At 60.1% G+C, this 56,523-nt stretch carries 55 protein-coding genes (2 of these 55 running past the window's edge); 35 read left to right on the top strand and 20 right to left on the bottom strand.

Features of this window, described 5'->3' with window-relative positions; all coding sequences use genetic code 11:
* A protein-coding gene (locus tag GA0061103_RS14075) for a UDP-glucose dehydrogenase family protein (RefSeq protein ID WP_092712087.1) crosses the window boundary here: on the bottom strand, positions 1-530 show its start. The gene continues 793 nt to the left of window position 1, outside the view; only the first 530 of its 1,323 coding nucleotides appear in the window; the start codon lies at positions 528-530; the stop codon falls past the left edge of the window.
* Between the two features lie 327 nt (positions 531-857).
* Between GA0061103_RS14075 and GA0061103_RS14070 the strand changes: the two genes are divergently transcribed.
* The 4 genes from GA0061103_RS14070 to GA0061103_RS14055 all read left to right on the top strand — a co-directional run bounded on the left by GA0061103_RS14070 (position 858) and on the right by GA0061103_RS14055 (position 6,647).
* Positions 858-1,715, top strand: coding sequence for a GNAT family N-acetyltransferase (locus tag GA0061103_RS14070; protein ID WP_092712086.1), 858 nt, complete (start codon positions 858-860; stop codon positions 1,713-1,715).
* Positions 1,716-1,906: 191 nt separating this feature from the next.
* Complete coding sequence (locus GA0061103_RS14065; protein ID WP_245304749.1) at positions 1,907-2,704, top strand: class I SAM-dependent methyltransferase; 798 nt, start codon at positions 1,907-1,909, stop codon at positions 2,702-2,704.
* A gap of 204 nt (positions 2,705-2,908) precedes the next feature.
* On the top strand, positions 2,909-4,204 hold the full coding sequence (locus GA0061103_RS14060) for an adenylosuccinate synthase (RefSeq protein ID WP_092712084.1): 1,296 nt from the start codon (positions 2,909-2,911) through the stop codon (positions 4,202-4,204).
* 61 nt (positions 4,205-4,265) lie between these two features.
* Positions 4,266-6,647: a hypothetical protein gene (locus GA0061103_RS14055; protein WP_092712083.1), complete on the top strand. Its 2,382-nt coding sequence runs from the start codon at positions 4,266-4,268 to the stop codon at positions 6,645-6,647.
* A gap of 83 nt (positions 6,648-6,730) precedes the next feature.
* On the opposite strand, the gene rpoH is transcribed toward GA0061103_RS14055, so the two are convergent.
* The 4 genes from rpoH to GA0061103_RS14035 all read right to left on the bottom strand — a co-directional run bounded on the left by rpoH (position 6,731) and on the right by GA0061103_RS14035 (position 10,393).
* On the bottom strand, positions 6,731-7,639 hold the full coding sequence (rpoH, locus tag GA0061103_RS14050) for an RNA polymerase sigma factor RpoH (protein ID WP_075851418.1): 909 nt from the start codon (positions 7,637-7,639) through the stop codon (positions 6,731-6,733).
* A 376-nt stretch (positions 7,640-8,015) separates the two neighbouring features.
* Positions 8,016-8,582, bottom strand: a complete 567-nt coding sequence (locus tag GA0061103_RS14045; RefSeq protein ID WP_092712082.1) for a hypothetical protein — start codon at positions 8,580-8,582, stop codon at positions 8,016-8,018.
* Positions 8,583-8,618: 36 nt separating this feature from the next.
* Entirely contained in the window at positions 8,619-9,173 is a 555-nt protein-coding gene (locus GA0061103_RS14040) for a hypothetical protein (RefSeq protein ID WP_092712081.1), read from the bottom strand.
* Positions 9,174-9,367: 194 nt separating this feature from the next.
* Positions 9,368-10,393: an RluA family pseudouridine synthase gene (locus GA0061103_RS14035; RefSeq protein ID WP_092712080.1), complete on the bottom strand. Its 1,026-nt coding sequence runs from the start codon at positions 10,391-10,393 to the stop codon at positions 9,368-9,370.
* Between the two features lie 50 nt (positions 10,394-10,443).
* Here GA0061103_RS14035 and GA0061103_RS14030 point away from each other — a divergent pair, with 50 nt between their 5' ends.
* Positions 10,444-10,821, top strand: coding sequence for a hypothetical protein (locus GA0061103_RS14030; RefSeq protein ID WP_092712079.1), 378 nt, complete (start codon positions 10,444-10,446; stop codon positions 10,819-10,821).
* A gap of 10 nt (positions 10,822-10,831) precedes the next feature.
* Positions 10,832-11,662, top strand: a complete 831-nt coding sequence (locus tag GA0061103_RS14025) for a TrmH family RNA methyltransferase (RefSeq protein WP_092712078.1) — start codon at positions 10,832-10,834, stop codon at positions 11,660-11,662.
* Positions 11,663-11,681: 19 nt separating this feature from the next.
* On the opposite strand, the gene GA0061103_RS14020 is transcribed toward GA0061103_RS14025, so the two are convergent.
* Positions 11,682-12,893 (bottom strand): coiled-coil domain-containing protein, encoded by a 1,212-nt coding sequence (locus tag GA0061103_RS14020; RefSeq protein WP_092712077.1) that lies wholly within the window; start codon positions 12,891-12,893, stop codon positions 11,682-11,684.
* Positions 12,894-13,077: 184 nt separating this feature from the next.
* Positions 13,078-13,689 (bottom strand): DUF1134 domain-containing protein, encoded by a 612-nt coding sequence (locus GA0061103_RS14015; protein WP_092712076.1) that lies wholly within the window; start codon positions 13,687-13,689, stop codon positions 13,078-13,080.
* A gap of 301 nt (positions 13,690-13,990) precedes the next feature.
* Here GA0061103_RS14015 and chpT point away from each other — a divergent pair, with 301 nt between their 5' ends.
* Positions 13,991-14,638 carry a histidine phosphotransferase ChpT gene (chpT, locus tag GA0061103_RS14010; RefSeq protein WP_092712075.1) on the top strand — a complete coding sequence of 216 codons (648 nt, stop codon included), beginning with the start codon at positions 13,991-13,993 and terminating at the stop codon, positions 14,636-14,638.
* Positions 14,639-14,839: 201 nt separating this feature from the next.
* Positions 14,840-15,202 carry a response regulator gene (locus tag GA0061103_RS14005; protein ID WP_092712074.1) on the top strand — a complete coding sequence of 121 codons (363 nt, stop codon included), beginning with the start codon at positions 14,840-14,842 and terminating at the stop codon, positions 15,200-15,202.
* 143 nt (positions 15,203-15,345) lie between these two features.
* On the opposite strand, the gene ctrA is transcribed toward GA0061103_RS14005, so the two are convergent.
* Positions 15,346-16,047 carry a response regulator transcription factor CtrA gene (gene ctrA, locus GA0061103_RS14000; protein WP_069611718.1) on the bottom strand — a complete coding sequence of 234 codons (702 nt, stop codon included), beginning with the start codon at positions 16,045-16,047 and terminating at the stop codon, positions 15,346-15,348.
* 441 nt (positions 16,048-16,488) lie between these two features.
* Between ctrA and GA0061103_RS13995 the strand changes: the two genes are divergently transcribed.
* On the top strand, positions 16,489-16,845 hold the full coding sequence (locus GA0061103_RS13995) for a flagellar export protein FliJ (RefSeq protein WP_075851407.1): 357 nt from the start codon (positions 16,489-16,491) through the stop codon (positions 16,843-16,845).
* 243 nt (positions 16,846-17,088) lie between these two features.
* Here GA0061103_RS13995 and GA0061103_RS13990 read toward each other — a convergent pair whose 3' ends face one another.
* The 3 genes from GA0061103_RS13990 to cysQ form a co-directional block, all read right to left on the bottom strand.
* Positions 17,089-17,370: a GNAT family N-acetyltransferase gene (locus GA0061103_RS13990; protein WP_069611717.1), complete on the bottom strand. Its 282-nt coding sequence runs from the start codon at positions 17,368-17,370 to the stop codon at positions 17,089-17,091.
* A gap of 241 nt (positions 17,371-17,611) precedes the next feature.
* Positions 17,612-17,887, bottom strand: a complete 276-nt coding sequence (gene sciP, locus GA0061103_RS13985) for a CtrA inhibitor SciP (RefSeq protein ID WP_004107124.1) — start codon at positions 17,885-17,887, stop codon at positions 17,612-17,614.
* 302 nt (positions 17,888-18,189) lie between these two features.
* Positions 18,190-18,984, bottom strand: coding sequence for a 3'(2'),5'-bisphosphate nucleotidase CysQ (gene cysQ / locus GA0061103_RS13980; RefSeq protein ID WP_092712073.1), 795 nt, complete (start codon positions 18,982-18,984; stop codon positions 18,190-18,192).
* Positions 18,985-19,312: 328 nt separating this feature from the next.
* On the opposite strand from cysQ, the gene GA0061103_RS13975 reads away from it, so the two are divergent.
* The 24 genes from GA0061103_RS13975 to ureG all read left to right on the top strand — a co-directional run bounded on the left by GA0061103_RS13975 (position 19,313) and on the right by ureG (position 42,986).
* Positions 19,313-20,566, top strand: a complete 1,254-nt coding sequence (locus GA0061103_RS13975; RefSeq protein ID WP_092712072.1) for a sarcosine oxidase subunit beta family protein — start codon at positions 19,313-19,315, stop codon at positions 20,564-20,566.
* A 13-nt stretch (positions 20,567-20,579) separates the two neighbouring features.
* A complete protein-coding gene (locus GA0061103_RS13970; RefSeq protein ID WP_092712071.1) occupies positions 20,580-20,855 on the top strand; it encodes a sarcosine oxidase subunit delta in 276 nt (91 codons plus the stop codon).
* Positions 20,852-23,809: a sarcosine oxidase subunit alpha family protein gene (locus tag GA0061103_RS13965; protein WP_092712070.1), complete on the top strand. Its 2,958-nt coding sequence runs from the start codon at positions 20,852-20,854 to the stop codon at positions 23,807-23,809. Before GA0061103_RS13970 ends, GA0061103_RS13965 begins: the two co-directional genes overlap by 4 nt.
* 7 nt (positions 23,810-23,816) lie before the next feature.
* Entirely contained in the window at positions 23,817-24,371 is a 555-nt protein-coding gene (locus GA0061103_RS13960; protein WP_092712069.1) for a sarcosine oxidase subunit gamma, read from the top strand.
* 219 nt (positions 24,372-24,590) lie between these two features.
* The gene (locus GA0061103_RS13955) at positions 24,591-27,017 is read left to right on the top strand and encodes a GcvT family protein (RefSeq protein WP_092712068.1); all 2,427 of its coding nucleotides are present in this window, start codon (positions 24,591-24,593) and stop codon (positions 27,015-27,017) included.
* Between the two features lie 307 nt (positions 27,018-27,324).
* Complete coding sequence (locus tag GA0061103_RS13950; RefSeq protein WP_075851394.1) at positions 27,325-28,227, top strand: branched-chain amino acid ABC transporter permease; 903 nt, start codon at positions 27,325-27,327, stop codon at positions 28,225-28,227.
* A gap of 4 nt (positions 28,228-28,231) precedes the next feature.
* Positions 28,232-29,656, top strand: a complete 1,425-nt coding sequence (livM, locus tag GA0061103_RS13945) for a high-affinity branched-chain amino acid ABC transporter permease LivM (protein ID WP_092712067.1) — start codon at positions 28,232-28,234, stop codon at positions 29,654-29,656.
* The gene (locus GA0061103_RS13940) at positions 29,656-30,528 is read left to right on the top strand and encodes an ABC transporter ATP-binding protein (protein WP_092712066.1); all 873 of its coding nucleotides are present in this window, start codon (positions 29,656-29,658) and stop codon (positions 30,526-30,528) included. The genes livM and GA0061103_RS13940 overlap by 1 nt, the downstream gene beginning before the upstream one ends.
* Positions 30,528-31,256 (top strand): ABC transporter ATP-binding protein, encoded by a 729-nt coding sequence (locus GA0061103_RS13935; RefSeq protein WP_092712065.1) that lies wholly within the window; start codon positions 30,528-30,530, stop codon positions 31,254-31,256. Before GA0061103_RS13940 ends, GA0061103_RS13935 begins: the two co-directional genes overlap by 1 nt.
* Positions 31,257-31,280: 24 nt before the next feature.
* Positions 31,281-31,634 carry a DUF6867 family protein gene (locus GA0061103_RS13930; RefSeq protein ID WP_092712064.1) on the top strand — a complete coding sequence of 118 codons (354 nt, stop codon included), beginning with the start codon at positions 31,281-31,283 and terminating at the stop codon, positions 31,632-31,634.
* Between the two features lie 185 nt (positions 31,635-31,819).
* On the top strand, positions 31,820-32,941 hold the full coding sequence (locus GA0061103_RS13925; protein ID WP_092712063.1) for a branched-chain amino acid ABC transporter substrate-binding protein: 1,122 nt from the start codon (positions 31,820-31,822) through the stop codon (positions 32,939-32,941).
* A 147-nt stretch (positions 32,942-33,088) separates the two neighbouring features.
* Positions 33,089-34,057 carry a 2-hydroxyacid dehydrogenase gene (locus GA0061103_RS13920; protein WP_092712062.1) on the top strand — a complete coding sequence of 323 codons (969 nt, stop codon included), beginning with the start codon at positions 33,089-33,091 and terminating at the stop codon, positions 34,055-34,057.
* A gap of 120 nt (positions 34,058-34,177) precedes the next feature.
* Positions 34,178-34,873 carry a class I SAM-dependent methyltransferase gene (locus GA0061103_RS13915; RefSeq protein ID WP_092712802.1) on the top strand — a complete coding sequence of 232 codons (696 nt, stop codon included), beginning with the start codon at positions 34,178-34,180 and terminating at the stop codon, positions 34,871-34,873.
* Between the two features lie 224 nt (positions 34,874-35,097).
* A complete protein-coding gene (locus tag GA0061103_RS13910) occupies positions 35,098-35,919 on the top strand; it encodes an urease accessory protein UreD (protein WP_092712061.1) in 822 nt (273 codons plus the stop codon).
* A 142-nt stretch (positions 35,920-36,061) separates the two neighbouring features.
* Complete coding sequence (locus GA0061103_RS13905; RefSeq protein WP_092712060.1) at positions 36,062-36,364, top strand: urease subunit gamma; 303 nt, start codon at positions 36,062-36,064, stop codon at positions 36,362-36,364.
* Positions 36,365-36,371: 7 nt separating this feature from the next.
* On the top strand, positions 36,372-36,626 hold the full coding sequence (locus GA0061103_RS13900; RefSeq protein ID WP_092712059.1) for a DUF1272 domain-containing protein: 255 nt from the start codon (positions 36,372-36,374) through the stop codon (positions 36,624-36,626).
* Positions 36,627-36,636: 10 nt separating this feature from the next.
* Complete coding sequence (locus GA0061103_RS13895; RefSeq protein ID WP_092712058.1) at positions 36,637-36,942, top strand: urease subunit beta; 306 nt, start codon at positions 36,637-36,639, stop codon at positions 36,940-36,942.
* A gap of 19 nt (positions 36,943-36,961) precedes the next feature.
* Positions 36,962-37,393 carry a lysozyme inhibitor LprI family protein gene (locus GA0061103_RS13890; protein WP_092712057.1) on the top strand — a complete coding sequence of 144 codons (432 nt, stop codon included), beginning with the start codon at positions 36,962-36,964 and terminating at the stop codon, positions 37,391-37,393.
* A 17-nt stretch (positions 37,394-37,410) separates the two neighbouring features.
* Positions 37,411-38,034 (top strand): Urease operon accessory protein, encoded by a 624-nt coding sequence (locus GA0061103_RS13885; RefSeq protein WP_092712056.1) that lies wholly within the window; start codon positions 37,411-37,413, stop codon positions 38,032-38,034.
* 3 nt (positions 38,035-38,037) lie between these two features.
* Positions 38,038-39,750 carry an urease subunit alpha gene (gene ureC, locus GA0061103_RS13880; protein ID WP_092712055.1) on the top strand — a complete coding sequence of 571 codons (1,713 nt, stop codon included), beginning with the start codon at positions 38,038-38,040 and terminating at the stop codon, positions 39,748-39,750.
* 274 nt (positions 39,751-40,024) lie between these two features.
* Positions 40,025-40,885, top strand: coding sequence for a GGDEF domain-containing protein (locus GA0061103_RS13875; RefSeq protein WP_092712054.1), 861 nt, complete (start codon positions 40,025-40,027; stop codon positions 40,883-40,885).
* A 78-nt stretch (positions 40,886-40,963) separates the two neighbouring features.
* Complete coding sequence (ureE, locus tag GA0061103_RS13870; protein ID WP_092712053.1) at positions 40,964-41,473, top strand: urease accessory protein UreE; 510 nt, start codon at positions 40,964-40,966, stop codon at positions 41,471-41,473.
* Positions 41,474-41,479: 6 nt separating this feature from the next.
* Entirely contained in the window at positions 41,480-42,166 is a 687-nt protein-coding gene (locus tag GA0061103_RS13865; protein WP_092712052.1) for an urease accessory protein UreF, read from the top strand.
* Positions 42,167-42,374: 208 nt separating this feature from the next.
* Entirely contained in the window at positions 42,375-42,986 is a 612-nt protein-coding gene (ureG, locus tag GA0061103_RS13860) for an urease accessory protein UreG (RefSeq protein ID WP_092712051.1), read from the top strand.
* Between the two features lie 39 nt (positions 42,987-43,025).
* Here ureG and GA0061103_RS13855 read toward each other — a convergent pair whose 3' ends face one another.
* From GA0061103_RS13855 to GA0061103_RS13825, 7 genes are all read right to left on the bottom strand, one after another.
* Positions 43,026-46,370: an efflux RND transporter permease subunit gene (locus GA0061103_RS13855; RefSeq protein ID WP_092712050.1), complete on the bottom strand. Its 3,345-nt coding sequence runs from the start codon at positions 46,368-46,370 to the stop codon at positions 43,026-43,028.
* A 14-nt stretch (positions 46,371-46,384) separates the two neighbouring features.
* Positions 46,385-47,575, bottom strand: coding sequence for an efflux RND transporter periplasmic adaptor subunit (locus GA0061103_RS13850; protein WP_092712048.1), 1,191 nt, complete (start codon positions 47,573-47,575; stop codon positions 46,385-46,387).
* 499 nt (positions 47,576-48,074) lie between these two features.
* Positions 48,075-49,043, bottom strand: coding sequence for an ABC transporter substrate-binding protein (locus GA0061103_RS13845; RefSeq protein WP_092712046.1), 969 nt, complete (start codon positions 49,041-49,043; stop codon positions 48,075-48,077).
* Positions 49,044-49,099: 56 nt separating this feature from the next.
* Positions 49,100-50,233, bottom strand: coding sequence for an ABC transporter permease (locus tag GA0061103_RS13840; protein ID WP_092712044.1), 1,134 nt, complete (start codon positions 50,231-50,233; stop codon positions 49,100-49,102).
* On the bottom strand, positions 50,230-51,117 hold the full coding sequence (locus tag GA0061103_RS13835) for an ABC transporter permease (RefSeq protein ID WP_092712042.1): 888 nt from the start codon (positions 51,115-51,117) through the stop codon (positions 50,230-50,232). The genes GA0061103_RS13840 and GA0061103_RS13835 overlap by 4 nt, the downstream gene beginning before the upstream one ends.
* Before the next feature lie 2 nt (positions 51,118-51,119).
* Positions 51,120-51,455 carry a hypothetical protein gene (locus GA0061103_RS13830; protein WP_092712041.1) on the bottom strand — a complete coding sequence of 112 codons (336 nt, stop codon included), beginning with the start codon at positions 51,453-51,455 and terminating at the stop codon, positions 51,120-51,122.
* Between the two features lie 222 nt (positions 51,456-51,677).
* Positions 51,678-52,469, bottom strand: coding sequence for an ABC transporter ATP-binding protein (locus GA0061103_RS13825; RefSeq protein ID WP_092712039.1), 792 nt, complete (start codon positions 52,467-52,469; stop codon positions 51,678-51,680).
* 124 nt (positions 52,470-52,593) lie between these two features.
* On the opposite strand from GA0061103_RS13825, the gene GA0061103_RS13820 reads away from it, so the two are divergent.
* Complete coding sequence (locus GA0061103_RS13820; protein ID WP_092712037.1) at positions 52,594-53,031, top strand: cupin domain-containing protein; 438 nt, start codon at positions 52,594-52,596, stop codon at positions 53,029-53,031.
* Between the two features lie 10 nt (positions 53,032-53,041).
* Here the strand turns inward: GA0061103_RS13820 and hydA are convergent, their stop codons facing one another.
* Together hydA and GA0061103_RS13810 are read right to left on the bottom strand one after the other, a co-directional pair.
* On the bottom strand, positions 53,042-54,496 hold the full coding sequence (gene hydA / locus GA0061103_RS13815) for a dihydropyrimidinase (protein WP_092712035.1): 1,455 nt from the start codon (positions 54,494-54,496) through the stop codon (positions 53,042-53,044).
* Between the two features lie 48 nt (positions 54,497-54,544).
* Positions 54,545-55,798, bottom strand: a complete 1,254-nt coding sequence (locus GA0061103_RS13810) for a Zn-dependent hydrolase (protein WP_092712034.1) — start codon at positions 55,796-55,798, stop codon at positions 54,545-54,547.
* A 306-nt stretch (positions 55,799-56,104) separates the two neighbouring features.
* Between GA0061103_RS13810 and rutR the strand changes: the two genes are divergently transcribed.
* On the top strand, positions 56,105-56,523 hold the 5' portion of the coding sequence (rutR, locus tag GA0061103_RS13805) for an HTH-type transcriptional regulator RutR (protein WP_092712032.1). It continues 226 nt past the right edge of the window; 419 of the gene's 645 nt are visible here — the first part of the coding sequence; the start codon lies at positions 56,105-56,107; its stop codon lies beyond the right edge, outside the window.

Here is a 56,523-nt window from a genome sequence, read left to right as displayed (position 1 = left end):
GCGCGCTCGTCATTGAGGCCGATGACGATACGGTCAGGACGCTTGAAGTCCTCGATCGCGGCACCTTCGCGCAGGAATTCCGGATTGGAAACGATGGCGACATCGGCATCCGGATTGGTTTCGCGCACGATGCGCTCCACTTCGTCACCGGTGCCGACCGGTACGGTCGATTTGGTGACGATGACAGTGAAGCCCTTGACATGCTCGGCAATCTCGCGGGCGGCAGCATAGACATAGGAGAGGTCGGCATGGCCGTCGCCGCGTCGCGAAGGGGTGCCGACCGCGATGAAGACGACGTCGCTTGCAGCAACGCTCGCCTCCACTTCCGTCGTGAAGGAGAGACGGCCGGCGCGGACATTGTCTGCCACGAGCTGCTCGAGGCCCGGCTCGAAGATCGGTATTTCGCCGCGCCGCAGCGCCTCGATCTTGCTGGTATCCTTGTCGACGCAAATGACATCATGGCCGAAATCGGCAAAGCAAACACCTGACACGAGCCCCACATAACCCGAGCCGATCATCGTGATGCGCATGAAATTTCAATCCTTTTGCTGGCGCCAGGCTTCGCGTCGAAACGCAAAGTCGGCATGGGCGATCGTCTGCGCTTATACACAGGATCGCGGGTGACGCCTATATGCGATGCCCGGTTTAGGAGAATTGCGACAGAAGTGTCACAAAAGCTTGTTGGTTTTCCTGTTGTGCTATTGGCACGTTTGCCTCGTTTCTCAAGTGAAACGAAGCCTTTGTACTTTAAGCTTATGATTGCCTATTACTTGTGATTGGTAGCATGTTGCCACATGATGAATTGGGCGCGGTCGCTCTGCGGGGCGGCGGTGTAGTGGGCGGTTCGGGACTATTGCATGAAATCGACTTTTGCCGTGCGGACAATGCGGGCTGGCGAGCTGGAGCTTGCTCTGGAGTGGGCTCGGCAAGAAGGGTGGAATCCCGGTATTGACGATGCGCTCGCCTTCTGGGAGGCAGACCCGGCCGGTTTTCTGATCGGCGCCATCGGCGAGGTGCCTGTCGGTTGCATATCCGTCGTTCGTTATGGTGAGGCTTTCGCCTTTCTTGGCCTTTACATACTGCATCCGGAGCTTCGTGGGCGAGGATACGGCAAGCAGCTCTGGAACAAGGGCATGATGCTTGCCGGCAATCGCATTATCGGGCTGGATGGGGTCGTCGCACAGCAGGAAAACTACCGGCGTCACGGCTTCGAGACGGCCTATCGGACACTCCGTTACGGTGGCATCCCCAAAGTGCCCGAGGTGGACGAACAGCAGGCAAAGCAGGTGGTGCCCGTCGCAGATGGCAAGCTTGATGGGCTGGTGCACTATGATGCGGAAATCTTCCCCGGCCTGCGTCATTCCTTCATTCGCGCATGGTGCGGCTCTCCCGAGAGGCGTGCCTCCTTTATCGTCGGTGGTGGCAGCAGGGTTCGCGGCTATGGCACGATCCGCCGCTGTTTCGAGGGTTACAAGATCGGTCCGCTGTTCGCCAACAAGCCGGAGGTCGCGCTTGCGTTGATGAGCAAGCTGCTGGCAAAGACCAAGGGCGCTCCGGTCTATCTTGATGTACCGGTCGATAATGTCCAGGCAATCAGGCTTGCGGAAGATTGCGGCCTGTCTCCGGTGTTCGAGACGGCGCGCATGTATTGCGGCAAGGCGCCGGAAATCCCGCTCGATCGTGTGTTCGGTGTCACCACGCTCGAACTCGGCTAGGTCCGGCTCATCCCACGGCCGGGAGCAAGACCGCCACATTAACGTTAACAAACGAATAACGGTCCCGTCGGAGGGTTAATCAACCTTAACGGGCTGCTTCTTCGACCCGGCCGCTATATAAGTCCTGCGGGGGCGCCAAGGGGAAGTTGAACAATGATTGTTCATTTCTGTTGGAGTCGGCAATGCATGTCATGGAAAGTATTAACCGGCAGACCTGGCGTAATCCCTGGGCCTTGCGCGACTATCGCCGCAGCAGCGGCTATCTCAACGAAGGCGAGCGCGCCGCCTTTGCTATCGCTGCCCCGCAGACGGGCAGGGGACGCATTCTCGATATCGGTGTCGGCGGGGGCCGCACCGCGCAGCTCTTGCGAGATTTCGCAAGCGACTACATAGGCATCGATTACACGCCGGAGATGGTCGCGCTCTGCCGAAAGAGCTATCCAGACCTTCGGTTCGAGCATAGGGATGCACGCGATCTTTCCGCATTCCGAGATGCCAGTTTCGATATGGTCGTCTTCAGCTATAACGGCATCGATTCCGTCGATGCGGCAGGGAGGCTAGCCATCCTGAACGAGGTGGCACGCGTTCTTGTTTCGGGTGGCGCTTTCGTCTTTTCGACATTCCATCGCGGCTGGCGCGGCTTCGATCATCGCGTCGACTATCGTCGGCTGGAATGGACGTCCAATCCGGTGCGGCTCGGTCTGCGAACCCTGCGCTATGTCGAGGGCCGCATTTCCGGCACGCTGCGCCAGCGTCGGCTCAGGCCGCTCGAAGAGCGAGATGGCGAACATGCGATCCTGCTGCATGGCGCCCATGATTTTGGCGTGATGGTCTATGCGACGACGCCGGCGCAAGTCCAGTCGCAACTGGCCGATGCCGGCTTTGCCATGCCGGTGCTGCTGCTCGATCTCGATGGCAAGCCGGTCGGTGCGGTGGCGTCGTCAGAGCACGAATATTTCCATGTCGTCGCTCACAAGCCGGGCCTTTGACAGGCAAGGCCATCGGCCAGATAAGGGCAATCTGGAGGCCCTGTCTGGCCGATAGCCGGGAAAATTCCTGTTGGAGGCGCTGATTCGTCATGCAAAAAGCCGAATCTCCTGAGACAACAGGGTCGCTTTCCCAAAAACAAAGCTTTATAGATGCGCGGGTTTGAGCAAGGCGCGCCGCCGCGCGCAGGAAGCGGGAATGGATAAATGACGAATGTTGTAGTGATCGGCTCGCAATGGGGTGACGAAGGCAAGGGCAAGATTGTCGACTGGCTTTCGGAACGCGCCGATGTGATTGTACGCTTTCAGGGCGGCCACAATGCCGGTCATACGCTTGTCGTCGATGGCGTCAGCTACAAACTCGCACTGCTGCCCTCCGGCCTCGTGCGCGGCAAGCTCAGTGTCATCGGCAACGGCGTCGTCGTAGATCCCCACCACTTCGTCGCCGAAGTGGAGAAGCTGCGCGCCCAGGGTGTTGCCGTTACGCCTGACGTGCTTCGCATCGCCGAGAACGCGCCCTTGATCCTGTCGCTGCATCGCGATCTGGATGCCATGCGCGAAGATGCTGCTTCCAATAGCGGCACGAAGATCGGCACCACGCGCCGCGGCATCGGCCCAGCCTATGAAGACAAGGTCGGCCGCCGCGCCATTCGCGTCATTGACCTTGCCGAGCCGGAAACGCTGCCGGCCAAGATCGACCGGTTGCTGACGCATCACAATGCGCTCCGGCGCGGCATGGGCGTCGATGAAATCTCCTTCGATGCCCTGCACCATGAACTGACTTCCGTTGCAGAGCATATCCTTCCCTATATCGATCAGGTCTGGCGTCTGCTCGACGAGCAGCGCAAGGCCGGCGCCCGCATCCTCTTCGAAGGTGCGCAGGGTGCGCTTCTCGACAACGACCACGGCACCTATCCCTTCGTAACGTCCTCCAACACCGTTGCCGGCCAGGCAGCCGCCGGTTCGGGCCTCGGTCCGACGGCGCTCGGCTATGTGCTTGGGATCACCAAGGCCTATACGACCCGCGTCGGCGAGGGGCCGTTCCCCTGCGAACTGCATGACGAGATCGGCAAGCACCTGTCGACGGTCGGCCGCGAAGTGGGCGTCAATACCGGCCGTCCGCGCCGTTGCGGCTGGTTCGATGCCGTGCTGGTGCGTCAGACGGTAAAGACCTCGGGGATCACAGGCATCGCGCTCACCAAGCTCGACGTCCTCGATGGCTTGGACGAGCTGAAGATTTGCGTCGGCTACAAGCTCGACGGCAAGGAAATCGATTATCTGCCGGCAAGCCAGGCAGCGCAGGCCCGCGTCGAGCCGATCTACATCACGCTCGAGGGTTGGAAGGAATCGACCGTAGGTGCCCGCAAATGGGCAGATTTGCCGGCGCAGGCGATCAAGTATGTCCGCCAGGTGGAAGAGCTGATCGGTGCGCCGGTGGCGCTGCTTTCGACCAGTCCGGAGCGCGAGGACACCATACTTGTGACGGACCCCTTTGAGGGCTAAAGTTGCGTATCTATGACGAATCCCGGCCCGGCTGCACACCGGGCATCATGAGAAAGTACTGATGGCGGATTTTGTAGCAGTTATTCGACGGGCCGTTGACGGCCTGACGGACAATACTCCCGAGATGCGGGTCAAGGTTTACGATCGAGCTCGTGGTGCCGTGCAACGGCAGCTCGAGAGCATGAAGCCGCGCCCGCCCGAGGAAATGCTGCGCCGCCAGCTCGACAAGCTTGAGGCTGCGATCGTCGAGGTCGAGGCCGAACATGCAGAGGCCTTGCCGGGCGGCGAGGAGCCGCCGGCTGCCGAAGCGCCCGTGCCGCACGAAGAGGCCGCTGCCGAGCCCGCTCAGGACCGTCATGCGGTTGAGGAAGTACACGCGGAGCCGCATGCGGAAGAGCCTGCACCGGCTCCCGCCGAGGCGCACGCTCCTGAAGAACCCAGTGCCGCGCAAGCCGAGCACGAACAACATGCCTATGAGGAACCGGCCGCACCTGCCGAGCCGGATCATGTGCATGAGCATCAGCCGGCAGAGGAATGGCGGGAACCGCATCACGAAGAGGAGCCTTATGCTCCGGCCGTCGAACATGCCGGCGTCGAACATCATGCCGAAGTTCACGAGGAGCCGACTCTTGAGCCGGTTTATCACGAAGAGCCGAAGGGTCACGGGAACGAGCCCCAGCATTATGCGGAAGAGGCGCCGGCAGTCGCTGCTGAGCCTGCCCCCGCGCCGCGTGTGCCGCCGGCTGACGATGTCATAAGCCAGGTCGAGCAGATCTGGGCGGAGGTGGATGCACCGGCTTCTCATGCCGCGCCCGAGCCGACCGCTTCCCGCTACGACGAGCCGGTCATGCCGGCCGCGGCTTTTGCGGAAGCACCCTTCGGCCAGCCTGTCGAAGGACCCGTCAACGCGAAGGCGGCAGCCACCAACACCGGCTTTGCCTGGGACGCGGATGTCTTTGAGGAAATGCGGCCCGCATCGGCTGCTCCCAAGCCGGCACAACAGCCGGCTCGGCAAATGCCGGAAAATGCCTTCGACGATGTCGATCTCTTTGCGGATGTACATCCGTCCAGGAAGCCGGCGTCCGAGGCCGATGCGGCCAATGACGGCTGGCGCGAGCTCAAGGAGCTTGCGGGTTTCGACAAGCGTGCTGAAGACGAACGAGGCGGCGGCTCTGCTGTTCCGCCCGATCTCGACCAGGCGATGGCGGCGAAGCTACAGGGCCGCAGCTTCCGCATGGAGCCGAAGCGCCGTCGTATCAATGTCACCGGTATCATCGTCACGCTCGTCGGCCTCGCGGTCGTCGGAGGCGGCGGTTATGCAGCCTGGCTGAACCGCGATGCGCTCAACAACATGGTGACGAAGCTCGTCAGTTCCGCTCCGAAGAATGCGGCGACCCCCGCGGCTTCGGATACGGCAAGCAGCAATGCACCGAGCAACGGCAACGCTGCGGCTCCTGCCCAGCAGGCGGCTGCACCACAGCAGACCAATACGGCCGCTCAGCAGCCGGCAGGCGCCGGCAACACGGATGTTGCGGCTTTGGGCAGCGACCCGAATACGGTCAATACGAAGTTCACACAGCGTCTTCTGGCAAACGGCACGGAAGAAGACGAAGGGCCGGCTCCGAACGGGCAGCCCGGCGTCGTGGAAGGCAAGTCGGTAGCCGAGCAGAATGTTGCCTCTGCAGCACCTGCCGCCGCGGCTGCGCCGTCGGCGGCCAACAATGCCGGCACGGCTGCTCCGCAGACCCAGGCGCCCGCAGCCGTCGCGCCGAATACGCCATCCGCCTCGACGGATCAGCAGGCACCTGCTGCCAACCAGCAGCAACAGGCGACCGCTAACCAGCCGCCACCTGTGACGCAGCAGACAGCTCCGGCAACCGACGGACAGAAGGTTTTCCTCTATGAGGAGCGCCTCGGCCAGACGTCGCCAACGGCTTTCCAGGGCACGGTCACCTGGTCGCTTCAGGAAGGCAAAGGGGCTGACGGCCGGCCGGAGCCTTCGGTGCAGGGCCTCATCAGCGTTCCTGATCGCGGCCTGACCGCAACGATCACGGTCTCGCGGAATTCGGACTCCTCGCTTCCGGCGAGCCATCTGATCGAGCTTGCCTTCCAGGTGCCGCCGAATTTCGAAGGCGGCGCGATCGACAACGTCCAGCGCGTCGCATTGAAGGCGACCGAGCAGGATCGTGGCGATGCCCTGATCGCAGTTCCGGCCAAAGTGACCGACGATGTCTACATGGTCGCGCTCAACGATTTCCCGGATGCGCGCAAGACCAATCTCGACCTTTTGAAGAACCGTAACTGGATCGATATTCCGGTGGTCTATCGCAACGGCCGTCGCGCGCTTCTGACCATGGAAAAGGGTCCGACCGGCACGGATGCCTTCAACAAGGCGATTGCGGAATGGCAGGCGCTCGGCGGCGTTGCCTCGAGCGGTCAGTAAACCAACCGGACATCGATGACATGCAAAAGGCGAGCTTTAGGCCCGCCTTTCTTTTATCGGTCAAATATTCTGAGCAGCGGGCGTTACGCGGTCGCTTCGACGACACGCAGCGCCTTGGCGCGTTCGAGCGCATCCTTCTGGACGGCTTCCTGAACCTTTTCGAAGGCGCGAACCTCGATCTGGCGCACGCGTTCGCGGCTGATGTCGAACTCGGACGACAGGTCCTCCAGCGTCACCGGCTCTTCGGCGAGGCGGCGTGCCTCGAAGATGCGGCGTTCGCGGTCGTTCAGAACGCCCATGGCGCGCGCCAGCATGCGGCGGCGCGTGTCGAGCTCGTCCTGTTCGATCAGCACGTCTTCCTGGCTGTCATGGTCATCGACAAGCCAATCCTGCCACTGGCCGGAATCGCCTTCGGAAGCCTTGATCGGCGCGTTCAGTGAAGCGTCGCCCGACAGGCGGCGGTTCATCGATACGACCTCTTCTTCCGAGACGTTCAGCTTGGTGGCGATCTCGGTGACATGCTCGGGCTTCAGATCGCCGTCATCGATGGCCTGGATGCGGCCTTTCAGGCGGCGCAGGTTGAAGAACAGGCGCTTCTGGTTGGCGGTCGTGCCCATCTTCACCAGCGACCACGAACGCAGGATGTATTCCTGGATCGAGGCCTTGATCCACCACATGGCATATGTTGCTAAACGGAAACCGCGTTCCGGGTCGAACTTCTTTACAGCCTGCATCAGGCCGACATTGCCTTCCGACACGACTTCGCCGATCGGCAGGCCATAGCCGCGATAACCCATGGCGATCTTCGCCACGAGGCGCAGATGGCTGGTGACGAGCCTATGCGCAGCCTGACGGTCGGCATGTTCCGCATAACGCTTGGCGAGCATGTACTCTTCCTGCGGTTCCAGCATCGGGAACTTGCGGATCTCGTCGAGATAACGATTGAGGCCGGCTTCGCCGGCAGCGATGGACGGTAAGGTATTACGGGCCATGATTGTGCACCCTCCTATTCGAGATTTGGTTCCTTCTGGGGGCGTATTTGCGCGCCTTCTGCGAAGCGGACCAAGGCGGTACGGGTCCGGGGACCCCGCACTCAACCAATGTAAAGATAAGTACGGCGAAACGGTGATTCAAGGATGCGGTCACGCAAGTGTTATAGCAGCGTGACCGCAGGTCTCGCCGGAACATCGCCCTTGGGATCATCCTCCCGAATCGTCCGGCGCCATGTGGCGTGGCCATATCGACCTCCCAAACGCGGTCGCGTTTTCGGTCAGCACAGGCACTCGGACTTCGGTCCTTCATGATGGGTATTATAGGGCGGTAGGCGCCGGTCGTCCAGTTGGACAAAAGAAGGAAGCCATCGTGCCTTTATTCGCAACGACCGTATAGGCGCTCGTTTCCATTAACGACTTCAAGCAGGACATTGGGGCTGACCAGCAGAAGGTTTGCCACCTGATTCGCGGTTTCCAAATATTGCCGGTCGAATACATCCAAGTCCTTTGATGGCGGATTGTCTTTTTGGTGGTTATTTGCAATCAGCGCGTCAATGTCCGTTCTGATATGATAGGAAATTCCCTTCCTGAATATATACCTGAACTCATATGTAGATTTTCCAAGTGTTATGGACTTGGATGCGGTATAGCCGTTTACTTTCTGGAACCTAACGGGAACGTTCCTGCAGGATTTCGCGATGGCGTCCTCGTTGTCCAGGCTGATCATATCCAGGATAGTCCATGTGCCCTGGATCTGATCAAGCAGTCGATCGTTCCGGTTTGAATCTACTTTGCCTGCTTCCCCAATCGTCAAATGGGCTCGATCCGAAAGGGCGGGAACGACCATTTCCAGAGATGCGGCAAACTCATCCTTCAACGGCGAGGTCTGCCCAACGCTCGGCGTGGTCAGAAAAAGTGTAAATATAATCAATGATTTATACATTATGCACTCCGCGGTGCCTCAATAATCCGGGCAATTCTATTGTTCGCAGCGCGCTAACAGCGACGGCGTACCGTCATTGATCGTCATCAGGACATTTTGTGAAAGCTGGATAACAGTCACCACCTGATTTGCGTTATGCAATGTATTCGCGAGAAAAAAATCTCTCTGCGTTTCATAACCAAGTGAGCTGTAGAGCTTGATATCTGTCTCGAAATCCTTCCTGACATTATATTGCGTTCCATTGTCACTTATGTAGACGTCTTTTACCGACCTTCCCCCAGCATTGCTCTCAACGGAAAATGAATAGTCTGACAATCTGGTGAAAATGACGGGATTGTCGCGGCAACTCTTTGCCAGCTCTTCCTGATCTGCACTTCGGCGGGAGTCGGATGCAAACCAAGTCCATCGACTGTTGGTGACCAATCCCATCAACATCTCGCGGCGCAACTTTGCAACGGCGGTCGGCATGATATCGGGCGACACCGGAAAATAAAACTTCGCCTTCGCTTGCCGAAACTCGTCCAGATGTTGCGCCGACATTGCCGGATTCGCAAAAATGGCAATCAATAAAACTGCAAGAACTGACCGCATCACCTTCTCCGTCGAATATCTTTCACATGGAGTTTTATCGCCCGCGCATCTTGTGATGCATGCCACCGACGGCGGATTCGTACAACCTGGGAGAAGTCTCGGAATTGGGGACAAGCGTGCAGCCTGTTTTCAAGGGTGCTGCTGCGCAGCACTCTCCGCCAGATAGCGATCGAAACTGCGAGCTGCGCTTGCCTCTACTCCCTGAGCACCACCGCCAGTTCTTCCATGTCCTCTGGCAAAGGCGCCTCAAAATGCATGACCTCGCCGGTACGGGGATGCTCGAACTGCAGCATATAGGCATGCAGTGCCTGGCGCGTGAAGCGATGGACTGCTTGTTTTGCGGCTTCCGGCAGGAGATTGGCCTTGGTCTTGAAGCCACCGCCGTAAACGGCGTCGCCGAGCAGCGGGTGGCCGATATGAGCCATGTGCACGCGGATCTGATGCGTTCGGCCCGTTTCGAGATGACACTCGATCAATGAGGCGAGGGCGGTCGCGTCCGGCATCTCATGGAAGCGCTCCAGCACCTCGTAATGCGTGATCGCCTCGTCGGCATCCTGCGAATCCGGGCGCTTGACGGCGCGGCGCGTGCGGTCGCTGCTCGACCGGCCGAGAGGGGCATCGATGGTGCCGACAAGCTGGCGGGGGCGACCCCAGACGATCGCCTGATAGGCACGCTCCAGGGAGGTCGTGCGGCCATGATCGGCAAACTGCTGGGAGAGGTGCCGGTGGGCGACATCGTTCTTGGCGATGACCATGACGCCGGTTGTATCCTTGTCCAGCCGGTGCACGATGCCTGGGCGGCGGACGCCGCCGATGCCGGAAAGGCTGTTGCCGCAATGGTGGATCAGGGCGTTGACCAGTGTCCCGGTCCAATTGCCGGCTGCGGGATGGACGACCAGCCCGGCGGGCTTGGAGATGACGATGACATCGTCGTCCTCGTAGAGCACGTCGAGCGGAATGTCCTCACCCTGCGGCGTCGGGTCCTCCGGCTCCGGCAGCCTGATCTCGTAGACGTCACCGGGGCGCACCTTGCGCTTGGCATCTATGACGGGTGCATTGTTGAGCAGAACGGCGCCGTCCTTGATCAGCGCCTGTACGCGGCTGCGGGAAAATTCCTCGCCGATCTCCGCCGTCAGCCATGAATCGAGCCGTCCTTCGGCACTTTCGTCGGCGGTTAGGACTTTTCTATTGCTCGCGGCTTCTTTAAAGGGGTCGCTCAAACGTATTTCTCCAGCGCATAACGCGCTTTTCAGGAAGCAAGGACGCATCGATGACGAATCTCGAGCCAGACGATCAAGAGGAAAAGCCCCTCGATCCGGCCCTGGAGAAAGTCCGACGCAAGATGATCCGCCTGCAGATCGTCTCTGCGGCCGTCATGGTGGTGAGCCTTATGGCTGTGTTCGGCGCCGTTGTCTACAAGACGATGAAGCCGGCGGCAAAGCCTGCGGGGCAGGCGGCGTCGGGCATCCCGTCCGATGCTCCAGTTGCAGTGACGGCTCTGCTGCCTGCAGGTTTTACGGTGCAGTCCACGGCGCTGTCTGGCAACCAGGTGCTGTTTTATGGCACGCTTGCCAGCGGCCAGCGCCAGGCAATCGTCTTCGATTACGGTATTGGCCGCATCGTGGCGACCATATCGCTGTCCAACTGACGGCCCGACGATGACGAGCGAGCGGCTCATCGAGATCACGCATCCCGGCGATCCGCGTATCGCCGGATTTCGCAATATCCGTGAACGCGATCTGACAGGTCGAGAGAACCGCTTCATAGCGGAAGGGACCGTCGTGTTGCGGCTTCTTGCCGGCGCACATGCGGCGGCCGGGGATTTCCTCGCTGAGAAAGTGCTGCTGCTCAAAAATCGCGTTGCCGGCTTGAGCGACATCATCGATACCTTCCCATCGGATGTTCCGATCTATATCGCCGAAGCCGAGGTGCTCGACGGCATTGTCGGCTTCCATCTCCATCGCGGTGTTCTGGCGCTGGGGCGTAGAACAGCTGAAGACGGGATGAGCGGCCTTCTCGACCGCCTCCCGAAGCAGGCGCTCGTGCTCGTCGGCTGCGGCATTTCCAATCATGACAATATGGGCTCGATGTTCCGCAATGCCGCGGCATTCGGCGCGGCTGCGGTGCTGCTCGACGAAAGCTGCTGCGATCCGCTCTATCGCAAGGCGCTGCGAGTTTCGGTCGGCTCGATCCTGACCTTGCCCTATCGCCGGCAATCAAGCGGCGTTCAGCTGCTTGCGGCGCTTGCCGGGCGTGGCTTTGCGATCTGGAGCCTTTCGCCGCGGGGTGCGGTCGATATTCGCGATGTCCCGGCTTCGGAGCGCATGGCGCTCGTGGTCGGTACGGAAGGGGATGGCCTGCCCGAAAGTATTCTATCCGCCTTCGGCAGTGTGCGGATTCCGCAAGCGCCGGGATTGGATAGCCTCAACGTCGCGACGGCAAGCGGAATCGCCCTTTTCGAGATGGCCGCGAGGAACGGGCGCATCTGAGCAGGTTGGACCCCAGCGCTTAGGGATGCTTCGGCAGTATGGCGGCGACGCGGTCGGCAAGGCTTATGCGTGCGCCCGGTTCGGCGGGCTCCCGATCCTTCGGCAGGAGATTGAAGATCGGCGAGCCGTCGCCTTCCTTGAGTGCCGTCAGCGCCACCATGTTGGCGGCGATCTTGGCAATCTCCTCGCGCATGGCATCGTCATGCGCTGGCGTGCGGGCCTTCAGCAGGCGGTCCGATAGGGCCGCTGCCCGGTTGCGAACCTCTTCCGTCATCTGGGCGATTTCGTCTTCCACTGTTCGTTCCGGTTCCGCCACCTGCGGCGGCTCGGTTGTGGTCCCTTGCTCACCGGCGCTGCCTGCAATTATCGATGCGGCAGCGAGTTTCGGCGTTCTTGCCGGCTTTTTCGGCGGCGTGAGGCCAGCGGCACGCAACGCCTTACCGGCTTCTTTCGATTCCTTGACGGCAGCCTCCAGCCGCTCCCTCAGGCGAAGGACATCCTGGGCGTGGCGTTCGATCGCGGTTTCCTTATCGGCGCTGCCGGCGATCTCGCGGTTGAGGCGTTCCTCGAGCCGCTTGTTCTTGTCGTTTTCCTGACGTAGCGATTGTTCGGCATCCGCGGCGCGCAGGCTTGTCGCGTTCAGATCCTGGCGCAGCGTATCGCGCTCGTCCCGCAACGTGTTGATGCGCAGCTTCAGGCTCTCGATCTCGGTTTCGCGCGTTGCGAGATCGATCCTGAGATTGTCGGCGTCAGCGCCCATTTTCGTCATCCGTTTGCGCAAGCCGTCGATATCGGCTTCCTTCTCGGCGCTGACCTGCTCGGCGGTGTGGATGCTCGATTTCAGCTGGCTGATGTAACTTTCTTCGTGACGCAGGCGCGAGCGCAGTTCACCCGCTTCGACCTCCAGATCGTCGATGCGTGTCTGCAATTCTACGCCTCCGGCAGAAAGGCGGCTCGCCTCCTGTTGCAGCTTGCCATTCTGGATCTGCAGCGCGACGGTCTTGTCACGCTCCTGCGTCAGGGCATGTTCGGTCCGCGCGTTTTCGGCTGCGAAGAGGGCGCGGGCCATGTCTTTCTGCGCGCGCACTTCCTGCGGGCTCAAGGGCATGGTCGCCTTCAGGCGTTTCTCGGTGAACCAGACGATGCGACGATGGATTGCCGGCGCGATGAGAAAGACCAGTAGAGCGGCCGTCAGAAAGCCCAATCCGAACAAGAGAGCAAATTGAATCACGACGCAGCCAGTATCCTGGAGTTATGTTCGATCTTGGTAAAATGATTAATCATGGGTTAGCCATGCGGGCAAGCGTTTAACGCGGATATGGTTTATCGGCGGGGAGACGAATTTACGGAAAGAAAAGGCCCGCGATCCGGCGGGCCAAGTCTGCGCTGCTTGGGAGACGATATAATCAGCAGGATCAGAAAGGATTCCAGGTCGGGTTCGGCGTGACCTTCAGATAACCCATGTTGATGCCGAGGCGTGCGCCAAGGCCGGTGCGGATCGGAACGAGGACGATATTGTTGTTCTTCAGGACCGTCATGCCGAAGCCGGCAACCACGAAGGCCTGGCCACTGACACCGCCGAAGCGGGTATAGACGCTGTTGATGCTTGGCAGATCATAGACCAGCATCATGACGCGGGTGCCCTGGCCGCCGTAGTCGAAGCCGAGCGAAGGTCCCTGCCAGTAGAGCGGATGCTCGCCAGCATTCTTGGTGTTGAGCTGGCCTTCGCCATAGGTCAGGCCTGCCAGGAACGCGCCAGAGCCTTCCTGGCCGAGGATGTAGCCATTCGGCAGGCCATATTGCTGGAAGGCACGCTCGACCACCTTGGCAAGGCCGCCGCTGGTGGAGCCGAAGAAGGAGTGGCCGGCATCGACGATTTCCTGTGCCGAATACTGATTGGTGGGCGCGGCAGCGGCCTGACGGATCGGCAACGCGAAACTCACGAATGCGACAATGGCCAGAATCAGGCCGAGGCCGAGCGTTCTGGTGCCGGGGCTTGGCATTCTCTTCAGGAATTCATAGCGCATGGAAGTCTTCCGTTCATCATGGTCGGTGCAACAGGGATGGATAGGCAACGCATTCACCTGAATGCGCCACGCATGGCACGTCCCCATTTTCAGACCATTCCGCCCATCTCTCGCAGGACGAATCGCGTGCGAAAAAGTCTGATGGTGATGAATGCATTTTGCGTCGATGGTCTTAACAATCGGTTTACCAAATATGGTGTCATTATGGCGCGCGGTACACTGGCTGCGAAACCCTCGGGCAACCTTACCGTGGCAAGGTAGAACTACTCGCTTTGCCCTGTCAGCATTCAGGAGACAATGAATGTCGAAAAATCCCAATCTCACTCTGACCGGACCGGATCTGGCCGCGCTGCTGTGCAGCCGCGTCTGCCATGATGTGATCTCGCCGGTCGGGGCGATCAACAATGGCCTGGAGCTGCTCGACGAGGGTGGTGCCGACGCCGATGCGATGGACCTGATCCGCACCAGTGCGCTCAACGCTTCCGTCCGGCTGAAATTCGCGCGTCTTGCCTTCGGTGCCTCCGGTTCGGTTGGCGCGTCGATCGACACCGGCGAGGCGGAGCGTGCCGCCAAGGATTTCGCCGCCGCCGAGAAGAAGACCGAGGTCAACTGGATCGGCCCGCGCGCGATCATCGCCAAGAACCGCGTGAAGCTGCTGCTCAATCTCTTCCTGGTTGCCTATGGCGCCATTCCGCGCGGCGGCAACATCGACGTGACGCTCGAAAATCCGGAGTTCGACGCCAAGTTCACGATCGCCGTCAAGGGGCGGCTGATGCGCGTGCCACCGAAATTTGCCGAGATTTGCTCCGGCACGCTGGAGGAGGCGATCGATGCACATTCGATCCAGCCTTACTACACGGTGCTTCTTGCCGACGAGAGCGGCATGGAGCTTTCCTACAATGCGACGCCGGAGGAACTGACCTTCGTGGCGACCATGGTTGCGCAATAGCAGGTCGATCCATCGACGTTTTCGCCCGCAGTCGAATGTCGGCTGCGGGTTTATTTTTTCGTGCATTGAAAATTCCGTGCAATCTTGGGGTTGTCCGCTCAATTGATAATGTAGCGGTAACGAATCCTTAGCTTGCTGCTCCTATCGTTTCAATTTGAAGCCGACATCGGATGATGGCGGCTGATGCCAGGGAGCTCATAGATGCAGCGGTTCATGATAACGGATACATCGGATGTCGTACGCAAGGTCGGCAAACGAATCCTGTCCGAGCTGGATTTTCTCGTGAGCGAAGCCGGAGACGCGCGCGAGGCGCTGATGCGCTGCCAGGCCGAAATGCCTGACTATTTGATCGTCGATGCCGGTATGGAAGGGGCACTTGAGTTCATCACCAGCATCCGCGCCATGCCCAATGGCAAAGATGTGAAGATCTATTACTGCGTAATCGAGGCCGATCTTCGCAAGCTGATGGCCGGAAAGCGCGCGGGCGCGACGGATTTTCTGCTGAAGCCCTTCGATCGCAAGATCCTGACGGCCATATTCGGCAATCGCGCTGCGGCCGCCTGATTTCACCGAGACATATCGGAACAAATAATAGCCGCCCTTTCGAGGCGGCTATTATTTTGGCCCTGCATTGGCGGAGGCTCAAAGAAAAATCCCGCCAGAAAGGCGGGATTTGGAAAGTTCGGCGATTGGGGCGGGGAGGCGGCTCAGGCGCTTTCGGCGAAATCGCTGCTGTCGGGCTCGCGCAGCACATAGCCGCGGCCCCAGACGGTTTCGATATAGTTGGCGCCGCCGGCGGCGTTTGCCAGCTTCTTGCGGAGCTTGCAGATGAAGACGTCGATGATCTTCAGTTCCGGCTCGTCCATGCCACCATAGAGGTGGTTGAGGAACATTTCCTTGGTGAGCGTCGTGCCCTTGCGCAGCGAGAGCAGCTCCAGCATCTGATATTCCTTACCGGTCAGATGCACGCGCTGGCCGCCGACTTCGACGGTCTTGGCGTCGAGGTTGACGATGAGCTCGCCGGTCATGATCACCGACTGGGCATGGCCCTTGGAACGGCGGACGATGGCGTGAATGCGGGCGACCAGCTCATCCTTGTGGAAAGGCTTGGTCATATAGTCGTCGGCGCCGAAGCCGAGGCCGCGAACCTTGTCCTCGATGCCGGCCATGCCGGAAAGGATGAGGATCGGCGTCTTGACCTTCGAAAGGCGCAGCGTGCGCAGCACTTCGTAGCCGGACATGTCGGGAAGGTTGAGATCGAGAAGGATGATGTCGTAGTCGTAGAGCTTTCCGAGATCGACGCCTTCCTCACCGAGATCGGTGGTGTAGACGTTGAAACTTTCGGATTTGAGCATCAGCTCGATGCTCTGCGCTGTCGCGCTATCGTCTTCAATGAGTAGAACCCGCATAATTGTCCCCTTTACCGCCGCCGAAAGGTCGTCAGCCCCTTAACGCGATACCGATCAAATCACTGCTTGATTTGGAAGCTGCCATGTAATGGTTAACAAATTCTGATTCACTCTGGCAAGTCGTATCGAATTTATTAAATAATTTTTCCATTGCACTGTTTTCCAACGACAATCAGTAAAATCGACTCCTAAAGTATCGCATTAACAACCAACGCCAAGTGATTCATCTGACTCACCAATGCCGACATGTCGAATTCCGACCACAACATTTACGGAGCCTTAAATCATTGCCCCTATCATTAACGATGCCCGTAAACGAAAGGTTACCAGCGGTAGGCTTTTATTAAGATCGCTGGAAATTTTTTTAACCAAGCCGTCTCAAAGCGGTTCGGCGGGCGGGAATATCGAGAGCCGGGGTCTCGCATCACGGGAGTAATGCGTATGAAGTCACGTGAGAGCCTTGTTCGCCTGAAAGAATTTCAGGTGAACGAAAAACGCCGTCAGCTGCAGCAACTGCAGATGATGATGGCGGAATTTGACCGCATGACGAAGGAACTGGAAAGCCAGATCGTCGTCGAAGAGAAGAAGTCCGGCATTTCCGATCCGAGCCACTTTGCCTACCCGACCTTTGCCAAGGCTGCCCGCCAGCGTGCGGACAATCTGCAGGTGTCGATCCGGGAGCTGCAGGTTCAGGAAGAGGCGCTGGAAAATTCGCTCGAGGAAATGCAGGCCGAATATGCCAAGGCCGCAGCGCTCGAAGAGCGTGATGGTTCGGGTCCGGCGCGGGCACGCGCCTGAGATCGCAATTCCGTCTCCTCCTTCGGATCAAGCATGATTGCGTTCCGGTACGGAGCTTATCTTCGGAATGCGAAGGGTATGATGGAAGCGCATGAAGGCTGCGCATGACTGGCCGTGACGGGGCCGGCCATGCGCAGCTTTTGCGTTTTCGAAGATCAATCCGGCCAAACGGACGGATTGTGACCTGCTTAGTCATACGCTGCGTGCGTACGACACGCGCCGCCGTGCGTGAAACGCGGCGATTTAGAGATTGACGACGTCGCGCCAGTCATCATGACGCTGCGCCTGGGCCTTGAAGAAGGGGCAGAGCGGGATAATCTTCCAGCCGCCTCGCCGCGCCTCCTCGACGGCGTGAAGCGCCAGCGCCTGGCCGACCCCCTTGCCGCGCAGGGCATCCGGCACGCCGGTATGATCGACGATGATCAGTTTGGGAGACGTGCGGGAAAAGGTCATCTCCGCCTCGTGACCTTCGACGGTCGCGACATAACGGCCGCCGGATGCGTTGTTTTCGTTGCGGATATCCATGGTTTTCTCCCTTGTTGCGTCTGATGCAACGAGGATTGCATGGGCTCCGACGTCTGCCAACCATCGAGATTGTTAACGCATCGTCTCCGTTTAGGTTGACCTCAAAAATACGGACCAGCCAAGCCCTTTACCGCTACGTTGGACTACACGCCAGAGGCGCGCTTCAACAAATAATTCGGGCCTCTTTTTCAGAAAAGAGGCCCGAACACAAAGTAAAATAAAGGTGGTGCTGTCGCTGCTGTCAGTGGCGATACTGCTGTATGCGGGTCGTCCGGAGGCCAGCCAGGCCATGGGTATTGATGGACGACTGCCAGGAGAGGAACTCTTCGACGGTCAACGTATAACGTTCGCAGGCTTCTTCCAAGCTGAGCAGACCACCACGCACAGCGGCGACAACCTCTGCCTTACGACGAATGACCCAGCGGCGCGTATTCGGCGGCGGAAGGTCTGCTATCGTCAGCGGGCTGCCATCGGGGCCGATGACATACTTCACTCGGGGACGTATCATTTCGGTCATTGGACTCTCTACACACACTCAAGACCACGTGTGGCACTCTAGCTTGCCACATTTAAAAATTGCCTAAGCACATGGTAAGACTTTGCTAATAATTTTAAGGAATGTGGCGGGCGCCTGATTTGCGTATGTCCTGCCTGAGCAAAATGCCCAAAAGCCCCTGTTATTTCAGGGTAAATCGCATTCATTCTATGATTTTTCGTCAGTAAAAACTTACGCTTCCGGGTCGAAATCTCAAGGGCCGGCATGCTGCTCTCAGGTTTGGGAGCAGGCGCAAGAATTGTTTTTTACTTGCAAAAATAAACTTATGCCGACACGCCGTGCTTCTGCCCGCCCCAGCAGATGAAGTGTGGATTGGCGAAGTCGGCGTCCTCGCTCTGATCTGTCTTGCCATAGGTCAGAAGGCCGCCCTCGACCGTGACCGTCTTGCCGCCGGCCGCCCGCAAAACGGCATCGCCGGCTGCCGTATCCCATTCCATGGTACGGCCGAAACGCGGATAAACATCGGCCTTGCCCTCAGCGAGCAGGCAGAATTTCAGCGACGAACCGATCGACGTGCAGCCGGAAACCGCATTGTCGGTGAGAAAGCCTTCGGTTTTCGCATTGCTGTTGCAGCGGCTGGCAAGCGCCGTCAGCTTGGCCGGAGGTTCCCGCACTGCAATGTTGACGCGGCCCGTAATGGCAAAATACTTGTCCACCATCAGCTTACGCGCCCTGCCGGGCTCGCCGGTAAAGGCGACGCCGAGCGCCGGTGCGTAGACGATGCCGATCAGCGGAATACCGTCTTCGACATAGGCGATGTTGACGGTAAACTCATCACGATGCTCGATGAACTCACGCGTGCCATCGAGCGGGTCGACCAGAAAGAAGGCGCGACCGCGCACATCCGGAATCTTGCCGGCCGAAACCTGCTCTTCGGCGATGGCCGGGATATGCGGGAAATCGCGCTCGAGGTGCCTGAGAATGATGTGTTCGGCGCGTTCGTCGGCAAGCGTGACGGGGCTCATGTCCTGCTTCAGGGCAACCGCATAGCCGGCACGATAGACCTCCAGGATGGCCTTTCCTGCTTCTAGCGCCGCCTTTTCGAATGTTGCAAGCATCTGCTTCTTCGTCTTCCGCGCCTTGTATGCGCCTCAACTCTTCGGACATTATATATAAGAAGTTGCGATTGCGAAGTTTAGACTTCCGATGCCCGGCTTCCTCCGCCTTAACGCCTGGGCAAAGGTTTAGCAACAGCGCTCGGTGTGGCTTTCCGAACGGATGGGCTTTTCGGCAGGTCGGCGATGTATTCGTCCGAGAGAAAACACTGTCCATCACTGCGCATTCGGAAAAGATCATGTTCTGTTTGCGAAGCTTTTTCGCTCTTTCGGGACTTGTCGTTTTTATTGCATGTGCGAATGTGCCGCCGGGTAGTATCGGGATGAAGGCATGCGTTATTCGGCTTATCAGCTTCTAAAACAGGCGTTTTCAGGCAATCGCCATTGGCAGCCGGTGTGGCGGACGCCGGAGCCGAAACCGCATTATGACGTGATCATCGTCGGCGGTGGCGGTCACGGGTTGGCAACGGCCTATTATCTCGCCAAGGAATTCGGCATCACCAATGTCGCAGTGCTGGAAAAAAGCTATATCGGCTCCGGCAATGTCGGCCGCAACACGACGATCATCCGTTCCAACTATCTTCTGCCCGGCAACGAGCCTTTCTACGAGTTCTCGATGAAGCTCTGGGAAGGGCTTGAGCAGGATTTCAACTATAATGCCATGGTGTCCCAGCGCGGCATCGTCAACCTGTTCCATTCCGATGGCCAGCGCGATGCCTATGCCCGGCGCGGCAATGCCATGCGCATGCATGGCGTCGATGCGGAACTGCTCAATCGCGAGCAGGTTCGCCGGATGATGCCCTATCTGAACTTCGACCATGCGCGCTTCCCGATCCTTGGCGGCCTCCTGCAGCGGCGCGGTGGTACGGCGCGGCACGATGCGGTCGCCTGGGGTTATGCGCGCGGCGCCGACAGCCGCGGCGTCGATCTCATTCAGCAATGTGAAGTGATCGGCATTCGCCGCGACGAGGGCGGTGCCGTGACGGGGGTCGAAACCAATCGCGGTTTCATCGGCTGCAACAAGCTGGCGCTGGCCGCCGCCGGCCATACTTCCATCCTCGGCAATATGGCCGATCTGGAACTGCCGATCGAAACGCACGTGCTTCAGGCCTTCGTTTCCGAAGGGCTGAAGCCTGTTATCGACAATGTCATCACCTACGGCGCGGGACACTTCTATATCTCGCAGTCCGACAAGGGCGGTTTGGTCTTCGGCGCCGATATCGATTATTACAGCTCCTATGCGCAGCGCGGCAATCTCGCCACCGTCGAGCATACGATGGAGGAGGGGGTGGCGCTCATCCCCGGCCTGTCGCGCGTCCGCGTGCTGCGCACCTGGGGCGGCGTGATGGATATGAGCATGGACGGCTCGCCGATCATCGACCGCACCCCCATCGAGAATCTCTACCTGAACTGCGGCTGGAACTATGGCGGCTTCAAAGCGACGCCGGCCTCGGGCTTTTGCTTCGCGCATCTGATCGCCAAGGGCGAGAGCCACGATGTCAGCCGCCTCCTGCGTCTTGACCGCTTCGAGCGCGGCTTTGCGATCGACGAAGGCGGCAAGGGTCCGCAGCCGAACCTGCATTGAGGGCACAATACCAATGGCAAGCTTGATCAACTGCCCACATTGCGGCGTGCGACCCAAGGAAGAATTCTCCATCCGCGGCGCATCCGTCATTCGTCCTGCGCCGACTGCGCCGGATGAGGACTGGAACCGCTATGTCTTCATTCGCGACAACGAGCGGGGACGCATCCAGGAATATTGGCACCATAGCGCCGGGTGTCGCCGTTGGCTGGTCGTCGACCGCAGCAATGTCACCCACGAGGTCTTTTCCGTTACCGATGCCGAGGACAAGGCGAAGGAGGCAGCACGATGACGTCCTATCGTCTGTCGAGCGGCGGCCTCGTCAATCGCAGCCGCCCGTTGTCCTTCCAGTTCGACGGCAAGGAGATGAAGGGGCTGGAAGGCGATACGCTCGCCGCCGCCTTGCTTGCCAATGATCAGCTGCTGGTCGGCCGCAGCTTCAAGTATCATCGGCCGCGCGGCATCCTGACGGCCGGTTCGGCCGAGCCCAACGCGCTCGTCACCATCGGCAAGGATGGCCGCACTGAGCCGAACACGCGCGCTACCGTTGCCGAACTTTATCAGGGCATGACGGCTGTTAGCCAGAACCGCTGGCCCTCGCTGAAGCACGACTTCGGCTCGGTCAACAGCCTGCTCTCGCCTTTCCTGGGTGCCGGCTTCTACTACAAGACCTTCATGTGGCCGGCCGCTTTCTGGGAGAAGGTCTACGAGCCGATCATCCGACGCGCCGCCGGTCTCGGCAAGGCGGTCATGCAGGCCGATCCGGACCGCTATGAGAAGGCCTGGGCGCATTGCGATTTGCTTGTGATCGGCTCCGGTCCTGCAGGCCTGATGGCCGCTTTGACTGCTGCTCGCGCGGGCCTGCGCGTCGTATTGGCCGACGAAGGCTTCCGGCTTGGCGGTTCGCTGCTTTCGGAAAGGCTGACGATCGGTGGCGCTTCTTCGGATGTCTTCGTGCAGGCGACGCTTGACGAGCTGCAGAGCTTCGAGAACGTCACCCTGATGCCGCGCACGACCGTGTTCGGTTGGTATGACGGCAATGTCTTCGGCGCGCTCGAGAAGGTGCAGAAGCATGTGGCAATGCCGTCGTCCGATCTGCCCGTTGAGCGTCTCTGGCGCATCGCCGCCAAGCGCGCCATCCTTGCCTCGGGTGCTGAAGAACGGCCGCTTGTCTTCGGCGGCAACGATCGTCCGGGCGTGATGATGGCCGGCGCCATGCGCAGCTATCTCAATCGCTATGGTGTGGTTGCGGGACAGAAGGTGGCCGTCTTCACCAATGGCGGCTCCGGCTATCGCACGGCCACCGACCTCGCCGCTTCTGGCATCGAGATTTCAGCGATCCTCGATACGCGCTCCGTATCGGCCGACGTTGCTCCTCAAGGGGTGCGCGTGGTGCATGGGGCGAGCGTTCATGCGACCAAGGGCAAATACCGCATTAGCGGCGTCATCGCCGATCGCGGCGGGCTGGATGAGCTGATTGCGTGTGATGCGCTTGCCATGTCGGGTGGCTGGTCGCCCATCATCCATCTTGCCTGCCAGCGCGGCGCCAAGCCGGCCTGGTCGGATGAAAAGCAGGCTTTCATGGCGCCGATCGTCGGTGGCGAGCTGGAGATTGCCGGCTCCGCTGCCGGTATCGAGAGTGTTTCAGGCTGCCTGGCCGACGGTGCTGCAAAGGCGCGGCTGGTCGTCGAAAGCCTCGGTCACGCGGCTCATGTCGCCGATCTGCCCGAAGTCGAAGGCGAGTACGATCCGTCCTTCGCGGCGATCTGGCATGTGCCGGGCGCCAAGGACAAGGCTTTCGTGGATTTCCAGAACGACGTCCATGCCAAGGATCTCGGCCTTGCCCTGCGTGAGGGCTTTGGCCATGTGGAGCACGCCAAGCGCTATACGACGAGCGGCATGGCGACGGACCAGGGCAAGCTCGGCAATGTCAACGCCGCCGGTATCATCGCCGGTATGCGCGGCGTCAGCCCGGCTGCAGTCGGCACGACGACATTCAGGCCGTTCTATACGCCGGTTTCCTTTGGTGCGCTGGCGGGAACTGCGCGCGACAAGCATGCGCAACCAGTCAGGGAGTCGCCGCTGCACGGCTGGGCCAAGAAAAACGGCGCGAGCTTCGTCGAAGCCGGTCTTTGGTATCGCTCGTCATGGTTTGCCCGGCCGGGCGAAAAGGGCTGGCGCGACAGCGTCGACCGCGAAGTGCTGAACGTTCGCAACAATGTCGGGATTTGCGACGTGTCGACGCTCGGCAAGATCGAGATATTTGGCAAGGATGCGGCTGAATTTCTCAATCGCGTCTATTCCAACGCCTTCCTGAAACTGCCGATCGGCAAGGCGCGCTATGGCCTGATGCTCCGCGAGGACGGCATGGTCTTCGACGACGGTACGACGAGCCGGCTGACGCCTGACCATTTCTTCATGACGACCACGACGGCGATGGCCGGCGAGGTGATGACGCATCTGGAATTCTCAGCGCAGACGCTTTGGCCGCAGCTCGACGTTCGTTTCGTGTCCTCGTCCGATCAATGGGCGCAGATGGCGATTGCCGGCCCGAAGGCGCGGCTGGTGCTGGAGCAGATCATCGAGGACGATATTTCCGACGCGTTCTTCCCGTTCCTTGCCGCCGCCGAAGTCATGCTGAAGGGTGGCTTGAGGGGACGCCTCTTCCGTATCTCCTTCTCAGGCGAACTGGCCTATGAGCTTGCGGTGCCGGCCGGCTACGGTGAGGCTGTGGCGGATGCGATCATGGAGGCCGGCAGGGCGCACGGCATCTGCCCTTACGGCGTCGAAGCCTTGAACGTGCTCCGCATCGAGAAGGGCCATGTCACCCATAGCGAGCTCGATGGCCGCACAACCCCCGACGATGTCGGGCTCGGCCGCATGATGTCGACGCAGAAACCGGATTTCATCGGCAAGCGGCTGTCGACCCGCTTTGGCCTGACTGCCGCCGACCGCGGCCAGCTCGTTGGCCTGAAGCCGATCGATACCACGAAGGAAATCCATGCCGGCGCGCATATATTGAAGGAAGGTGCCCGGCCCTCGACCGTGAACGATCAAGGCCATGTGTCTTCGGTCTGCTTCTCGCCCACGCTCGGCCATTCCATCGCTCTGGCTTTCCTGAAATCGGGTCGCGAGCGCATCGGCGAGCGGGTGGTCGTCTGGGATGGATTGCGGGGTGAGGAAGTGGCGGCAGAAGTTTGCAGCCCCGTCTTCGTCGATCCTGATAACAAGAAGCTGATGGGGTGAGGGATCGATGAGCGTCGCGTTTCAGAACAGGCATGTGCTGGAAGATCATATTTCCGGTTTCGAGGCTGCCGCCAATCCGAATCATCTCGCTGTTGTGCGCCGTCCCAGCATCTTTTCCGTGCTCGGCAGAGCAGGAGATCAGGATGGCGTTCTGGCAAACCTGAAGGCGTTGAAGGATGTATCGGTTCGCGATGTCGGACCCAGGGAATGGTTTGTCGTATCGGATACGCTCGGTGCCGATAGCGTGGCGCGGGATCTCTTCACGCTCGATCCCGCCCAGGCCTCGTTCTTCGAGCAGAGCGATGGCCGCGTGCTGCTTCGTATCTCCGGCCCGAACGTTCGCCGCATCCTCGCCAAATGTGTGGCCGTAGACCTGCACCAGCAGGTTTTTGTCGAGGGGCAAGCCGCCAATATGCTCTGCTGCCATGTCAGCGCCAACGTCGCTCGCACCGGCCCCGATCGCTTCGAAATCATCGTGCCGCGGTCCTATGCCGGCAGCGTCTTCGAAGAGATCATGGAGATGGGACGGGAGTTCGCGCTCACGGCCGGCTTCACCGACTGAAAAGCCTTATGTTGTCGGACATCGGATGCCTTGCCAGCCGGCTTGCGCATCCTTTAGCCGATGGCGCGATCCGAACAATTGCGATGGCGCAAACAGACATATCGGTTTCGCAGTTCGGGCTATTTGGCCTATCGGATAGTCTCTAGGTTTCCTCTCAAATACGGTCGGTCGCGCGGGAAGACACCTGGCGGCTTCGTGCCGAAAACAGGGGATTCCCAGATGAAAAGCCATGCCAAGGTCGTCGTCATCGGTGGCGGTGTCGTCGGATGTTCGGTGCTCTACCACCTGACGAAATTCGGCTGGACGGATGTGGTGCTGCTGGAGCGCTCGGAGCTGACATCCGGCTCGACCTGGCATGCCGCCGGCGGCATGCACACGATCAACGGCGATCCGAACGTCGCCAAGCTGCAGAAATATACGGTCGAGCTCTACAAGGAGATCGAGGAGTATTCCGGCCAGGACATCGGCCTGCACCTCACCTCCGGCCTGATGCTGGCGGCGACGCCGCAGCGTTTCGACTGGCTGAAGTCCATTCTCGCCAAGGGCCGCTACAATGGTCTTGAAGCGACGCTGCTGACGCCGAAGGAAGCGCATGAGATGATGCCGCTTCTCGACCCCGATCAGTTCGTCGGCGCTCTCTACGATCCCGTCGAAGGCCATCTCGACCCCTATGGCACGACGCATGCCTATGCCCGTTCGGCGAAGAAGAACGGCGCCGAAATCTATCTCCACACCAAGGTGGAAGAGCTGGTGCAGCGCGAGGATGGCTCCTGGCGTGTCATTACCAACCAGGGTGAGATCATCGCCGAGCATGTGGTCAACGCCGCAGGCCTCTGGGCGCGCGAAGTCGGCCGCATGGTCGGGCTGGAGCTGCCGGTGCTCGCCATGGAGCATATGTATCTCATTACCGAGGACATGCCCGAGGTCATCGACTTCAACAAGACGACGGGCAAGGAGCTGATGCACTGCGTCGACTTCGACGGCGAGATCTATCTGCGCCAGGAGCGGCAAGGCATGCTGATGGGCACCTATGAAAAGGCGTGCCGCCCGTGGTCGCCGGTGACGACGCCCTGGGATTTCGGCCATGAGCTGCTGGCCGAGGATATCGAGCGCATCACGCCGGAGCTGGAAGTCGGTTTCCGCCATTTCCCGGCCTTCAACAATGCCGGCATCAAGCGGATCATCAACGGCCCGTTCACGTTCTCGCCGGATGGCAATCCGCTCGTCGGCCCCGTGCGCGGCCTTCGGAATTACTGGTCGGCCTGCGCCGTCATGGCCGGCTTCAGCCAGGGCGGCGGTGTGGGTCTCGCGCTTGCCAACTGGATGATCTACGGCGATCCGGGCTTCGACGTCTTCGCCATGGACGTTTCGCGCTATGGCGATTACGCGACGCTCGCCTATACGAACGCGAAGGTGCGCGAGAACTATGCCCGCCGTTTTTCCATTCGTTATCCGAACGAGGAGCTGCCGGCGGCACGTCCGCTGCTGACGACGCCTATCTATGACAAGCTCAAGGAGGCCGGCGGTGTGTTCGGCGCCTATTACGGTCTCGAACAAGCATTGTGGTTTGCGCCGAAGGGCGAGGTCGACCAATTCTCCTGGCGCCGCTCCAACGACTTCAATGTGGTAGCCGCCGAAGCGAACGCGGTGCGCGAGAGCGTCGGCCTGATGGAGACTTCGGGCTTTGCCAAATATTCGGTGAAAGGATCGGGTGCGGAAGCGTTTCTCGACAAGCTGCTGACTTGCCGCATTCCGGCCGTGGGCCGCATGACGCTGGCGCCGATGCTCAAGCACGACGGCAAGCTCATCGGCGACTTCACGCTGGCGAAGCTGGGCGAGGGGGATTTCCTTCTCATCGGCTCCGGCATTGCCGAAGCCTATCATATGCGCTGGTTCGAAAGCCTTTTGCCGAAGGACGGCTCGGTTCAGCTCGAGGCACTCGGCCTTTCGCTTCTCGGCCTCTCGATTGCCGGTCCGAACGCCCGCAAGCTGCTTCAGAAGCTGACACATCAGGATCTGTCCACGGCTGCCTTCCCCTTCATGGCGATCCGCCGCATGGATATCGGCATGGCGCCGGCGATCGTCGGCCGCGTCTCCTACACGGGCGATCTCGGCTATGAGATCTGGATGAAGCCGGAGTATCAGCGCTACATTTTCGACCTGCTGATGGAAGAAGGAGCCGAGTTCGGCATCCGTCTCTTTGGCCTGAGAGCGCTGAACGCACTGCGTCTCGACAAATCCTATGGTAGCTGGGCGCGCGAATACCGACCGCTCTACGGGCCGTTCGAGGCCGGTCTCAACCGATTCGTGGCGCTGTCCAAGGAGGCCGATTTCATCGGCAAGGCGGCCGCCGCCAGGGAGAAGGCCGAGGGCGGCACGCTGCGCCTGCGCACCTTCATCCTCTCAGCCAGGGATGCCGACGTCATCGGCGATGAGCCGATCTATCACAACGGTGCGGTCTGCGGCTGGGTGACGTCAGGCGGCTATGCCCATGCTTCGGGCCTTTCTGTCGCTGTGGGTTACGTGCCGAAGGAAATCGCCGACGAGGCGCAGGGCTGGTCGATCGAGCTGCTCGGCGAGCTCCTGCCGGCAAGGCTGCAGGCCGAGCCGCTGTTCGATGTGGATGGTGCCAGGATGCGCGCCTAAAGTCGCGGTTCAGACGACTATTATGGCGGGCCTGACGAGGCCCGCCTCTGACAAGAGCTCTTCAGAGTGCAGGCGCCGCTTGACGGTTTTGGCTAATTTTGAGCCACGGCCTGCCGCTTTCGTGTCATTTTTGGTCGGATTCGCATCAGCGCACGGCGATTTGAAAAGAATTTGTCAATTTCTCGCCTTTTTGGCTTCACATTTCCTTCGAAACCGGTATGGAATCGCCGCCATAGGCCTCTAGAAGGAACCTAAAAAAGTAATAAGAGATGTGGTCGTATGACGCCGCATCCAGGGGAAATGACATATGGATTATTTTATCCAGCAGCTCTTAAACGGGCTGACTCTCGGGTCGATCTACGGCCTGATCGCCATTGGTTACACCATGGTTTACGGCATCATCGGCATGATCAATTTTGCCCACGGTGACGTTTTCATGCTTGGCGGCTTTGCCGCCCTCATCACCTATCTGGTTCTCGTTTCGCTCTTCGCCGGCCTGCCGGTTGCGATCATGCTGCTCGTCATGCTGATTGTCGCCATGCTGATGACGAGCCTGTGGAACTGGGTGATCGAGCGGGTGGCTTATCGGCCGCTGCGCGGTTCGTTCCGCCTCGCGCCGCTGATCACGGCAATCGGCATGTCGATCGTTCTGTCGAATTTCATCCAGGTCGCACAGGGTCCGCGCAACAAGCCGATCCCGACGCTTGTGGGCGATGTCTACAACTTCGGCGGCGTTTCGCTTTCCCTGAAGCAGATCATCATCTTCATCGTCACCGTCGTCCTGCTGGCCGCCTTCTGGTATATCGTCAACAAGACGGCGCTTGGGCGCGCCCAGCGGGCGACCGAACAGGACCGCAAGATGGCGGCGCTGCTCGGCATCAATGTCGATCGCACCATCTCCATCACCTTCATCATGGGTGCGGCTCTCGCTGCCGTCGCCGGCACGATGTATCTGATGTATTATGGCGTCGCCAACTTCACGGACGGCTTCGTGCCGGGTGTCAAGGCTTTCACGGCGGCGGTTCTGGGCGGCATCGGCTCGCTTCCTGGCGCCGTTCTCGGCGGCCTGATGATCGGCTTCATCGAGTCGTTCTGGTCTGGCAATTTTCCCATCGCGTATAAGGATGTCGCGACATACGGCATCCTGGCTTTCGTTCTGATCTTCAAGCCGACGGGTATTCTTGGGCGGCCGGAAGTCGAAAAGGTATAACGCCATGGCAAATTCAAACTTCGTTGCAGGCAAGACCGCACCCGGCCTTGTCCAAAAAGGGATTACGGACGCCCTCTGGACCGCCGTCATCGCCTTCGGCATGTTCGTCCTCTATATCGGTCTCAAGACCGATCAGAACATGGACAACAAGCTGATCATCGTGCAGCGCTGGGGCCTTCTGGCGATCATCGTCGCCATTGCAGCCGTCGGCCGCTTCATCATGACGGTCTTCGTTCAGCCTTATCTGACGGCGCGAAAGGCAGCCAAGGCCAAGGTCGTGCAGGTGGAAGGCGAGCCAAGCTTCGTCGCCAAGCACTTCAGCAAGATCGCCCTTCTGCTTCTGCTGATCTATCCGCTGGCGGCGGTGGCAATCCTCGGTCCGCAGGGATCGCTGACCTATGTCGACAATTTCGGCATCCAGATCCTCATCTACGTTATGCTCGCCTGGGGTCTGAACATCGTTGTCGGCCTCGCCGGCCTGCTCGACCTCGGTTATGTCGCCTTCTACGCGGTCGGCGCCTATTCCTACGCGCTGTTGTCGATGCATTTCGGCCTGTCCTTCTGGTTGCTTCTGCCGATATCGGGCCTTCTTGCAGGGCTCTGGGGCATGATCCTCGGCTTCCCGGTGCTGCGTCTGCGGGGCGACTACCTTGCCATCGTCACGCTTGCTTTCGGTGAAATCATCCGCATCGTGCTGACCAACTGGACCGACGTGACGCAGGGGAGCTTCGGCATCTCCAACATCACCAAGGCATCGCTCTTCGGCATCTATACCTTCGATATGAAGGATCCGCACAACTTCGTCCGTAGCTTCGGCCTGCCGATCTCGTCGGCCTGGTACAAGATCTTCCTGTTCTACGTGATCCTGCTGCTCTGCATGCTGACCGCCTATGTGACGATCCGCCTGCGCCGCATGCCGATCGGACGTGCGTGGGAAGCGCTGCGCGAGGATGAAATCGCCTGCCGTTCGCTTGGCATCAACACGGTGACGACGAAGCTGACCGCTTTCGCCACCGGCGCGATGTTTGGCGGCTTTGCCGGCTCCTTCTTCGCGGCACGTCAGGGCTTCGTCTCGCCGGAATCCTTCGTGTTCCTCGAATCCGCGATCATCTTGGCGATCGTGGTCCTTGGCGGCATGGGATCGCTGAAGGGCATTGCGATTGCCGCGATCGCCATGGTCGGCGGTACCGAACTGCTGCGCGACATGGATTTCCTCAAGACCGGTCTGGTCTGGGGGAATACGACGATCATTCCCGGCTTCGGGCCGGACTTTACGCCGGAACTCTACCGCATGCTGATCTTCGGTCTTGCCATGGTGATCGTCATGATCATCAAGCCGCGCGGCTTCGTCGGCACGCGTGAGCCGACCGCCTTCCTCAAGGAGCGAAAAGCGGTCTCCGGCAGCTTTACCAAGGAGGGCCACGGCTGATGAACGCTGTGACCACAACCTCCAACGACATCCTGCTGAAGGTCGATCACCTGTCGATGAAGTTCGGCGGCCTGATGGCGATCAACGACTTCTCGTTTGAAGCGAAGCGCGGCGATATCACCGCGCTGATTGGTCCGAACGGCGCCGGCAAGACCACCGTGTTCAACTGCATCACCGGTTTCTACAAGCCGACGATGGGTATGATCACGCTCAGCCAGAAGACCGGCAAGGAATATCTTCTGGAACGGCTTCCGGATTTCCGGATTACGCGCGAGGCCAAGGTGGCGCGCACCTTCCAGAATATCCGCCTGTTTTCGGGCCTCACCGTGCTCGAAAATCTGCTGGTGGCGCAGCACAATAAGCTGATGCGCGCCTCCGGCTACACGATCCTCGGCCTGCTCGGCATCGGGCGCTATCGTTCCGAGGCCAAGAATGCGATCGAACTGGCGCGCTTCTGGCTCGAAAAGGCCGATCTCATCGATCGTGCCGACGATCCTGCCGGCGACCTTCCTTACGGAGCGCAGCGCCGCCTGGAAATCGCCCGCGCCATGTGCACGGGGCCGGAACTGCTTTGCCTGGACGAGCCGGCTGCCGGTCTCAATCCTCGCGAGTCTCTGGTCTTGAACGAATTCCTTCGCAGCATCCGCAAGGACACCGGCACATCGATCCTGCTGATCGAACACGACATGTCCGTGGTCATGGAAATTTCCGACCATGTCATCGTGCTCGAATATGGGCAGAAGATCGCCGATGGCACGCCGAATGAGGTCAAGAATGATCCTCGCGTGATCGCCGCCTATCTGGGCGTCGAGGATGAGGAAGTGGAAGAGGTGATTGCCGAAGTCGAGCACCTCCAAGAGGGTGAACATTGATGGCGGGGCAACCACTTCTCAAAGTTGCGGGTGTCGAAACCTATTACGGCAATATCCGCGCTCTTGCCGGCGTCGATATCGAAGTCAATAGCGGCGAGATCGTCAGCCTGATCGGCGCCAACGGCGCCGGCAAATCGACGCTGATGATGACGATCTGCGGCAGCCCGCAGGCGCGCACCGGCTCGGTCACCTTCGACGGCCACGATATCACGCGCATGCCGACGCATGAGATTGCCCGGCTTCGCATCGCGCAGTCGCCCGAGGGTCGGCGCATCTTCCCGCGCATGACGGTTTACGAAAACCTGCAGATGGGGGCGAGCCTCGACAAGCTCAAATATTTCAATGAGGACGTCGAGAAAATCTTCACGCTCTTCCCGCGTCTGAAGGAGCGCCAGTCGCAGCGCGGCGGAACGCTTTCGGGCGGCGAGCAGCAGATGCTCTCGATCGGCCGCGCGCTGATGGCGCGTCCGAAGCTGCTGCTTCTCGACGAGCCGTCGCTCGGTCTGGCGCCACTGATCGTCAAGGGCATCTTCGAGGCCATCAAGGTTCTGAACCAGACCCAGGGGCTGACCGTGTTCCTTGTCGAGCAGAACGCCTTTGCGGCGCTGAAGCTCTCAGACCGCGCCTATGTGATGGTCAACGGCCGGGTGACGATGAGAGGTTCCGGCAAGGAACTGCTTGCCAATCCGGAGGTGCGCGCCGCCTATCTCGAAGGCGGGCATCATTGAGTTTCGTTTCGCGGAGAATTTGAGATGCAGGGACTTCTCTTCGACACCGATACCGGCGGGCGCATGGTCATCCGCGCTGTTATCGTCATTCTTGGTTTCTGGACCGCATGGCGCGCCGGCCGCGCCGTTGCCTCCAACTGGGAAACCTATCCGCTTGTCGTCATCTACAGCTTTCTGATCGGCCTTGGCCTGCAGTTTCTGCACCACGCGCTGTTCAATGGCCCGGTTTTCGACGTCACCATCTACATCATCGATGTCGTGCTTCTGCTGATCTTTGCGACGGCGGGATACCGGTATCGACGTACCGATCAGATGGTGAATAATTATTACTGGCTCTATGAGAAGACCTCGGCCTTTTCCTGGAAGAAGAAGAATTGACAGTGCGCCTAAACTAGGCACAGTCTGCGTACAACCAAGAGCGTCACCCAGCCCATAAAAAACAGACGGGAACGGGCAGGGTCATGCTTCCAGAGTTCGGAATGCAAGCGTTACCGGCGTGATGATTGGTGGGTATCGCGCAGGGCAGATCAAACGGAACCCGCTTAAAAATTGGGAGTAATAATATGAAGAAGTATCTTCTGTCGGCGGTGGCTTTGTCGGCGATGATCGCTTTCGGCGGCGTTGCGAAGGCCGACATTATCGTTGGCGTCGGTGGTCCTTTGACAGGCCCGAATGCTGCGTTTGGCGCGCAGCTTCAGAAGGGTGCAGAGCAGGCAGCTGCAGACATCAATGCAGCCGGCGGTATCAATGGCGAAAAGATCAAGATCGAACTCGGCGACGACGTCTCCGATGCCAAGCAGGGCGTTTCGGTCGCGAACAAGTTCGTCGCTGACGGCGTGAAGTTCGTTGTCGGTCACTTCAACTCGGGCGTTTCCATCCCGGCTTCGGAAGTCTACGCTGAAAACGGCATCCTGCAGATCACTCCTGCTTCGACCAACCCGCAGTTCACCGAGCGCGGCCTGTGGAACACCTTCCGTACTTGCGGTCGTGACGACCAGCAGGGCGAGGTTGCCGGCAAGTATATCGCCGACAATTTCAAGGGCGCCAAGGTTGCCGTCGTTCACGACAAGACCCCATATGGTCAGGGCCTGGCCGATGAAACCAAGAAGAACCTCAACGCTGCTGGCGTGAAGGAAGTTCTTTATGAAGGCATCACCCCCGGCGACAAGGACTACTCGGCCCTGATCGCGAAGATGAAGCAGGCTGGCGTCGACTTCGTCTATTACGGCGGTCTGCACACCGAAGCCGGCCTCATCATGCGCCAGATGGCGGACCAGGGTGTGAAGGCTCACTTCATGTCGGGTGACGGTATCGTTTCGAACGAGCTGGCCTCGATCGCCGGCGACGCCGTCGATGGTACGCTGATGACCTTTGCTCCGGACCCGCGCAAGAACCCGGCTTCGGCCGATCTCGTCGCGAAGTTCCGTGCTGCCGGCTACGAGCCGGAAGGCTATACGCTGTACTCCTACTCCGCCCTTCAGGTCATCGCTGAGGCCGCCAAGGCTGCCGGCTCCAACGACCCGATGGCCGTTGCCGACGCAATCAAGGCAAAGGGTCCGTTCAAGACCGCTATCGGCGACCTCGGCTTCAACGCCAAGGGCGACATCACCCGTCCGGACTATGTCATGTACAAGTGGTCCAAGGGTTCCGACGGCAAGTACAACTACGCCGAAATTTCGAAGTAAGCTTTGCTATGCCGGTTTTCCGGCATAGGCAAGATCAGGGAAGCCCGGCCATAGGCCGGGCTTTTTCATATCTGCGATATCGGTTCGCCATTTCCTTCATGCCGAAGCTGCTTTAAGTCTCCCCTGTATTGGCAGGAGGATCACAGCATGAGCAAACCCCGTATTCTCGTGACCCGGCGCTGGCCATCGGCGGTCGAGGCGGTGCTTTCGGAGCGTTTCGACACCACTTTGAACAAGGATGACGCAGCACTCGATGCGGAGCAGCTGCGCGAGGCGCTGCTCACCTGTGACGCCGTCTTGTCGACCGTTTCCGACAAGCTTCCAGCCACGCTTTTCGAGGGGGGTATCCGCTCAAAGATCCTCGGCAATTTCGGCGTCGGCTTCAACCACATCGATATCTCTGCCGCCAAGGAAAGAGGCGTAGTCGTCACCAACACGCCAGGCGTGCTGACGGACTGCACGGCCGATATCGCCATGCTGCTGCTTCTTTCGGTTGCCCGGCGGGGCGGCGAAGGCGAGCGCGAGGTTAGGGCCGGCGTCTGGACCGGCTGGCGGCCGACGCATCTCGTCGGCACCAAAGTCACGGGCAAGACAGTCGGCATCATCGGCTTCGGCCGTATCGGCCGTGCCTTCGCGCAGCGCTGTCATTTCGGCTTCGGTATGGATGTTGTCTTCTACAACCGCTCTGCCATCGATCCCATGGAAGCTTCGCGCTATGGCGCCATGCAACTACAGACCATCGAGGATGTTCTGGAGGTCTCCGACTTCGTCTCGCTGCATTGTCCGGGCGGCGCGGAGAACCGCCATCTGATGAATGCGGCTCGCCTTGCCGCCATGAAGCCCGGCTCTTTCCTGATCAACACGGCAAGGGGCGATGTGGTCGACGAGGCGGCGCTGATATCGGCATTGGAGCAGGGAGCGATCCGTGGTGCCGGTCTCGATGTCTATGAAGCGGAGCCGCATGTTCCCGAACGGCTGCGGACAATGGAGAATGTCGTTCTTCTGCCGCATCTCGGTAGCGCCACGGAAGAGACCCGCACGGCCATGGGCATGAAGGTTGTCGACAATATCACCGCCTTTTTTGCCGGGCGAGAGCCGCCGGACCGCGTGGTCTAGGCAGAAACACGGAAACCCAGACTGCGATACGGCGTCGCCGGACAGGTGGTGCGTCCATAAGGTACGGCGTCAACCACTCGAAGTGCTTTCATGTATGCCGTTTTCCGGCAAGGAGGAACAGTGTCTGAGAATGACTATGATGCGTTCGCAGCCGCCTATCAGGCCGACAACGAGAACAATGCCTGGAATGCGTATTATGAGCGGCCTGCAATTCTCTCGCTCGCCGGGGATGTGGCCGGATTTCGCGTCCTCGATGCGGGTTGCGGTGGCGGGGCTCATGCCGCCGCCCTCGTCGATCGGGGAGCGGTCCTGACCGGTGTCGATGCGAGCGCCGGCCTGCTCGAAATCGCGCGGCGTCGCCTGGAAGGGCGGGCACGATTGTTGCTGGCCGATTTGAACGAGCGATTGCCTTTCGAAGACGGCGCCTTCGATTTGATCGTGGCCTCGTTGGTCATGCATTATCTGCGCGATTGGTCGCGGCCTCTTTCGGAGTTCAGGCGCGTCTTGTCCGATGGCGGCCGCCTGATCTTTTCGACGCATCATCCGTTCATGGATCATGATCCGGCCAGCGGTGAGAGCTATTTCGGGACCTATAATTTCAGCGAGACGTGGCACCGCGGCGGCAAGGACATCACCATGCGATTTTGGCATCGGCCGCTCCATGCCATGTTCGATGCGCTGAGATCGGCCGGATTTCGGATCGATGTGGTGAGCGAGCCGCAGCCGGACCCCAAGGTCAGCACCCTTTTCCCGGAGGCCTACAAGAGCCTGACGACCAAGCCGCGCTTCCTCTTCTTCTCGGCGGTGAAGGTGTAGATGCGCTTCGCAGGCAGAGCTTTTTATGATCTGCTTCCGATATCTGTTCGGCCCACTGAAACTCACTGCCTTTCTTTTCGGCGTTTGACGAAAAATGCGGCTGATGTGGCCGGTTTCAGGCCAATATCGCGGGAGATCGCATAAGGCACAGGAATTGCTTGCATTTATTCCTTGCCGGGCTTCAATGGCCGGGCTTTGGCATGACGTGATGTGTGGAGAGGCTGATGGCAATGATGGCGGCAGGCACGAGACCGCAGCGGGCGCGGGGTCGCGGCCATCTTGCGGCGAAGTCGCTTGGCGGCCGTACGCGCCTTGCCGAGCTTTTCCAGGAAGGAGCGGCCAAGATCAGGCTGCCGGAAACCTTCGATCATTCGATGGAGGCGGTCATCATCAACACCGCCGGCGGTCTCACCGGCGGCGACCGGATGAATTGGAGTGTCGTTGCCGGGCCGGGTACGCGCATCGATGTGACGACGCAAGCTTGCGAGAAGATCTACAAGGCTTCGATGGGCACGGCCGAGGTTGAAACCTCGATCAGGGTCGGTAGCGGCGCTCGGGTCGATTGGCTGCCACAGGAAACCATCCTGTTCGATCGCGCCTCGCTTTCACGTGCATTGAATGTCGAGCTTGACGAAACGGCCGAATTCCTTGCCGTCGAGGCGATCCTGCTCGGGCGGAAAGCCATGGGCGAGGCGATGGAGCAGGGGCTGTTTCGCGATCGCTGGCGTATCCGTCGCGGCGGGCGGCTGGTTCATGCCGAGGAGCTGCGTCTGGATGGCGACGTGGCGGCATTGACGGCCAAGATGGCCGTGTTGAACCGCCAGGTTGCCTTTGCGACCCTGCTTTACGTCGGGCCACTGGCGGAGACCTATCTCGGCCGGATCAGGCCGCTTCTTGAAACGCATATGGGTGGCGCCAGCCATTGGGGCGGCAAGCTCGTCGTGCGGCTCGTCGCGCCCGACGGTTTCGCACTCAGAAAAATCCTTATTCCGATCATTTCCGCCTTGCGCAATGGAGCGCCTGTGCCGAAAGTCTGGAACCTGTAGTCCCCGAAGCCGGATGATTTTAGACCTGCTTGACCTAAAATCATCCGGCTCCAAAATCAAACGAGTAGAGCATGATGCCGTCCGAAAACCGTTCACACTTTTCGGTATCATGCTCTGGAAACAGCAATCCCATAGGTAGGCGATGAACCTCACTCCGAGAGAAAAAGACAAGCTGCTGATTTCCATGGCGGCGATGGTGGCGCGGCGGCGGCTGGAGCGCGGCGTCAAGCTCAATCATCCCGAAGCCATCGCGCTGATCACGGATTTCGTGGTCGAAGGCGCGCGCGACGGCCGGCCGGTTGCCGAGCTGATGGAGGCCGGTGCCCATGTCATCACCCGCGATCAGGTGATGGAGGGAGTTGCCGAGATGATCCATGATGTTCAGGTCGAGGCGACATTCCCCGACGGCACCAAGCTCGTGACTGTCCATGAACCGATCCGGTGAGATTGCGATGCTGGAGCTGAGGCCCAATTGCGAATGCTGCGACAGGACTTTGCCTCCGGAAAGCAACGAGGCGATGATCTGCACGTTCGAGTGCACCTTCTGCGCCGACTGCGCCGGCAGAGTATTGGGTGGCGTCTGTCCCAATTGCGGCGGTAACTTCGTCCGGCGCCCGATCCGCCCGGCGTCCTTGCTCGTCAAATATCCCGCTTCGACCAAGCGTATTCTGAAAGCTGAGGGATGTGTGCCCGTACGGGCCGCATGAGGAGAAAACCATGATCCCAGGTGAAATCATCGCCGCAGGCGGCGACATCGAACTCAATGCCGGAGCGCCGACCATAACGCTCGAGGTTTCCAATACCGGCGACAGACCCGTGCAGGTCGGCAGCCATTATCATTTTGCCGAGACCAATGCCGGGCTTTCCTTCGAGCGCGAGAAGGCGCAGGGGATGCGGCTCGATATTCCCGCCGGAACCGCCGTGCGTTTCGAGCCGGGGCAGACGCGTTCGGTGACGCTGATCCCGCTGTCCGGCAAGCGTGAAGTCTACGGCTTCCGCCAACTGGTCATGGGTAAGCTTTAGAGCTCTGGGGGTGATGTCGATGAAATTGCTCGCGTCTGCGGCGGCTCTTGCCGCGGTCCTGGTCTGCGGTCCAAGCCTTGCGCAGAACAATCCGGACGAGCCTAAAATCGATTGCGCCAAAGCGGAGGCGCAGACGGACCTGAATATTTGCGCGGCACTCGATTTCGACGCAGCCGACAAGGCGTTGAATGCGCAATACAGGAAGACGCGCGCGGCGATGGTTGCCATCGACGCGGATCTCGACAACGACATGAAGGGCGCGGAAAAGGCGCTCCTCAAGGCGCAGCGGGCCTGGGTGGATTATCGCGACGGCGAATGCGAGGCCCAAGGGTTCCAGGCGCGGGGCGGCTCGATGGAGCCCATGCTCGTGTCCGGCTGCAAGGCGGACCTGACGAAGAGCCGGACCAAGGAATTGAAGGACCTCGCCGATGGACCGGAGGGCAATCAGTGAGTTCCAGGCGTAGCGTGATGATCGTCGGCAATGGTGAGGTGGCGGCAGGTGCCGCAGCCGTCATCGATGCTGCCGATCTCGTGATCCGTTTCAACGATTGCCGCTCGATGGGGGCCGGCGGCAGTCGGACCGATGTCGTTGCGGTGTGCAATACAGGCCGGCCGGCGCGCGCCATGCTCGGCTCGGCCGAATGGCGCAAGAGCCCTGCCGTTGCTGCCGCGTCGGAAATCTGGAGCGTGCGCGATCCGATCAAATTCGCGGCGCTGCGTGCGCCGCTAGCGATCTCGCATCCCGAGCTCGACGATTTCTGCGACGATTATACCGACCAGTTCACCGCCTTCTGTCAGGCAACCGGCAAGCGGCATGTCGTGATCGGTCAATCCATTCACGAAGGTGTCGATGCGGCACTCGCAGAGCATGATCCGGGCTCCTACGTGGTGCCGAGCAGCGGCCTGATCGTGATCGCCGAGGTGATAGCACGCCATCCCGACGATGATATCGCCATTACCGGCTTCAGCCACACCGGCTGGGAAGAACATCCCTTCGCCGCCGAGAAACGGCTGGTAGACGCCTACATATCCCTCGGCCGCCTGAGGCGACTTGCCGACACGAACCTCCTCTCTGCCTCCCAAGGAGATTGATTGATGCCCTACAGGATTTCCCGCGCCGCCTATGCCAGCATGTTCGGACCGACCGTCGGCGACAAGGTGCGTCTGGCCGATACCGAATTGTTCATCGAGGTGGAGAAGGATTTCACCACCTATGGCGAGGAGGTGAAGTTCGGCGGCGGCAAGGTCATCCGCGATGGCATGGGGCAGAGCCAGGTGACGCGGGCAAACGGTGCTGTCGATACCGTCATCACCAATGCGCTGATCCTCGATCATTGGGGGATCGTCAAGGCGGATATCGGCTTGAAAGATGGCCGCATCGTCGCGATCGGCAAGGCCGGCAATCCGGATACGCAGCCCGGTGTCAACATCATCGTCGGACCGGGCACGGAAGCAATTGCCGGTGAGGGCAAGATCGTCACCGCCGGCGGTATGGACAGTCATATCCATTTCATCTGCCCGCAGCAGATCGAGGAAGCCCTGATGTCGGGCATCACCACCATGCTTGGCGGCGGCACCGGGCCAGCGCACGGAACGCTCGCGACCACCTGTACGCCAGGGCCTTGGCATCTGGCGCGCATGATCGAATCCTTCGATGCCTTTCCGATGAATATCGGCCTTTCGGCCAAGGGCAATGCGTCTTTGCCCGCCGCTTTGGAGGAAATGGTGCTCGGCGGCGCCTGCGCGCTCAAGCTGCATGAGGATTGGGGCACGACGCCGGCGGCGATCGACTGCTGCCTCAGCGTTGCCGACGAATACGATGTGCAAGTGATGATCCACACGGATACGTTGAACGAAAGCGGCTTCGTCGAGGATACGATCGGTGCCATCAAGGGTCGCACCATTCACGCCTTCCACACGGAAGGCGCGGGCGGGGGCCATGCGCCCGACATCATCAAGATCTGCGGCCAGTCGAACGTCATCCCGTCTTCGACCAATCCGACGCGACCCTATACGGTTAATACGATCGCGGAGCATCTGGACATGCTGATGGTCTGCCATCACCTGTCGCCGTCGATTCCCGAGGATATCGCCTTCGCGGAAAGCCGCATCCGCAAGGAGACGATCGCCGCGGAGGATATTCTCCACGATATCGGCGCCTTCTCGATTATTTCGTCCGACAGCCAGGCCATGGGCCGCGTCGGTGAAGTGGCGATCCGCACCTGGCAGACCGCTGACAAGATGAAGCGCCAACGTGGCCGTCTGGCGCAGGAGACGGGCGACAACGACAATTATCGTGCGAAGCGCTACATTGCCAAATATACGATCAACCCGGCGATCGCGCACGGCGTCAGCCATGAGGTGGGTTCGATCGAGGTCGGGAAGCGTGCCGATCTGGTACTCTGGAATCCGGCCTTCTTCGGCGTGAAGCCGGAAATGGTCCTGCTCGGCGGCTCCATTGCCGCGGCGCCGATGGGCGATCCGAACGCATCGATTCCGACGCCGCAGCCGATGCACTATCGGCCGATGTTCGGTGCGTACGGCAAGAACCGGACGAATTCTTCAGTGACCTTCGTTTCTCAGGCCGCGTTCGATGCCGGGCTTGCCGGCAAGCTCGGCGTCGCCAAGACGTTGTTGCCCGTCAGGAACACCCGCGGCGGCATTTCCAAGGCATCGATGATCCACAACAGCCTGACGCCGCATATCGAGGTGGATCCGGAAACCTATGAAGTGCGGGCCGATGGCGAGCTTCTGACCTGCGAGCCGGCAACCGTGCTGCCGATGGCGCAGCGCTATTTCCTTTTCTGAGGATATTTCGGCCCTTAATTATCGGCGGATATGAAAACCCCGGTTTTCCGGGGTTTTTCTCATGCTGCGCACTGGGTGCAGCAATATCAATGACATGACATGGTGGCGCTGCTATCGCGCATTTCTATTAGCAAACTGGATTTTGCGGATGCACCTTCCCGGCTGTTCACAACTTGGGAAATGCACCGCATTTTAATCATTCCATTAAAGACCTGGAAGCGTCTTCACCCCTATCTCACATGATTGAAATAGTGGGCTGAGGAAGGTGAATCGCATGAAGCAATGGATTTCGCTGCAGGCCGAGCTCGGTAATTTTCAGCAGCGACGTGCGATTTTTATTTTCGCGCTTAAGATGAGTTTCGTTGCGGTCATCATGTCGCTGGGGATCATCCTGGTGCTGCTTTTTGTGCTGCAGTGGCTCGATCTTCTGCCACTGCCAATTTTCGAGGCGATGCGCTTTGGTGTTCTGCTGGCATGGATCATCGGAGGCACCGTGTCCGGCGCGCTCGCGGTGCTGGCAGGCTTTTCCATTCACAGGCTCGCGGTCTCCCGTGCCGAATTCGAGCAGTTGAGCCGCACCGATATGCTGTCCGGTCTGCTCAATCGCCGTGCCTTCACCGAGGCGTTGAATATGGCCGGAGACGGCACCTCGCTGGCGATTTTCGATCTGGATCGGTTCAAGACGATCAATGATCGTTTCGGGCATGCATCCGGTGATGCGGTGATCGTTGCGGTGTCGCGGCTGTTTTCCGATGCCTTCACCGGAGAAGACGTGATTGCCCGGCTTGGCGGTGAGGAATTCGGCGTCATCATTCATGGCGGGGATACGGCCGAGCGTATCGCGCGCGTTGAGGAGATCAAGGAGCAGATCGCTGAACATTCGATCGCTATTGAAGGCGGGTCGGTAAAGATCACCATTTCCGCCGGGATTGCCGACATCGGCGGGGATCGCAAGACGGAGACCGTCTACGCCGCCGCCGACAAGGCGCTCTATCTTGCCAAGACGCTCGGCCGCAACCGTGTCATGCACGAGCGCGAGCGGCTGTCGCAGGTCTGGCATCGCTGCGCCACGGAGCAGGAACAGGAAGCAACCACGGATGTCAGGGAGTTGCAGCGCTATGTGCAGCGGATGTGAGCGGCGCGCGCGTCATTGATGCTTGCGCGGGCAGCGACTATTTTGCATGGTCTGACAGAGCATTGAACTGGAACAGCCATGCAACGCGTTACCTCCTATCTGCCGGCCGGCACCCCTTCCTCCAATCCGATCGATCGCGTCGTCCTGCCGCATGATCTCAGGCATCTGCGCCGCAAACTGCTGCATCTCGAAAATGGCGAGATGGTCATGCTCGACCTCAAGGAACCTGTGCTGTTTGCCAGCGGCGATCTGCTGGTGCGCGAGGATGGCGAGCTAATCGAGATCGTTGCAGCAGACGAAAAGCTTTTCGAGATCCGTCCGCGCGATCGCCGACATCTGATCGAGCTGGCCTGGCATCTCGGCAACCGGCATCTCTCAGCGCAGATCGAGGAGGAGCGTATCCTGATCCTGCGTGACCATGTGATCCGGTCCATGCTTGAGGGGCTGGGGGCTGTCGTGACCGAAGTCAGCGAGCCTTTCCAGCCCGCGCGGGGCGCTTACCACGCCCATGGCGGCCATTCGCATGGCCACGACCACCATCATGGCCATGATCACGGGCACGATCACCACAAGCATTCGCATGATTGATCATCGATGACTGGTACGACGCTCCCGGAAGATGACGATCTGCAGGCGCTCCTGCGGCTGATGGCTTGGCTGTCGCCGGCGTTTCCTGTCGGATCGTTCGCCTATTCCGGCGGCCTCGAGCGTGCGGTGCATGATGGCCTGGTGCGTGACAGCACCGGCCTCAGCGATTGGATTGCTGCGCTCATCGAGCATGGTTCTGCGTGGAATGATGCAGTGCTGCTGGTCGAGGCGCATCGTGCAGGTGCGGATGGGTCGCGGCTGGCGGCCGTTGCGGAGCTTGCCGAGGCACTGGCCGGCTCGAAGGAGCGGCATAACGAGACCATGCTGCTTGGAGACGCCTTTCTCTCGGCAGCTACCGCCTGGCCGCACGCGATCTTTTCCGCACTCCCGGTAAGAATGGCTTATCCGGTTGCTGTCGGTGCAATTGCCGGCGCGCATCGCATTTCTGCGGAAAAGGCGGCTGCTGCCTTCCTGCATGCGCTGGCCTCACAGATGGTATCTGCCGGCATTCGCCTCGGTGTCAGCGGGCAGAAAGATGGCGTCGCCATTCTGGCGCGGCTGGAAGATCTCTTCGCCGCGGTGGCGCGACGGGCGGCGCAATCCAGTCTCGACGATCTTGGGGCGGCGACCGTGCAGGCCGATATTGCGAGCCTGCGCCATGAGACCCAGGGCACGCGGCTCTTCCGGTCATGATGAGCGCCATCGGAAAAATACTGAAATCGAAGCATGACCTACGTCATTCGCCACTGTGCGGCAGCCGGGTGCTTCGTTATGCTAGAGCTGTTTCGCTTTTCTTCGAATTGCGAAAATGCTCTATCCCTTTGTTTTTACGCAATTCCGGACGGAAAACCGCTACGCACTTTTCCTGGAATTGCTCTGTCGCTTTATCGGAGTTGCGAGCATGAAATCGAGACATGGACCCTTGCGCGTTGGCATCGGCGGCCCCGTCGGTTCGGGCAAGACGGCGCTGACGGAGAAGCTGTGCAAGGCGATGCGCGACGACTATTCCGTCGCCGTCGTCACCAATGACATTTACACGACGGAGGATGCGGAGGCGCTGGTGCGGATGCAGGCGCTGCCATCCGACCGTATCGTCGGCGTCGAAACGGGCGGCTGCCCGCACACGGCGATCCGCGAGGATGCGACGATCAATCTGCAGGCCATTGCCGGCCTGAATGAGCGGCTTCCCGATCTCGACGTCGTTTTCATCGAATCCGGTGGTGACAATCTGGCCGCAACCTTTTCGCCTGATCTCGCCGATATCACCATCTATGTGATTTCGGTGTGCCAGGGCGAGGAAATTCCGCGCAAGGGCGGCCCCGGCATTACCAAGTCGGATCTTCTCGTCATCAACAAGAAGGATCTGGCGCCTTTCGTCGAGGTCGATCTCGAGGTGATGGATCGCGATGCCACCCGCATGCGTCAGGCCCGCCCCTTCGTCTTTTCCGACATGAAGCGGGGCGAGGGCGTCGGCAGGATCGTCGACTTTCTAAAGGAACAGGGCGGCCTTTGAGCCGCCCCGTGATTATCCCGCGCATCTGTTGAGACTGTTCTATTCTGCCGCGAAAGGCGGCAGCTTCAGGACATTCGTGCCCACGGACCTGCTTCTTCCATCCTTGTTTTCGATGGCCTCCAGCCGCTCTTCCAGATTGGTGAGCGACTGGCGGTTTTCGTTGACAGCGACGGCCAAGCCTTCCTTGGTCACCACCTCGTCATCGGCATCCTTCCTGCCGACAAGCCTGCCGAAGAGGTAGCCGAGCAGGCGCGACAGGTCGTCCATGATCAGGAAGAAGGACGGCACGACCACCAGGCTGAGCACGGTGGAGACGATGATGCCGCCGATGACCGCAATCGCCATCGGTGCACGGAAGGAGCCGCCTTCGCCAACGCCGAGCGCTGACGGCAGCATGCCGGCCGACATGGCGATCGACGTCATGATGATCGGACGGGCACGCTTGCGGCCGGCTTCGACGACCGCTTCCAGCCGCGGCATGCCCTGGTGCATCATTTCGATGGCGAAATCGACGAGCAGGATGGCGTTCTTCGTCACGATGCCCATCAGCATCAGAATGCCGATCATGACGGGCATGGACAGCGCATTGCCGGTCATGATCAAGGCCAGCGCCACGCCGCCGATCGCCAAGGGAAGCGACAGCAGGATGGTGAAGGGCTGGATCACATCCTTGAACAGCAGGATGAGCACGGTCAGAACGAGCATGAGGCCGAGCAGCATGGCGTTGCCGAAGCTCTGCTCCATCTCCTTCTGAACCTTGGTATCGCCGCTTTCGGCCAGATGGACCGTTGCCGGGATCTTGGCGTTGTTGACGATATTGAGGAAGTGTTCGGATGCCGTATCCAGCGCCACGCCTTGCGGCAGGTCGGCACCGATCGCGACGACGCGGAAACGGTTGTTGCGCTTGATGGAGGAGAGGCCCTCCGAATAGTCGATGTCGGCCACGCTCGATAGCGGCACGGTTGTGCCGGTGGATGCCTGGCCGGTGGTGCCCATGGACGTCTTGATGCGCAACGCACGGATTGCCGCCAGATCTCGGCGCATGCCGAGCGAGGCCTGAACGCGGATCGGGATCTGGCGATCATCGAGCGAGATCTTCGCAAGCGAAGCGTCGATATCGCCGATGGTCGCGACACGGATCGTATCCGAAATCATCTGTGGCGTGATGCCGAGGCGCGCTGCCTCGTCCTTACGCGGGAGGATCTGCAGCTCGGGCCGTGGCAGGGCGCCGTCGGCGCTGACATTGGCGAGCGCCGGATCGGCGCGCAGCTTGGCTTCCAGAATGCCGACGGCCTGATTGAGATCCTTTTCGCTGCGCGAGAGGAAGTTATAGGTCAGGTCGCGGTCGCCACGGTCGTTCAGCTTGGTGATGCGGACGTCCGGAATGGAACTCAGCTTCGCAAAGACTTCCTTTTCGATTTCCCATTGCGGGCGCACGCGGCCATGGACGGCAACCTTCGGCAGGTAGGGGCCGATGACAGGTGTCGAGCCGAGCAAGTCATTCACCAGCTTCTTCGTCAGCGACTGGTCGAGCTTGCCGAGCGTCAGCGTCACGGTGGCGCGGCGCAATTCCAGATCGCCCTTCGGCGAGGCGCCGCCGAGCACGAAGACGCTTTCGACGCCGTCGATACCCTTCACGCGCCGATAGATCTCGTTGGTCGCCTGTTCGGTATCGTCGAGCCGGGCGTTTGGCGGCAGTTCCGCCGACAACACGATGCGCGAGGAGTCTTCCGGCGGGATGAAGCTGCCGGGGACGAACATGATGAGAGCGAAGACCGACGCGACCGAGAAGGCGAAAGCGGCAAGCAGCGTCGGATAACGCGTGTACCACTTTTTCGTCGTCACCCGTACCAGCCAGCTATAGCCACGCATGAAGCGGCCGTCATTGTCGTGATGGTCGTCGACGCCATCCTCGGCGCGCATCAGATAGGCGGCCATCATCGGCGTGATCAGACGCGCGACCAGCAGTGAGAAGAACACCGAGAAGGCGACGGTGAGGCCGAACTGGATGAAGTACTGGCCCGGAATGCCCGGCATGAACGAGACGGGTACGAAGACCGCGATGATCGTGAAGGTCGTCGCAATGACGGCGAGACCGATTTCGTCTGCAGCGTCGATGGCGGCACGATAGGGCGTCTTGCCCATCTTGATGTGGCGCGCGATGTTCTCGATTTCGACGATGGCATCGTCGACGAGAATACCGGTTGCCAGCGTCAACGCCAGGAAGCTGACGAGGTTCAGCGAGAAGCCGATCTGGTTCATGACCCAGAATGTCGGGATCGCGGAGAGCGGCAAAGCGACCGCCGATATCAGCGTCGCACGCCAGTTCCGCAGGAACAGGAACACGACGATGACAGCCAGTATGGCGCCTTCGATCAGCGTATGCATCGCGGATTCGTAGTTGCCATAGGTGTAGTAGACGGCGTCGTCGATCTTCTCAATCGACACATTCGGGTTTTCGGCGCGTACCTTGTCGAGCGTATCGGACACCAATTGCGCCACAGTCACTTCGCTGGCGCCCTTGGCGCGGAATACGCCGAAGGTGACGACGGGCGCGCTGTTGAAGCGCGAAAAGGACTTCGGCTCCTGATAGGTATCCTTGATGGCGCCAAGGTCGGAAAGTTTGACGAAGCGGCCGTTGGTGAGCGCGATCGTCGTATCGGCGAGCTGGGCGACATTGCGGGCGTCGCCAAGCACGCGGATCGCCTGCTCGCTGCCAGCGACCTGGCCGCGGCCGGAGCCAAGGTCGATATTGGTGCTGCGCAGCTGCTGGCTCACCGAAAGCGCGGTGATGCCATAGGCGTTCAACTTGTTGGGATCGAGCTCGATGCGCACTTCGCGATCGGCGCCGCCATAACGGTCGACGCGGCCGATGCCCGGCTTGCCCTGCAAGGCGCGCTTGACCGTATCGTCCACGTACCAGGACAGTTCTTCGAGCGTCATGTTGGGCGAGGACACGGCGAAGCTCTGGATCGCCTGGCCGACGACATCGACCTTGGAGACGATCGGCTCATCGATGGTCGATGGCAGGTTGCCGCGGATGCGGTCGATGGCGTCCTTGGTGTCCTGGACGGCCTGCTCCGTCGGCACTTCCAGCCGGAAGACGACGACGGTCTGCGATTGGCCGTCGGTGATCGTCGATTGGATCTCGTCGATGCCGTTGATACTGGCAACGGCATCTTCAATCTCCTTCGTCACCTGCATTTCGAGCTCGGCCGGCGAGGCGCCGCTCTGCGTCACGGTGACATTGACGATCGGCACGTCGATGTTCGGGAAGCGGGTGATGGGCAGATTGAAGAAGGCGTGCGCGCCCACCACCATCAGCAGGAAGAAGCCGAGGAGCGGGGCGACCGGATTTCGGATGGACCAGGCGGAGAAGTTCATCTTGCCGTTCTCGCTCAGTTGGAGGCTTGCGACGTATCGCGGACCGGCGTGATGTGGTCGCCGTCGCGAACATAGGCTCCGGCCTTGGCGACGACATCATCACCGGCTTTCAGGCCCTTGACGATCTCGACATAGCCTGCGTCCTGAATGCCGGTCTCGACGCTCACGAACTTGACCACGCCGTTTTCGACCTTGCGGGCGGAAGAACCGTTTTCCTCGCTGTTGACCGCCGTCAGCGGCAGCGCGACGCCATCTGCCTGGCGAATGATGATCTCGGCGCTGCCGTACATGCCGGCGCGGGCCTTCTCGCCGTCGTCGATCGTGATATGCACCGCACCGAGGCGGGTGACGGGGTCGACGATCGGGGCGACGAGACGAACGGTTCCGGCAAGCTTCTCGCGGCTGCCTGAAAGCGCGATCAAGGCCTTCTGTCCGTTCGTGATCTTGGTGATATCGCTCTCGGACACATCCACCACCAGTTCGAGCTGGCTGTCGCGGATGATGGTGAAAAGCGGATCGCCATTGCCGTTGGCGATGGCTCCGACGCGGGCGTTGCGCGAGGCGACGGTGCCAGCGACCGGGGTCTTGATGCCGGTGCGGGCAAGCTTGAGGTCGGTATCGGCGATCTGGCTATCGGTGACCTTCAGGTCGGCTTCGGCAACGGCGATCGCCTGCTCGGCGGAAACGACGCGCGCCTTGTTGGCGGCGGCGGCCGCATTCGCCTGTTCCACCGAGGAGGTCGACATCGTGCCCTTGGCGCCCATGGTGACGGCGCGGATGCGCTGCAATTCGGCCTCTTCGGCATTGGCGCGGGCTTCGGTGAGTTGTGCGTGCAATTGTGCAAGGCTTGCTTCGCCCTTGGCTCGCGTCGCCTGCATCTGGCTCTTCTGTAGGATCAGAGCGTCGTCGTTCAGCGTGGCAAGCGTACTGTTTGCCGCGACCTTGTCACCGACATCTGCATTCAGCGAGCGGATCGAGAGGCCGTCCACCTGCGGCTGGATATAGACCTCTTCGACGGCCTTCACCGTGCCGGTCGCGACGACCTTGTCGGTCAGGTGGCGCATGGAGGCTGTCGTGATGACGATTGCGGGCAGGTTCTGCTTCGGCGTCGTAACGGCGGGTTGCTCCGCCAGGGCAGCGGGTGCCGCCAGCAGGGAAAGCAGGATGGCAGTCGTGCTCAGAAGTCTAAACGGCGTGAGGGCCATGCGTCCGGTTCCAGTTCGGCATTTGGTCAAAGGGATTTCGCTGTTTTTCCCGTCGCGAACACGGGGGATCACTGCATGCGAGCCGGCTTCCCCGGCGGATTACTGCATAATTCCTTAAATCGGAATCGATTTAAGGATAAAATTATGCAGCAGATTTAAAGTGTTACAGCGACCTTTGCGCGTCATATTTGACGCGCGGCGCTGTAATATCCGTCTGTCATGCCTTGCAGGTCCCTCATCCTAAAATCGCCCCTGTAGATGGGAGCAGTTTTCAATTCTCGCAAGATCACGAGAAAATGATTTCGCGGGTATTTCTATCGTTCGCAACCTTGCGAAGCAATCACGGCATTGTGATGTCAGCATTCGAATAGTTGATAGCCGAGGGCTTTTCAGCCAAACGCAGCAACAAAGCCAGCTTTTTGTTGCTGCTGTTACAAAATGAAAAAAAGCGCGCGAGGTCGAACCTTCGCGCGCTTCAGTATTTTCAGTTGTTGCGAGCCTATTTCAAAGCGGCATCGGTAATGTCGTGCGTATAGGCGCCTGCCGGCTTCTTGTTGATGATCTTCTGATCGAGCAAGGCTTCGACCGTGCGGTCATAGGTCTTCATGTCGAGCTTGCCGTTGCCGATCAGCTTGGCAACTTCACCCGCCATGCGCTTCTGGTGGTTTTCATCCTGACCGCCATTGTCCATGACGATCTCGGCGGCTTCATCCGGATGCTCGACGGCATATTTCCAGCCCTTCAGCGAAGCGCGGACGAACTTCACCATGTCGGCCTTGAATTTCGCGTCCTTCAGCTTGTCTTCCTTGACGTAAAGGCCGTCTTCCAGCAGGTCGTTGCCAAGCTTGGTATAGTTGAAGACGGTCAGGTCTTCGGCCTTGAAGCCGGCATCGATCGCCTGCCAGTACTCGTTATAGGTCATGACGGAGATGCAGTCAGCCTGCTTCTGGACGAGCGGCTGCACGTCGAAGCTCTGCTTCAGAACGTTGACACCGTCCTTGCCGCCATCGGTCTTCAGGCCGAGTTTGTGCATCCAGGCGAAGAAAGGATATTCGTTGCCATAGAACCAGACGCCGAGCGTGTGGCCCTTGAAATCCTTCTCGGTCTTCACCGGGCCATCCTTCGGGCAGATCAGCTCCAGACCGGACTTTTCGAAAGGCTGTGCGATATTGATGAGCGGCACGCCCTTTTCGCGGGCAACCAGCGCACCGCCCATCCAGTCGACGATCACGTCGGCGCCGCCGCCGGCGATCACCTGCTCCGGAGCGATATCAGGCCCGCCCGCCTTGATATCGACATCGAGGCCCTCTTCCTTGTAGAAACCCTTGTCCTTGGCGACGAAATAGCCACCGAACTGAGCCTGGGCCACCCATTTCAGCTGCAGGGTCACCTTATCTGCCGCCATCGCGGCCTGGGTGGCGGCAAGCGTCATCGCACTTGCCATCAATGCAAACATTATTTTTTTCATGTCTTCACCCTTTTCCCTCTGTAGTTATGCCTTGATCCCTTGGAAGGGATCCTGGATTACGTCTGTCCACCACGGATAGACGGATGCCAGAACGTCACCATTCGTTCGATGATGGCGACGATACCGTAGAAAATGGAACCTGCAACCGCGGCAACCGCGATCTCGGCCCAGACCATGTCGAGGTTCAACCGACCGTTTTCGGTTGAAATGCGAAAGCCCATGCCCGACATGGGCGTGCCGAAGAACTCCGCCACGATGGCACCAATCATCGCCAGGGTCGAGTTGATCTTCAGCGCATTGAAAATAAACGGGGCGGCAGCCGGCAGGCGCAGCTTGAACAGCGTCTGCCAGTAGCTCGATGCGTAGGTGCGCATCAGGTCGCGTTCCATGTTGCCAGCGGCGGAAAGGCCCGTCACCGTGTTCACCAGCATCGGGAAGAAGGTCATGATGACGACGACGGCTGCCTTGGATTGCCAGTCGAAGCCGAACCACATGACCATGATCGGCGCGACACCAATGATCGGCAGGGCCGAGACGAAATTGCCGATCGGCAGCAGACCGCGGCGCAGGAACGCGAAGCGGTCTGCGAGGATTGCGACGACGAAGCCGCTGGCGCAACCGATGATGTAGCCAATCAGAACCGCAGTCAGGATCGTTTGCTGAACATCAATCCAAAGCGTCGGGATCGAATTGGCGATCCTGGTACCAATGGCGCTCGGCGGCGGTAGAAGGACCAGGGAAACGCCGGCGCCGCGGGTGACGGCTTCCCAGATGATCAGGATCCATATGCCAAAGATCGCCGGAATCAGCAGTCGCAGCGAGTAGCTGCCACTGGTCGATTGCGCGCGCATCGAGGACAGGACAGAAACACAGCGCCAGGCCAGCAGCCAGGCGGCGGCGATCAGAATGAAGAACGATAGCTGTGCCTTGCCCTCATCACCGGAAATTCCCGACAGCAGCAGCCATGCCGCGGCATGCGCGCCGAAGAATAGGATGGCTGCGCTCAATTCCTCCGAAAGCTTCATGAAGGAGAGGAGGGCGGCCGCGGCAATGAGAATGAAGATGACGAAGGTCGTGCCGCTGCTGACGGGTGTCGCGGCGTCGGCTGCAAGCAGCGGCAAAGCGGGGATCGCCACAAGACAGAGAAGAATGGCGAGCATGCCTTGCCAGGAAAAATGAAAAGATTTCATGCCGTTCTGCCTCCCATCGAACGGTCGACAATGCGCGCCGCGATGCTGACGATGCCGACCAAGATAGCGGCCAGAACGGAGCCGGCGACAAGGGCTGCCCATATATCAATCGTCTGGCTGTAATAGGAGCCGGCGAGCAGCTTTGCACCGATACCGGCGACGGCACCCGTGGGCAACTCGCCGACGATCGTTCCGACGAGGCTTGCGGCGATCGCGACCTTCATGGAGGTGAAGAGGAACGGGATCGATGCCGGTACGCGCAGTTTCCAGAAGGTCTGCCAGCTGCTGGCATTATAGGTGCGCATCAGGTCGAGATGCATGATTTCCGGCGAGCGCAGCCCCTTTGTCATGCCGACCGTTACGGGGAAGAACGACAGATAGGTGGAAATCAGCGCCTTCGGGATCAGCCCGTCTATGCCAAGCGCGCTGAAGACGACGATGATCGTCGGCGCGATGGCGAGGATCGGGATCGTCTGCGACGCGATGATCCAGGGCATGAGACTGCGGTCGAGTGCGACGAGATGGACGATGCCGACGGCAAAGAGCACGCCGAGGATCGTACCGAAGGCAAAACCGACGGCCGTCGGCGCCAGCGTGACCCAGGCATTGTAGACGAGGCTGCGGTTGCTGGTGGGTACCCGCAGGAAGGTGTTTTCGAAGACATTCTGCGCCACCTGGTGCGGTGCGGGCAGGGTCGGTTTCGGTTGCGACAATGTCTTGCCGATGAATTCCATCGTCGTCGAGGTGACGTTGCCGCGCCGATCCATATCGCGCTGGAACGGTGCGTTGAGGATAACCGCGAAGATGTACCAGAGCAGGATGATTGCCAGAACGATGGTCGTCACCGGCAGGAACTTGTGCTTGAAGAACTGTTCCTTCTCCATGCTCATGCCCTTCCTTGCGCGGGAAACAGCATGAGGACCATGGCGGCGATGCCCAGCCCGACGCCGGCAAGCTGCTGCAGGCTCAGCCGCTCGCCAAACACGATGAAGGCGATGACGTTGACGACGACCAGCTGGGCGATGGAGGAGGCCGAGATCGCGAGGCCGAGCCCGCCCTCGCGCATCAGCCGCACCATCATCAGATTGCCGATGCAATAGAGGATGAGGGCGAGGATCAGCACCAACATGTTGTTGTTGGTTATGTAGGCGCGCGAGGCTGTCGCTCCGCTGATGAAGATCGCCATCGCGCCGACAAGCCAGAGGAGGAATTGCGGGTTCATAGTATCCCTCCCGTCGCAGCAAAGCCCCTCATCCGGCCTCCTGAGCTTTTGTCGAAGGGCGGCCACCTTCTCCCCGTTTTGACGGGGAGAAGGGGATAGTAGCGCCCACAGCCTTCCCATCGGCAAGCGAGATTGGCGGTCGAGTTGAGGTCGTTCCCTCTCCCCGCAGGCGGGGAGAGGGTCAGGGTGAGGGGCTGCCATGCGACGGAGCTATCCATCATCCTATTCCTCATAGCTGTGACCTGCTCTCAGCCCTTCCCGGACGCGGTGGGCGATTTCGAGGAATTCCGGCGTTTCGCGAATGCCGAGCGGCCGCTCCGCCGGGAGCGTGGATTCGATGACATCGGTGACGCGGCCAGGGCGCGGCGACATGACCACGATCTTCGTCGAGAGATAGACCGCTTCAGGAATGGAGTGGGTGACGAAGCATATGGTCTTGTTCGTCTGCTTCCAGAGTTTCAGTAGTTGTTCGTTGAGGTGGTCACGAACGATTTCGTCCAGCGCGCCGAAGGGCTCGTCCATCAAGAGAAGATCGGCATCGAAAGCCAAGGCGCGGGCAATGGAGGCGCGTTGCTGCATGCCGCCCGAAAGCTGCCAGGGGAACTTGTGTTCGAAGCCGTTGAGATTGACGAGTTCAAGGGTCCGGGCAATGCGTTTGGCCTGCTCTTGCCTGTCGTAGCCCATGATCTCGAGCGGGAGAGCGATGTTCTTCTCGATCGTGCGCCAGGGATAGAGCGCGGCTGCCTGGAAGACGTAGCCGTAGGCGCGGGCCTTGCGCGCCTCTTCCGGCGTCATGCCATTGACACTGATATCGCCCGAGGTCTTTCGCTCGAGATCGGCGATAACGCGCAGGAAGGTGGTCTTGCCGCAGCCCGAAGGGCCGATGAAGGAGACGAAATCGCCCTTGCGCACGTCGAGATCGACATTGCTCAGTGCATGCACCGGCCCGTCATTCGTATTGTAGGTGAGACAGAGATTCCGCGCGGAGACGACGGAGGAAGCGGATGACGTCATTAACACCTACCAGTCCTGTTTTCGCCACATGGATGGGGCGGATTGCGTGTTATCCTGTTTGGCATTGCTGCAGCTTGAAAAGGCGAGGGCGCCTTGTGGCTGCTGGATCCGGGAGAGCAATGCCATGAGTCTGTCATCGAAGCCCACCTGCCGTATCGTGCGGCCCGGCAGCACCTATGCCGGAAAACAGGGCCTCAGCTATTTTGAAGGGATTGCCGCCGAGACAGTGGGCTCGACGGGGATCTGCATGCATCTCCTGACGATTCCGCCGGGCGCCCGCGCCAAGGCCCATCTTCACGCCTCGCATGAAACGGCGATCTATGCTGTTTCCGGCGAGACACATTGCTGGTTCGGAGACGAGCTGGAAGAGCATGTGATCGTGCGTGAGGGTGAGATGTTCTATATCCCGGCCGGCGTTCCGCACCTTCCAGCTAATCTCAGCGACCGGCCGGCGACAGCGGTCATCGCCCGCACCGACCCGAACGAGCAGGAAAGCGTCGTCCTGCTGCCGGATCTGGAGCGGTATGTGCCGCGCCAGGCGGCCGATGAGCCGAAGCGCTGATCGCAAGCGGTCATACCCCGCTTGCGGGGATGCCGCTGCGCTGAACCTTGCGCGGCGCGGTGACTTCCTTCCAGGTCGAAAGCGCCCGGTTGACGGCGGTGAACGGCTCGCGCTTGACGAATTCGCCGTGGCCTTCCCTGGTCTTGATCGCACCTTCCTCGATGGCGACGACACCGCGTGTCAGCGTATAGCGTGGCAGGCCGGTGACTTCCTTGCCTTCGAAGACGTTGTAATCGATCGCCGACTGCTGCGTCTTGGCGGTGATGGTCTTCGAGCGCTTCGGATCCCAGACGACGATATCGGCATCCGCACCGACGAGGATCGCGCCCTTCTTCGGATAGACGTTGAGGATCTTGGCGATGTTGGTCGAGGTGACGGCGACAAATTCGTTCATCGTCAGGCGGCCGGTGTTGACGCCATGGGTCCAGAGCATCGGCATGCGGTCTTCGAGGCCGCCGGTGCCGTTCGGGATCTTGGTAAAGTCGTTGAGGCCGAAGCGCTTCTGCTCGGTCGTAAAGGCGCAATGGTCGGTCGCAACGACCTGCAGCGAGCCGGAGGCAAGGCCGGCCCAGAGGCTGTCCTGATGCTGCTTGTTGCGGAAGGGCGGCGACATGACGCGACGGGCGGCATGGTCCCAATCCGCATTGGCATATTCGCCTTCGTCGAGCGTCAGGTGCTGGATCAGCGGCTCGCCATAAACGCGCATGCCCTTCTGGCGGGCGCGGCGGATGGCTTCGTGCGCCTGTTCGCAGGAGGTGTGGACGATATAGACGGGCGAGCCGGCCATATCGGCAATCATGATGGCGCGGTTCGTTGCCTCGCCTTCGACCTCGGCCGGGCGGGAATAGGCGTGCGCCTCCGGCCCGTTATTGCCTTCTGCCAGAAGCTTTGCCTGCATCTGCGCGACCACGTCGCCGTTTTCGGCGTGGACGAGCGGCAAAGCGCCGAGCTCGGCACAGCGCTGGAACGAGGAGAACATCTCGTCGTCATCCACCATCAGCGCGCCCTTGTAGGCCATGAAATGCTTGAATGTGTTGATGCCCTTGTCGCGGACGACGGCTTCCATCTCGTTGAAGACCTGTTCGCCCCACCAGGTGATCGCCATATGGAAGGAGTAGTCGCAGGTGGCGCGGGTGGATTTGTTGTCCCACATCGTCAGTGCTTCGAGCAGCGATTGGCCGGGCGATGGGAGTGCGAAGTCGACGACCATCGTCGTGCCGCCGGCAAGAGCCGCGCGGGTGCCGCTCTCGAAATCGTCGGAGGAATAGGTGCCCATGAACGGCATTTCGAGATGCGTGTGCGGATCGATACCGCCGGGCATCACATAACAGCCGGAAGCATCCAGCACTTCGTTGCCCGTGAGATTCTGGCCGATTTCGACGATCTTGCCGCCTTCGACCTTGACGTCCGCCTTATAGGTCAGGTCGGCCGTGACGATGGTTCCACCCTTGATAACTGTGCTCATGGCGCATGCTCCAGATGTGTGAAGTTCCGATGTTGGGAATCGTGGCCGTCAGGCCACGATCTCCGCCGTCTCGACGACTGCGTGGAACAGCACATCCGCGCCGGCGGCAGCCCATTCCTTGGAGATTTCTTCGGCTTCGTTGTGCGAGAGGCCGCCGACGCAGGGGCACATGACCATCGTGGCGGGGGCGACCTTGGCGGCCCAGCAGGCATCGTGACCTGCGCCGGAGATGATGTTCATGTGGCTGTAGCCGAGCTTCTCGGCTGCATTGCGCACTGAGGTAACGAGCTTCGGATCAAAGGTCACCGGCTCGAAATGGCCGATGGCTTCCACCGAGCAGCCGACGCCAAGGGCTTCGGCGATCTTCTTGCCCTCGGTTTCGATCTTGGCGCGCATGCGATCGAGCTTTTCCTTGTCGGGCGTGCGCAGGTCGACCGTAAAGACCACCTTGCCGGGCAGGACGTTGCGCGAGTTCGGCGAGAAGAAGACCTGACCGACGCCGGCAACTGCGCCGGGCTGGTTTTCCATCGCCACGCTCTGCACCATCTCGACGATGCGCGACATGGCAAGGCCGGCATTGACGCGCATGGCCATCGGCGTCGAGCCGGTATGGGCTTCCTTGCCGGTCAGCGTGAATTCCAGCCACCACAGGCCCTGACAGTGCGTGACGACGCCGATGGTCTTGTTCTCAGATTCGAGGATCGGACCCTGCTCGATGTGATATTCGAAATAGGCGTGCATCTTGCGGGCGCCGACCTCTTCATCGCCGAGCCAGCCGATGCGCTTCAGCTCGTCGCCATAGGTCTTGCCTTCCGGATCCTTGCGACCATAGGCATAATCAAGCGTGTGCATGCCGGCAAACACGCCCGAGGCCAGCATGGCCGGTGCGAAGCGCGCGCCTTCCTCGTTGGCCCAGTTGGTGACCACGATCGGATGCTTGGTCTTGATGCCGAGGTCGTTCATCGTGCGGACGACTTCGAGGGCGGCGAGCACGCCGAGGACGCCGTCATACTTGCCGCCGGTCGGCTGGGTGTCGAGATGCGAGCCGACATAGACGGGCAGTGCATTCGGGTCGGTGCCGGCGCGGGTCGCGAACATCGTACCCATCTTGTCGACGCCAACGGTCATCCCGGCCTTGTCGCACCAGGTTTTGAAAAGGCTGCGTCCTTCAGCGTCGGCATCGGTCAGCGTTTGACGATTGTTGCCGCCGGCAATGCCGGGGCCGATTTTCGCCATGTCCATCAGCGTATCCCAAAGGCGGTCGCCATTGATACGCATGTTTTCTCCTGGCGCTGCCACCATGATGCAATCCTCACCTGTTTGTCCTGAGCATGCAAGGCGCATGCTCTAATGTTCCCGTTGGTCTTATTCCAAATCCCGGAGCGGCGTCTTGTTTTTCTCGCCCGGAAAATCGTCAGTTGCGTTTAAGAAACATCTGACGGATAATTTGACCGATTGGTAAACATTACAACTTCCGTGGCGCGGCTCAAGACGAAAAGCACGAAAATTTCCGATAAAATTTCAGGCGATTGCCTAAATCCGATGCATCGACAGGGTGAATGAGGGCTTGGCCGAAAGGCTTGGATTTCAAGGAGAAACAGAGCAGACATGGCCATTCCCAGAGCCGCCAAGACGCAGCGCCGCACCCGAATCCAGGAAGCGAAAGAGGAAATCATACTGGAGGCCGCGCTGGACGTATTTTCCGTCAGTGGCTTCCGTGGTTCCACGATCGACCAGATCGCTGAAGTCGCCGGCATGTCGAAGCCCAATCTGCTCTATTATTTCCGCACCAAGGAGGCGATGCACCGGGCTTTGATCGACCGCGTGCTGTTTACCTGGCTGGAGCCGCTGCGCGCCTTTGACGCCAATGGCAATCCCGAAAGCGAGATCCGCTCCTATATCCGCCGCAAGCTCGAAATGGCCCGCGATTTTCCGCGTGAAAGCCGGCTTTTCGCCAATGAGATGCTGCAGGGTGCTCCGCATGTCGAGGACGAGCTGCGCGGGCCTCTGAAGGCTCTCGTCGATGA

Origin of the sequence: Martinezella multihospitum (genome assembly GCF_900094585.1) — a bacterium.
GTDB classification, from domain to species: Bacteria; Pseudomonadota; Alphaproteobacteria; order Rhizobiales; family Rhizobiaceae; genus Rhizobium; species Rhizobium multihospitium.
This window is presented reverse-complemented; position numbering and strand designations above follow the sequence as displayed.

Excerpts from the sequence above, each read along its gene's own strand:
- GA0061103_RS13810 (WP_092712034.1), bottom strand. The coding sequence starts at position 55,798 with ATGGTGGCAGCGCCAGGAGAAAACATGCGTATCAATGGCGACCGCCTT.
- GA0061103_RS13995 (WP_075851407.1), top strand. The coding sequence starts at position 16,489 with ATGAAGTCACGTGAGAGCCTTGTTCGCCTGAAAGAATTTCAGGTGAAC.
- GA0061103_RS13850 (WP_092712048.1), bottom strand. The coding sequence starts at position 47,575 with ATGGCCCTCACGCCGTTTAGACTTCTGAGCACGACTGCCATCCTGCTT.
- GA0061103_RS13955 (WP_092712068.1), top strand. The coding sequence starts at position 24,591 with ATGAAAAGCCATGCCAAGGTCGTCGTCATCGGTGGCGGTGTCGTCGGA.
- GA0061103_RS13865 (WP_092712052.1), top strand. The coding sequence starts at position 41,480 with ATGACTGGTACGACGCTCCCGGAAGATGACGATCTGCAGGCGCTCCTG.
- GA0061103_RS14045 (WP_092712082.1), bottom strand. The coding sequence starts at position 8,582 with ATGTATAAATCATTGATTATATTTACACTTTTTCTGACCACGCCGAGC.
- GA0061103_RS13990 (WP_069611717.1), bottom strand. The coding sequence starts at position 17,370 with ATGGATATCCGCAACGAAAACAACGCATCCGGCGGCCGTTATGTCGCG.
- GA0061103_RS14030 (WP_092712079.1), top strand. The coding sequence starts at position 10,444 with ATGACGAATCTCGAGCCAGACGATCAAGAGGAAAAGCCCCTCGATCCG.
- GA0061103_RS13820 (WP_092712037.1), top strand. The coding sequence starts at position 52,594 with ATGAGTCTGTCATCGAAGCCCACCTGCCGTATCGTGCGGCCCGGCAGC.
- GA0061103_RS13895 (WP_092712058.1), top strand. The coding sequence starts at position 36,637 with ATGATCCCAGGTGAAATCATCGCCGCAGGCGGCGACATCGAACTCAAT.
- chpT (WP_092712075.1), top strand. The coding sequence starts at position 13,991 with ATGTCGAAAAATCCCAATCTCACTCTGACCGGACCGGATCTGGCCGCG.
- hydA (WP_092712035.1), bottom strand. The coding sequence starts at position 54,496 with ATGAGCACAGTTATCAAGGGTGGAACCATCGTCACGGCCGACCTGACC.
- cysQ (WP_092712073.1), bottom strand. The coding sequence starts at position 18,984 with ATGCTTGCAACATTCGAAAAGGCGGCGCTAGAAGCAGGAAAGGCCATC.
- ctrA (WP_069611718.1), bottom strand. The coding sequence starts at position 16,047 with ATGCGGGTTCTACTCATTGAAGACGATAGCGCGACAGCGCAGAGCATC.
- GA0061103_RS13960 (WP_092712069.1), top strand. The coding sequence starts at position 23,817 with ATGAGCGTCGCGTTTCAGAACAGGCATGTGCTGGAAGATCATATTTCC.
- GA0061103_RS13965 (WP_092712070.1), top strand. The coding sequence starts at position 20,852 with ATGACGTCCTATCGTCTGTCGAGCGGCGGCCTCGTCAATCGCAGCCGC.
- GA0061103_RS13825 (WP_092712039.1), bottom strand. The coding sequence starts at position 52,469 with ATGACGTCATCCGCTTCCTCCGTCGTCTCCGCGCGGAATCTCTGTCTC.
- sciP (WP_004107124.1), bottom strand. The coding sequence starts at position 17,887 with ATGACCGAAATGATACGTCCCCGAGTGAAGTATGTCATCGGCCCCGAT.
- GA0061103_RS13875 (WP_092712054.1), top strand. The coding sequence starts at position 40,025 with ATGAAGCAATGGATTTCGCTGCAGGCCGAGCTCGGTAATTTTCAGCAG.
- GA0061103_RS13925 (WP_092712063.1), top strand. The coding sequence starts at position 31,820 with ATGAAGAAGTATCTTCTGTCGGCGGTGGCTTTGTCGGCGATGATCGCT.
- GA0061103_RS14070 (WP_092712086.1), top strand. The coding sequence starts at position 858 with ATGAAATCGACTTTTGCCGTGCGGACAATGCGGGCTGGCGAGCTGGAG.
- GA0061103_RS13975 (WP_092712072.1), top strand. The coding sequence starts at position 19,313 with ATGCGTTATTCGGCTTATCAGCTTCTAAAACAGGCGTTTTCAGGCAAT.
- ureG (WP_092712051.1), top strand. The coding sequence starts at position 42,375 with ATGAAATCGAGACATGGACCCTTGCGCGTTGGCATCGGCGGCCCCGTC.
- ureE (WP_092712053.1), top strand. The coding sequence starts at position 40,964 with ATGCAACGCGTTACCTCCTATCTGCCGGCCGGCACCCCTTCCTCCAAT.
- rpoH (WP_075851418.1), bottom strand. The coding sequence starts at position 7,639 with ATGGCCCGTAATACCTTACCGTCCATCGCTGCCGGCGAAGCCGGCCTC.
- GA0061103_RS13910 (WP_092712061.1), top strand. The coding sequence starts at position 35,098 with ATGGCAATGATGGCGGCAGGCACGAGACCGCAGCGGGCGCGGGGTCGC.
- GA0061103_RS13855 (WP_092712050.1), bottom strand. The coding sequence starts at position 46,370 with ATGAACTTCTCCGCCTGGTCCATCCGAAATCCGGTCGCCCCGCTCCTC.
- GA0061103_RS13940 (WP_092712066.1), top strand. The coding sequence starts at position 29,656 with ATGAACGCTGTGACCACAACCTCCAACGACATCCTGCTGAAGGTCGAT.
- GA0061103_RS13935 (WP_092712065.1), top strand. The coding sequence starts at position 30,528 with ATGGCGGGGCAACCACTTCTCAAAGTTGCGGGTGTCGAAACCTATTAC.
- GA0061103_RS14025 (WP_092712078.1), top strand. The coding sequence starts at position 10,832 with ATGACGAGCGAGCGGCTCATCGAGATCACGCATCCCGGCGATCCGCGT.
- GA0061103_RS14040 (WP_092712081.1), bottom strand. The coding sequence starts at position 9,173 with ATGCGGTCAGTTCTTGCAGTTTTATTGATTGCCATTTTTGCGAATCCG.
- GA0061103_RS13930 (WP_092712064.1), top strand. The coding sequence starts at position 31,281 with ATGCAGGGACTTCTCTTCGACACCGATACCGGCGGGCGCATGGTCATC.
- ureC (WP_092712055.1), top strand. The coding sequence starts at position 38,038 with ATGCCCTACAGGATTTCCCGCGCCGCCTATGCCAGCATGTTCGGACCG.
- GA0061103_RS13950 (WP_075851394.1), top strand. The coding sequence starts at position 27,325 with ATGGATTATTTTATCCAGCAGCTCTTAAACGGGCTGACTCTCGGGTCG.
- GA0061103_RS14015 (WP_092712076.1), bottom strand. The coding sequence starts at position 13,689 with ATGCGCTATGAATTCCTGAAGAGAATGCCAAGCCCCGGCACCAGAACG.
- GA0061103_RS13830 (WP_092712041.1), bottom strand. The coding sequence starts at position 51,455 with ATGAACCCGCAATTCCTCCTCTGGCTTGTCGGCGCGATGGCGATCTTC.
- GA0061103_RS13845 (WP_092712046.1), bottom strand. The coding sequence starts at position 49,043 with ATGAAAAAAATAATGTTTGCATTGATGGCAAGTGCGATGACGCTTGCC.
- GA0061103_RS13890 (WP_092712057.1), top strand. The coding sequence starts at position 36,962 with ATGAAATTGCTCGCGTCTGCGGCGGCTCTTGCCGCGGTCCTGGTCTGC.
- GA0061103_RS13905 (WP_092712060.1), top strand. The coding sequence starts at position 36,062 with ATGAACCTCACTCCGAGAGAAAAAGACAAGCTGCTGATTTCCATGGCG.
- livM (WP_092712067.1), top strand. The coding sequence starts at position 28,232 with ATGGCAAATTCAAACTTCGTTGCAGGCAAGACCGCACCCGGCCTTGTC.
- GA0061103_RS13970 (WP_092712071.1), top strand. The coding sequence starts at position 20,580 with ATGGCAAGCTTGATCAACTGCCCACATTGCGGCGTGCGACCCAAGGAA.
- GA0061103_RS14055 (WP_092712083.1), top strand. The coding sequence starts at position 4,266 with ATGGCGGATTTTGTAGCAGTTATTCGACGGGCCGTTGACGGCCTGACG.
- GA0061103_RS14060 (WP_092712084.1), top strand. The coding sequence starts at position 2,909 with ATGACGAATGTTGTAGTGATCGGCTCGCAATGGGGTGACGAAGGCAAG.
- GA0061103_RS13920 (WP_092712062.1), top strand. The coding sequence starts at position 33,089 with ATGAGCAAACCCCGTATTCTCGTGACCCGGCGCTGGCCATCGGCGGTC.
- GA0061103_RS13900 (WP_092712059.1), top strand. The coding sequence starts at position 36,372 with ATGCTGGAGCTGAGGCCCAATTGCGAATGCTGCGACAGGACTTTGCCT.
- GA0061103_RS14065 (WP_245304749.1), top strand. The coding sequence starts at position 1,907 with ATGGAAAGTATTAACCGGCAGACCTGGCGTAATCCCTGGGCCTTGCGC.
- GA0061103_RS13835 (WP_092712042.1), bottom strand. The coding sequence starts at position 51,117 with ATGGAGAAGGAACAGTTCTTCAAGCACAAGTTCCTGCCGGTGACGACC.
- GA0061103_RS14005 (WP_092712074.1), top strand. The coding sequence starts at position 14,840 with ATGCAGCGGTTCATGATAACGGATACATCGGATGTCGTACGCAAGGTC.
- GA0061103_RS13840 (WP_092712044.1), bottom strand. The coding sequence starts at position 50,233 with ATGAAATCTTTTCATTTTTCCTGGCAAGGCATGCTCGCCATTCTTCTC.
- GA0061103_RS13885 (WP_092712056.1), top strand. The coding sequence starts at position 37,411 with ATGATCGTCGGCAATGGTGAGGTGGCGGCAGGTGCCGCAGCCGTCATC.